Source organism: Nitrospira sp. M1, assembly GCF_965152605.1.
This window is the reverse complement of the sequence record NZ_OZ224217.1, coordinates 3,765,134-3,822,804: the sequence shown is the minus strand read 5'-3', so window position 1 is coordinate 3,822,804 and position 57,671 is coordinate 3,765,134. Positions and strand designations below refer to the sequence as shown.

Here is a 57,671-nt window from a genome sequence, read left to right as displayed (position 1 = left end):
GGCCGTCGTAACGTTTAATGATATCACGATGGAAAAAAGTACCGAAGTTGTCCTTGAGCGCTATATCGATGATCTTCGTCGCTCGAATGCTGAATTGGAACAGTTTGCTTACGTCGCGTCGCATGATCTCCAAGAGCCGCTTAGAAAGATCCGGAATTTTGCTGAATTGCTTGAAGTGCGTGTCAAAGGTTCCCTGCCGCAAGAAGCCGAGAAATTGTTGCCGCCCATTGTGGACGGAGCGATTCGTATGCAGGCATTGGTCCAAGACCTGCTGACCTATTCTCGAGTAACTCGTTTTGAGCTGTCTCCAGAGCCCGTTAACTTGCAAACGATTGCAGCAAACGTGAAAATGACGTTAGAAGAGGTACTGTCTGAAACCCAGGGAACCCTGATCATTGGGTCACTTCCCACTATTCCGGGACATGCTATTCAATTGGAACAATTACTTCAGAATCTTATTGGAAACGGACTGAAGTACCGGGGGCCACAGGCTCCAGTGATTGAGGTCTCGGCAATCGAAAAACCTGAACAGTGGGAAATTGCCGTCCGTGATAATGGAATTGGCTTTGACATGCAGTATGCCGAACGGATTTTTGTCATCTTTCAACGGCTTCACACGAAAAAGAAATATACTGGAACTGGCATCGGACTCGCGATTTGTAAAAAAATCGTAGAACTCCACGGAGGGCGCATATGGGTTGAGTCAACACTTGGCACAGGTTCGACTTTCTTCTTTTCCTTGCCGCACGCTCGTGTCGAAACGCATGTGACACATCTGGAATCTCATAGTAGGTCGTAAACATTATATACAACGCAGAGGTACTGTTTACTCTGTAAGAAGAACAAAGAGGGTACGGGAAATGATCAGAGATGAGCAGACAGTGAAAAGGATGATAAACGAACTCTCTTTAGTCTATCTCCCACACTTTTTCTCTAAATTATTGTTGTCATTTATGAAGCCATTTTAGGAGAGGTGATGCCATGAATCTTCATCAACGAGGATCAGAACTTATCCATCAACTCAAGGATCATGTTTTAGAGGTACTTCGGAGTCATCCAGATGCCGTGCCGCAAGGTAAAGGTATTGTCCAAGAGGAAGTGGCGCGACGAGCAGGATTGCACAGTATGGGAAGTGCAGAATTAGATCATACCTGCAGCGAGATGTTGAAAATGCTTCACCGAGAAGGGCTGGTCGAACTTGTCGATGAAAATGGGCAAGATGAGAAAAAGAAGAGTTGGCGGCTTAACAAAGGTTGATGTGTTTAGTTTTTTCCTTAAGCAAGTCCTAGAGAAGACAAGCGAAAAGTTATTGAATGAGCTGGAAAGTATAAGAGAGCAAAGAAAAAGTTAAGCCTAACTTTTTTGCTTTCAAGTTAAGGCGTTCTCAACTTGCTGGACACATTTGGCGATGGCTTGACTAGCGCGGGCGCTGAGGAGCCGTTGCTGGTCGTATCCCCAAACGAGTTCCCAGGCTGAATCTGGATAGCGGGTGATGAGTGGCAGGGCGACTTCGTTGAGCATCCATTGGCCATGTCTGAGGTCTTCTTTAATATGCACGTCCCAATAGCCGATGGCTTGCTCATGTAAGCCAAGACGTTCACCGGCCATTTTGTAGTTTTGGAAAGCGGCAGGAACAGAGATTTCAAAATAAAGAAGGCTGCCAATATATCGCAAGAAATTTCTTTTTCGCTCGCACACGGTAAAACTGTGATTGATATTAGCCAGCACTTCCCAGGGGACGATGTCGATATAGGCTTCAGGCGTAGTGTCCAGGTCAAACTCCGCTAGCATTGCCGAAAAAAACGATGAATGTTTCCTCGCTAATTTCCCTCCTCCATACTCTTCCATTAAGATTTTTGTAAGCATGGATTGGACTTCGTTTCCAACGCCACCAATCACCCGTGATAATTGGCTGGCTTCCACGAGTCCATCGAGAGAGGTGATGGCCAGCAGGTGTCGATAGCCAGCTTGCGACATGTCGTTGCGAAAAAAGAGCCCTGTTTGCGATGGTTCGGGGTCAAGATCTTCTGCTGTGCGTTTGCGTAATGCGGTTTCGGCGTCTAATTCCTTTAAACAAGAGATGTCGAGGTGTTTGGTTTCCCAGGCCTGCCAAGCAGTCTCAATTTTTGTCCGTAAGGAAAAGAGGAATGCTGAATTCTCATTGGCGTAGTTTTCGAGATTGTCATACCAAAACAGTTTTAAGCGATTGATGCGATAGAGGATCCGCTGAAGGAAAAGATGCGCGTCCGGAGACGACGGTTGATCTTCATACGCTTCGGATATTGCCAGGTCTAGAACTTGTTCGAAGGGTTGTAGGCATGTGGGTGAGTTCGCTGCATATTGATCAAGGTCATCATGCTGAAGAAGGTGCATGAACGACTCCTGAGCATTGCGATACTCAAGGGCAGTGAGAGACTGGAGAGAAGAAAGATTCATAAAGAAAGGCTAAAAACATGAAAATACCACACGAAGGATGTTACATACTGACAGTCTAGCAAGCTCGTATCAGGGTGAGCAAACCCTGGATTCTGTCTTTTCTGTCGCAAGAAGGAAATCTATGTCATTTGCCTTTCACAACTTGCGGTCTGGTACTGCAGCCGTATCATCTGATGTGCAGTTTGCTCAGACGGTGATGGAAGGGCTCTCACGAGACCCAAAGCGTTTGCCGTCGTGGTTAATTTTCGATGATCGAGGCAGTGAAATTTTTACCGAAATTACTCAACTCCCTGGTTATCATCCAGCTCAATGTGAAATTGAGATTTTTCAGACATACAAACAGACTATCTCCGATCTTCTTGGAAAGACGGAGTTCCAAGTGATTGAACTCGGGGCTGGCGATGGAGGGAAAACTCGGATTCTTCTTGAGCATTTTATTCAAAGTCAGCTGATATTCGACTATGTGCCGATCGATATATCCGAAGGGGCCATTAAGAATCTCGTCGCTTTTCTCGAGTCGAAGTTTTCACAAAGTACCATGTCAGTCACGGGGTTGGCTGCTGATTATTTTGATGGACTTCGTACGGTTAGTACGCAATCCAACCTTCGAAATTTGGTGCTCTTTTTAGGTTCGACAATCGGAAATATGGAATTGCCGGTGGCTCAACAGTTTGTTCGAAAGCTGCGTGAATTGTTGAACGAAGGCGATTATGTGATGATTGGGTTTGATCTCATGAAACACCCGAGGACGTTGTATGCTGCATACAATGATGCAACCGGAGTGTTTGAGAAGTTTAATCTTCATGTCCTTGATGTCATAAATAGGAAGCTTGGGGCAAATTTTGTCAAAGAGCGGTATGTCCAGCAGGGCCAGTATAATCCCAGAACACATGCTGTTGAGAGTTATATTTACAGCACCCGAGATCAAGATGTTCGCTTTGCTGTATTGAACAAAACATTTTCCTTCGGCGCGTGGGAAGCCATGCAAACAGAGCATTCGTATAAGTATACCCTTTCCGAAATCGAGGCATTAGCCGTGAAGAATGGATGCTGCATAGTGGCAAATCTTTTTGACGCGAATAAGCACTTCGTGAATTCTATCTGGGAGGTCATGGCGTAATGTCATGTGCTGGGGAGGTATCGTTTGAATGTTCCCAGTTCTTCAAGATGTTGATGTCTGAACAACGTCTGAGCATGATATCGCCCACATTCTAGTATGGAATATCCCGAATATATTTTGATCGTGATGATGAATTGTCTATTGTCATTTATCTATCCATGCGAGAGGAGTCATCATAATGAACACCCGATATTTCTGGCGTAGTATTCTTCTTGTAATGTTCATAGGAATTTCATCTAATGTTCTAGCCGAAGAATTGGTGGAAAAAATGGTCATCAAGCCAGTTCATGAAGGGGGAGCCTCGGCGACGATCGAAACTCACGTCGATATTCGAACTTCTAAGGTAGTGATGAAGCACGTTCCACTGGGCCATGCGATGGTGCTGGCCTTCCCTCTTCCCTTCTCGCATGCGTCAGTAGCGAATCCTGCGGTGGCTGATTCACTCATTTTAAGTCCGACGCAGCTATATTTATCAGGAAAGGCGATTGGGTATACGACTCTCACCTTATGGGATAAAGACAAAAAGCTGTCTGCGGTTGTCGAGCTGGTCGTGCATCTTCCCGTGGAAGCGTTCAGGCATAATCTTTCAACCTTATTTCCCGAAGAAAAAAATATCGTGATCACGACGGCCCATGAGCACATCGTGCTAACCGGACAAGTGTCAAGCGCAGATATCAAAGACAAAATTGGACAAGTTGCTGGTGCGTATGCACAGCAAAAAGTTCTGAATTTTCTGAAATTTATTCATCAATAACGCTGCTAGAGCGATTGCCCTGTAGCAAGTTAACAATAGGTGAAGTCTGCTATTCAGGGAATTGCCGACTTCTCTCAGCCTTCTTGATTGTTGGTGAATGGTGACGTTCTCATAGAGTTGACAGAAGTCTATCTTGTTGTACAGTAAAATCGTACATCAGCCTGTGGGGCATAGTTTTCCCCGCAATTTACACAACACAACATGTCGAGAACGTCATGTCCATGTGGCAGGGAGGCCAATATGAACGTCTGTCGTTTGAAATTTCAATGTCTGCGTACCTTTCTCTTCCTGAGTGTTTTGGGTGTCGTTAGTTGGGGAGGAGTCTCGTCAATCCATGCGATGCCTATTCTTCTGCCCACTGGATTAAACCCTGGGGATTCCTATCAGTTGGCTTTTCAATCGAGTGGCACTCGCAATGCGCTATCCACAGACATTGCCGATTACAATGCTTTTGTTCAGAATGCGGCGAATGCCGCTGGTATTGGAGTGGGATCCCCATTAGGCGGTATTGTGTGGAGTGCCATCGCTTCGACGGCTGCAGTGTCTGCCTTAGAAAATGCCGTCGTCTCGACGTTTGTGTATAACTTGGTGGACCAGCGCGTGGCTTCAGGTTTTGCGGATATGTGGGATGGTTCGCTTCAAGCACCTATTAGATATGATGAGTTTGGTAATAGCAAGGGTTCTACCGTTTGGACGGGAACGGGGATTGATGGAATGCAATCGAGCAACGTATTGGGTGACCCCTCACTGTCAACTCTTGGGATTGGTGGATTGGCTGATTCGTTGTGGATTGATCGTGGTTCGTTTCCGTCTAGTGGATTTCGGACTTTGTATGCATTATCAGAGCCTCTCACTGTTCCACAGACTCCGGTTCCCGTGCCGTCATCGATTCTGCTTTTTGGAAGCGGATTGATGGGCTTGGTTGGATGGCGGTGGTGGAAAGGGCAACTGACGTAGAGTCACGCACATACGGTAACCTATTATAGAAAGAGCCTTATTCCTAACCGAGTAAGGCTCTTTTTCTTGTCGCTTTTCCCAACTCTACGACAGCCCAATTCCCACAATACCTCATGACCATATGAAGCTTTTCCTACTTTGATGCAATGTGTATCGGATGAGCCTATGAATGTTCGTGCAGCGGATGAGAACTATCGTTGATTTCAGCGCTGAGTTGGTGGGCGCGATCAATGAGTTGATCCATTGTTCGCATAGCGTTATTCAGGCGCTTGCTGATGGTATCAAATCGTTCGATGGCATGTGCCGATTCTGATGAATGTGCATGTAGCATGATTGCGAAGCAGTCAGTGGAGCGTACTGTATTGTACTGAACCTCGTTGAGAAAAGCATCGAGGTGTTGTATGCATTTTGTGAAATTCTGTGTTGGTTTATGAATGTTGCAGAGTTGATCGTGCCAGGCTTCAAGGGTAAGATGTGGCGTTTTGTCATCGTGGTAATGGTGTTTATTGATAGGTGAGGAATTGTTGCAATGCCTGTGACTAGCTGTTTCTTTCGATTCGTCGGGTGTTATGGAATGTGTGCCGTGACATGGGTACTGTTGGGTCTGCTCTCGATAGATGTCACACCCGTCTTTGCGGAGTTTGAAGCACGGGATACCGTGAAAAAAGGCACGGTTGAACTCGGAGTAATTGGTGGGTACTGGAAGGAAAACAGCTTGGATGGGACCAAGCCTTCCTCGGATCAACGAGCCGTATTCGTGCTTCCTCAAATTGGGATGGTGGTGACAGACGAATTCGATGCCGGGTGGTTGAGCGGGAATGTCGAAGTTCTTGCAGAGCCGTTGGGGGCTCGATATTCCAAGCCGTTCACGGCCTACGCCTTCGGCGGTTCGCTTGTGGTGAAATATAATTTGCTGTCATTTGGCCGGTGGATGCCATTTTGGGATATCGGTGCCGGGATGTTGTGGACAGACTTGGCGCCTAGAATTCCCGAGCAGAGTCAGCGATTCAACTTTGTGCTGGAGACCGGACCAGGACTTCACTATTTTGTCACCGAACGGTTTGCGCTTACCACAAGTATTCGATATCACCACATCTCAAACGCCAATACGGGTACGCGCAATGTAGGATTGAATGCCTGGTTGTTTAGTGGCGGATTTTCGTTTTTTATTCCGTAATTTCCATTCCAAGAAGTCTCCTAACTTTCTTGGAACCGAACGCTTGATACTTTACGACATGAAGATGATAGCGAATTAGTCGATGCTCAAACTCTTTGTTTCACAGAGCCTTATTGAGGTCGAGTCGCGGAAGGAAATATTAGATCAAGAAGGCATTCTCTGCACAATCAAAAATCAACAGGGGTCGTCGCTGGCAGGTGAAGTTCCCTTTGCTGAAGTCTTCCCAGAGCTCTGGGTCATCAATGATGATGAGTTTCAGAGAGCCAAGGGCATATTAGACAAATGGGATGACGCATCACCCTCAGAAGGCTCGGCCTGGACCTGTACAGGCTGCAGTGAACACCATACTGGTGAATTTACTACCTGCTGGAAATGTGGAAGAGAACGTCTGGATTCCTGATTGATTTTTGTTGACCCGTTATCCCACCATTGCTTGGATATTTCAATAATCAAGTCAATTAGAAAGTTTTCAATGATGCACGAATCTCAGTATCCGTGATTAGCTCGGTGTGTGAAGACGATCTTTTGCGATTTGTTTTAATGCACGGAGGTCTAGCTTCCCGGTGCCGAGCACGGGCAGTTGTTCGACCTTGATAAAGTGGTCTTTGCGGGGGATAAATAGATTTGGTAGTCCACTGGCGGAGACGTTGTCGAGAATTTCGGGTATAGCTTCTTCATCAAGCATGTGCAAGACGGCTAATTGCTCTCCCTTTTTTTCATCTGGGACGGATGTCACCGCTAAGACTTGCGTTTCGGCCTGTGCAGCATGATGCAGAGCTTCTTCCACTTTCCCGTGTGGCACCATTTCTCCTCCGATTTTTGAAAATCGAGAGAGGCGATCAGTAATAGAGATAAAACCGTCTTCGTCGACTTTGGCAATATCTCCAGTAATATACCATCCGTCGCGCATGGCTTTTTCGGTCAAGTCTTCTCGTCGTAAATACCCTTTCATGACATTTGGGCCTTTCACGAGCAGCATGCCAGGAGAATCGACCGGTACTGGTTCAAACGAATCTGGATCAACGATTCGGATTGAGACGCCGGGAAGGGATTGGCCAACAGTACCGCGGCGAGATGCCGGTTGAAAGAATCCGGCAGCGCGAAAGTCAGGACAATTGACCGCAATGACTGGCGAACATTCCGTGACGCCATAACCCTCAATAGGGCGAATACCGAATCGTTCTTCGAAGGCATCAAGTAATCGATTGGAGAGTTTTTCGGCTCCGGTGACGACCATCCGAAGAGCGCCGAACTGATCGGGTGTGCACCGCCGTAAGTAAAGCTGAAGAAATGTGGGTGTGGTCAGAAGCACGGTCATGCGATGCTGATGAACGAGTGCTCCAATAGCCGCAGCATCGAGCGGCGAGGGATGAAAGACCACGCCGGCACCATGAATGGCCGGAAACCAGAGGGTGGCAAGATATCCAAATGAATGAAAGAACGGCAGAATGCCGAGTATCCGATCTCGTTTATCGATGTGTAAGGATTGGGCGACGGCTTCCACGTTGGAGTCGATATTAAAATGACTCAACATCACGCCTTTTGGTTCACCGGTGCTTCCACTGCTGAAAATGATGGTGGCCAGGTCATCTATCGTTGGTCTGCAGGCGGCACCAACACTTCGTTCGAGAACGGTCATGGGAGCAAAAATGGCAAGGAACATGGAGAGAAGCTTTTCGATTGACGTGATCGTTTTCCGAATATCCTCAAGCCATATGATCGTCAGGTTTTCAGGAAGATCGAGTTTCGCTTTTTCGACGAACATGCGGCTGGTGACGATCGTTTGGAGGCTGGCTTGCTTGGCTGCTGATTCCATCCCTGTTTGTCCTGCCGTGAAGTTGAGATTGACTGTTGTCCGTCCGGAAAGAGTCGCTGCGACATTCGTGAGCGCCCCGGCCACGCTGGAAGGCAGCAAGATGCCGACGGTGTGTTGTCCTTCCCAATGAGGACGAAGTGCTCGCGCCAATGCGATGGCGCCCGTAAGGGCTTCAAGGCAAGAGACTTTCGGCCGTGTGAGGTCGCCAAAGGCGAATCGAAAGGGATGACGTCGCATTGCCCAGACAAAAGAATGGTGCAATGGCCGGCTACTGGGTTTGCGCTTTTGCCACGCCGCCTCTCCTATTTCCTGGATGACCTTCCGCACGGTATGCGCTGATGTGTCAGAAGGGAGCGGGGCTCCATATGACACCGTGACTGGGTACGGAATTCGCTCGGGGAGTTTTGTGAGAAATTTCCCACCAATGAAACTAAAGATACTTCCCCATACGCGATCGAGATGAACGGGGATGATTGGGACATCTCGGCCTTTGGCAATGCGTTCAAATCCTTGTCTGAATGGGAGGAGACCTCCTGTCCGTGTTATTTGACCTTCTGGAAAGATGCAGACTAAATCACCAGCATCCAAATGGCGTCCTGCTTCACGAAGAGCGGTGAGAATTTCTCGCGGCGTACCGGTAGAAGAGATTGGAATAGCTCCCATAATGTGAGCTATTCGGCGAAAGAGGGGGTGTTCGTAGTAATACCGGTCAACAATGAATCGTACAGGACGATCCAGGCTGGCTAAGACCAACAAACCATCAATAAAGGACACATGGTTTGCAACCAGTAATGCACCCCCTTCTTGAGGGACGTGTTCACGATTCAAGATCGTAAGCCGATAAAACGTATTCGTAAAAAGACTCAATACTACTCGAAGGAACGCATCGGGCAGAAGGGTTAACCCCCATATGGTGGCACACAATGTGAGGCCACCGGACACGATCAGAATGCCACTGGTGCTCAAGCCAATTCCTGAAAATAGTCCCGCACTTAATGACCCGAATAAGACTCCACTGAATACCGCTGAGTTTGACATGGCAATGACTGCGCCGCGCCGGTCGTGAGGGGCGCGCCATTGAATAAGTGCGTTAATCGGAACCACGACGAATCCGCTTGCAATACCCAGCAAGCACATCCAGAGGAGGGTGCCGAAAAGCTGTGGAGTTGAAAGGCCCAGAATAAGTAAGCACAGGCTGAGCCCAACGGCGCCTAACGGGATCAGGCCATATTCAACTTTGGGGCCTGACAATTTTCCAGCAAGCACCGCCCCGATTCCAATGCCTACACCAAACGCTGCTAAGGGGAGTCCGGTCTGAGAATCGGATAGTCCTAAGACAGATTTTCCGTAAATAATTATGTCTTGTCCGACCAAGCTGGCAATAGTCCAAAACATAATCGCGCCCAAAATACCAAAACGCAGGATTTGGTCAGATTGGACCGCCTTCCATGCTGCCGCGATGGTGGCAGAGACGCCTCCTTCCGAACGAGCGGGAGGTACATGTGGAATGGCATAGCAGGCAACTAAGCCGACAAGGGCGAGCGTTGTGAGGAATAATCCTGCGAACCATGTGGTCACGCCAGTCATATCAAGAAGTACGCCTCCGGCTGCCGTTCCAGTAATAATCGCGGCAAATGTCCATAATTCTATTGAACCATTTCCTGACGTGAGACGCTCATGAGGCAGGATTTCAGGAAGGATTCCATATTTGGCAGGGCTATACAGGGCACTTTGGGCCCCCATACCTGCCAAAATGATGAGGGGGAGGATACCACCTGCTGGATTATGAAAGAGTGCAGCGGTGCCAAGCGCCATGAATCCGACTTCCACCCATTTCATGGCGATGATGACGCTTCGTTTACTAAACCGGTCGGAAAAAACGCCAGCGACAACCGAGATAATCATCATGGGTAGCGTAAAGATCACAAAGGTGATCGTGGTTTGTGTCTGGGCTGCTGTCTCAAAGTCGGCTCCAGCCCCGCCTAACTCGGCAGCGACCTGTTTAATGGCTAGGAGGGCCACCATGAGTTTCCATGCATTGTCATTAAATGCTCCGCAAAATTGTGTAATCAGGAGGCCGCGAAGAGGATGTGTTGAGGATGATGAGGTCATATGTCTGTTGGATATGGAAAGGATAAGGTCATGCTACGCATAGGCGGGTTTGAAACGAACGTTTGTTCTTCATAGTATATTCATATCGATTGTATCAGGCTTTTCCTTTAGGTGCGATCATGCAATATTGCTTAATGCCATTGCCTACGCAGGATATAAAGAATATCTGATCGTACAGCGGAAAACCCATTTTCTCGAGCGGACAGATAGCCTAAGGATACACAAAGCCCATATGAATATCTGATTGAAAAGGTTTTAGCTTCTGTGAATTGTACCAGAAGGTGCGATGTTATAACCGATTCGGCTCTAACAGACTGTAGAATCAATAGAACGATAGGCGCAACCTGGATTAGAAGATTCGGAAGACGTCATTCAGAGAAGGTGAAGGCTTAGGTTCTGGGAGATCAATCTGACCGGTTGGGTGGATGATGCCGTTGGATGAGACCTTCCAGGGTTGCTTCTCCTACGGTAAGAAAAGGATCAAGCAATGCTGCTGGCAATGCAGTTCGGGAATGTTGATGACTCCCACTCCCCACTGATGTACCGTCCTTTTGTGGGGCATGAACGCTCTTTGGTTGTTGAGACGAATATTGAGTTGTCGCTGATGTTGGTTGTATAGACATGTCTACTGGATTGAGCAAAAGTCGGGCCAATTTGGTCGTGCAATGGTTGAAAACAGTCGAAGGACAAAGATACTGATTTTATGAAATATTTTTAAAAATCTTTCTTCCTTGTCGTGTTTCAGCGAGAGCGTTGAAGTCATAAAAATGGCGTGGCCAGTCAGTTGTTCAACACTTTGTGTCAGAGACCGTCGTGCATGAAAAAGTCATGGGAAAATATTTAATAGCGTCGTGACCAGAACGTTGTTCTCAAGTAAAAAAGAAAGGCATAGGTTGAAAACCCTACGTGTAAAACATGCTCACAATTTTCTCTCACCTTCTTTTCCTCGGTTCCTCCTACTCTCTGTTGCTTGGTGTCGTTCTGACGAACTTCTCTACGTTGTGCAGATTGAGACCGTCAGACATTTTTCCGTTTTGAATTTCCTATCTACAAAAACGTGATTCACTGGCTAGGCTAAGATAGAGAGTGATCATGTCGGTCGTTATGCATTGCCGAGAGGTCTTGCAATTTCTTTTTCCTGAAAGAATGTTGGCGTTATTCTTGCTCAGCCTATTGATGAGTCGCGTAGAGTTTTTTTGAATGAACACGAAGGTTTCGATGAGCCTGTTTGCTTGGTTTTATCACAGATGAAAGACGTGCGCGTGGGATAGGACATACGCTTATGGATATGCCATTGACTCTTACACCAGATACCCTAGACCTTCTTCTTTTGGTTGGGCTAGGACTTATTGTTCTCTCTATCCTGTATGTATGGTACTCGGTTGTAGAGGACAGAACGCAACGAGCATTTCGTGCCATACAGCCTGATGTGCATATTACGAGGAGTGTAACAATCTATTCGAATGGGGAAGATATTTTAAAGGTATACCTTCAAAATCTGGGAGGGTCGCAGGCTTCTGACATTTGCGTTACAGCGCATGGGGGAGAAGGGGTTGAGCCGTTACCGGTGATACCTGTGATGGCTGTAGGAAATAAAGAGTATGAGGTCTGGATTAAAGCGAAACCTACGTCACCGTTGCTTCAAGAAAAACGTGACAATATTCGTTTAATGATTTGTTATCGTGATCAATGGGGCTCTCTCTATACGCTTGCCTATCCAGTGGTTCAACGTGATGCTCTGCGTAACGTTGTGGCGCTTCGGCTCGTTGATGGTGGAACGCCTCGAGTGGTGAGACCGACGGTGTCGTTTTGGCGAATGCGTCGATGGGTCAACCGTCATTCCCGGAGAATGTCGAAGGAAAAGATTCGTCTGCTCAATAATCAGGTGGGTTCCGGGTATCGTGCCGGACAACAGGAATCCCCAATCCCATCCTCCTGAGCGAGAAGGTCAGAGGCTTTATACAGCCAATAGCCACGACCCGTTGCGGTAGGGGCAAGCCGTTTTCTTAGGCGTCGTGGTGACCATTTGTCTCGTCGCGTTTGAACAACGTGTGGACGCGAGAGCTTCTCGATTTCCATATGATACGCAACCGCTCGAATTCATCAATCAACCATTCCTCTCCTTCTCAAGAGTTCTGAGGATGAGTTCGCTATGCGGTTTTTTGAAGATCGTTCAGTCACTATTCATACCTTCGTCGATTTGCTTGTCCATACCATCACGTTCTTGTCGCTGAAGAGAAAATTGTCAATGCCTCTTTTTTCACGCTGTTGTTACTGAAGGACATTATTCTTGCCATAGCATCTGTGCTGTCTTTCTGCTTCATGTGAAAACGACAGGGTGAAGCAACAAGCATCATCCGTTGAACGTGTTCTCGATTTCCCCTCAATCGTAATGGCTGAGAACTGCGAAGAATACGCAAGGATATTTCCTAGCTCTTAAGATTTGGCTTGTCAGGTCCGACGGTATGTATGAACCTTGCTGGTTCGTGGCAGGGCAGGTGAAGATACTTTGACGATTGATTAATTTTTCAAATGTCTGTTGTTTCAATGGAGGTCAACTCATGACGGAGAGTATTCAGACGAATCGGCGGATTCTTGTGATTGATGACAACGTGGCCATCCACGAAGATTTTCGCAAGATCTTGTGTCAAGGGTTCGATGCGACGTTGCTCCATGAGGCACGGGGAGGGTTATTTGATGATGTTCCCGTACAACAGACCGTCGAGACATTTGAGCTTGATTTTGCTGATCAAGGACAGGAAGGGCATCGGATGGTTCAACAAGCCGTTCAACAGGGGAAGCCGTATGCCGTGGCCTTTGTCGACATGCGAATGCCCCCTGGATGGGATGGTGTGGAAACGATCGAACATCTTTGGGAAGTTGATGAACATTTACAGGTTGTGATTTGTACGGCATTTTCCGACCATGATTGGGATCAAGTCATGGAGCGTTTACCGGAAAATGACAGACTCCTCATCCTCCGAAAACCATTCGATAATATAGAAGTCTGGCAATTGGCCACTTCTCTGACGAAACGATGGCATCAGGCTCAACATGACAAAGGCCAATTTGACCTGATGGCTCAATTGGCAGATGAACGTGCCGAGGAATTTCAGCGGGAAGCTGAACAAATTCAATTAGGGATGGTTGTGCCACCCGTGCCACACGACTAACCATCTCGTCATTGCTGACATCGTTCCTCTCATGTATTTGCTTTCATAGCCGACCCTGTCCTGTCGTATGTTGTGTGTGTTTCTCAAGTGACGACAGCTTGGTCTTGGATAGCGAGGGGTGTTCGGTCGAAAAGGTTGACCGTGGGGTTGGCCTGTCTGGCTCTATTCTCTGGGCGTTTGCCATGCACGGTATGGTTGTCAGCAACATGTCGGTATGGTGCTATCTATGAATTCCCTTTGACTCTGAATGTTTCATTCAGAACGGAGGCGACTCAGTATGCCTGACGCGCTTACACTCAATCGACGCATACTGGTAATCGATGATAATCCCGCCATCATTGATGACTACCGAAAGGTGTTAGGCTCTTCGACTGCCGATTCCTCTATTCATGTCACGCGTGATGCATTATTTGATGAGGGTGTGAGGGGTCCCTATCAAGAGGCATTTTCGGTCGACAGTGCAGATCAAGGCATTGCGGGTTATGAACTCGCCAAAATGGCCGTGGACCAAGGGCGTCCATATGCTGTGGTGTTTGTGGATATGCGAATGCCGTCAGGCTGGGATGGCGTCGAAACTATTGAACGAATTTGGGAAATCGATTCTGCTATTCAGGCGGTGATCTGTACCGCATTCTCAGACCATCCGTGGGATGAAGTGATTCCTCGCTTAGGACACCGAGATCAACTCCTTATTCTTCGAAAGCCCTTTGATCCAATCGAGGTTCGGCAATTAGCGAACTCTCTCACGTACAAGTGGCATTGGGCGGGTTATGCCAAGCTCCGCCTTGGAGAGTTAGAGCAGCTCGTTGATCAGCGGATGTCTGAACTCCGTACGGCGAATGCGCAATTAGAACACGATGTGCTTCGTCGGCAAGTGATCGAAACACAGCTGGCGAAGTCGATTCGAGATTTGGAGCAACGGAATAAAGAGTTGAGTGAAGCACGTGATCAGGCGCTGATTGAGGTGCATGAACGAGAACGGGCTGAGCTGGCACTCCGGAATAAAACAGAAGAATTGGTACGGTCAAACCATGAGCTTGATCAGTTTGCCTCTGTTGCGGCCCATGATCTGCAAGAGCCTCTTCACACGATTCAAGTCTTTAGCGATTTATTACGCGTGAAATGTGGCGATGCGTTGAATGGTTCCGGCCATGAGTTCTTGAGTCGAATTCTCAAGGCATCTGGCCGAATGCAGCGGCTTATTCAAGATTTGCTTGTCTATTCTCGCTTGGAACATCAAGATCGACAGGTTGAGTCAGTCGCGCTTGGCGACGTGGTGGATGATATTCTTCATGATTTTTCCGTTCGTATTGAGGAAGCCCACGCGCGGATAGCAGTGGGTGAACTTCCTGTGATTGAATCTGATAGAACTCAAATGCGCCAGTTGTTACAAAACTTAATCGGGAACGCATTGAAATTTCATAAACCCGATGAAGTCCCCGTTGTTCGCGTGTCGGCCCGACTCATGAAAGAGCGACGTCAACAAGACGGGCGGCGTACGGGTTTGTTGTGCCAACTTCGAATCGAAGATGACGGTATTGGGATGGATAGCCAATATACCGATCGTATCTTTGGAATGTTCAAACGTCTCCATCGGAGAGATGAATTCGAAGGGACAGGTATTGGACTAGCCGTATGCAAGAAAATCGTAGATCGTTGTGGGGGCACCATCACCGTGCAGAGTCAGCTCGGAGAAGGGTCCACTTTTCTTATTACCCTTCCGGTGGGCAGCCCTGTCGAGGCTGGTCATGAGGCTGAAATGTGTGCACGTTCCTATCACGTATAGCCGTTTCAGTTATGCCGAATCTGCGTGTCGTCGCACTAAATGCGGATTGACCCATCGTGATTGAAGCGTCAATCGCCTGTAGGTCATCCAGGCGGGCATAACCTTCCTTACGTTCAAGCGGTACCGCACAGAGTTCACCGTATTGTCCTGTTTGGACCATATGTGGATTCGCGATAGTCTTGAGTGAAGGAGATGTCTGGTTGTGGCATGGAGTCATCCTAGATAGAGAGCGCTGTTGGACGAATGTTCTCCTCAAGAAATCGTGTAGATCACCGATACAAGAGACAACAGGGTGCAAAGGGCAAACTACCTGAGAAGGTAGGACGCAAAGCTAAGGGACCTGAATTGGGAGCATGATGTTCCCAGGGTTCGCCTGGCCGCCACACTGGTCTCTGAAGCGTTAAGATCTGTTGCATCTATCCTCGTGATAGGCGAAGATTTTGAACACGCGCGCTTCTCCCTCCAGTTTCCTATCCTTGCTCAGTCTATAGCCGTTCCAATTTACTTCCGTCTGTACGACGTGTGTTGTTGCGCTGTGTACATGATGTCAATTCGGTTGGAAGTTATTTGGTTTCGCTATAGACCATAGACCGCTTTCTCCATCCTGTGTTCGATCTCCTGAACGTGGATTCGGTATTGGGCAACTGTCGTATGACTTGCCAACATGAGCAGCGCAAAGCAAAGGCTGACCCTATTATTCCACTATCAACAATATTTCCATGCCAAGGTCGTCTTATCTCACAATCATTCCGCGTTGAAGTACGAGATGCATGCGGACATTCAATAAAGCTATGAGGGGGATGTGTGTGATGGGGGTTGTATTGCAAGATGATCTGTTGACGACACGCGCACGATTGAATGTAGGTCGACCAGATTTCATGAGTTAAAAAGGAGGGTGTGATAATGAGTACCTGTATGCAAGCCGTTCCCTTCATTGTGTTAATGGCGGATGATAGTACTGATGACTGTTTGGTTGCTCAGGCGGCTTGGGATGAATGTCGACTCGGAAAGGAGTTGCGGTTTGTTCATGATGGCGAAGAGTTGATGCAGTATTTGACCCGTCGGGGATCTTATGGTGACCCGGTGAAATCCCCTCGCCCGAGCCTGATTATTTTAGATTTGAATATGCCCAAAATAGACGGATGCTCTGCACTGGTCGAAATTAAATCTGATCAAGTCTTGCAGGATATTCCTGTTTTGGTGTTGACAACCTCACGCGTCGCCAAACATATCGATACTGCGTATAACTTGGGGGCCCATTCGTTTGTGACTAAACCGAATAGTCTAGATGGGTATTTGGAACTTATGCAGGGCCTAACGAAATACTGGTCGAAGGGACATCCTCTGCACAATCCGCAGCGAGTCAAACATCTCCACATGAATTAGGAACGAGACGATGTCACAGGAGTTCGTTCATGTGTCGAGTCAGAGAAGGATGTCTGGTGTGGATGTCGTGCCAGGCATGAACAGCCGACTATTGCTTGTTGCTGACAATCAGAATCTCTATTCGAATTTTCGTCGAATTTTCGGTCAGGTATCAACGGCGAAGTCTTTGCCGTATTCAAAGGTGAATGATGAGGCCCTGGATGCTTCTGAGTCGTTTTGCTGTGTGCCATGTTTCGAGGTGGACTATGTGGAAAGTGGCGAGGCCGGCTTAGCCGTTCTTCAACAGGCATGTGACGTCAAGCGTCCCTATGCGGTTGTGTTTATCGACATGAATGCGTGTTCCGGATGGTCTAGAAAAAAAACGATCGAAGAATATTGGAACGTTGATCGCTTCCTCCAATGCGTTCTCTGTACGACTACCTTGGATTGTCAGTGGGATGTGGAGGTAGAGAGCATGACGTATCCTGAACACCTCTTGATTTTGCGAAAGCCATTTCACGCGATCGATGTTCAACAACTTGCCGTGGTTCTGACGCATAAGTGGGTCATGTCCCAGCGTACTAGTGGGCAGGAAGATCGTGCATTCCCTGTAGCGGTTGAACCAACTCATCAGCTAGAAGGAGTGGACATGTGCTTGGTTCACGATAGTGAGCATCGTCGAAGAGACGAGGGTTTGAATATCCAAACAGCTCAAGATTTAGAACGAAAGAACAGTGAGCTGGCCAAAGCGAAAGATGAGCTATCTGCTGCCAAAACGCATATGGAAAATATCATTGGGTCGATGGCCGATACGTTACTGGTTATCAATGCGGATATGACCATTGAGGCGGTGAATCGCTCGTTATTGATGTTGTTGGGGTACAAAGAAGAAGAGTTGTTGCAGGAATGTCCGAGTAAAATTTTTGGTGAAGAGTTGACGCAAGGGTCCATTATGGAAGCGTTGTATTTTCAGGGTGTCGTCAGCAATGTTGAAACAACATATCTTGCCAAAAATGGCCAGGCTATTCCCATGGCGCTGTCCGGATCCCTTATGAAAGATGATCGAGGAGTCATTCAGGGGTTAGTCTGCGTTGCGCAGAATATTACCGAACGTAAGCGTCTCGAAGACGAACGACGTCAATTTCAGGATCAACTCGTCGAGACCTCTCGTCGTTTAGGCATGGCTGATGTGGCCACGAGCGTCTTGCACAATGTGGGCAATGTTCTGAACAGTATTAACGTTTCTGTTGGGATCATGGGGACGACGTTACGACAGTCTCTCGTGGGTGATGTTCGAAAAATTTCACACATGCTTAACGCACATATGGGCGATCTCAATGCCTATGTGACTCACGATGCGAAAGGCCGACAGGTTCCAGGGTATCTTGCACAGTTGGCGGACCATCTGATCGAAGAGCGACAGGTGACACTCAAAGAACTCGACTCATTGGTAGAGAGTGCGGAGCATGCCAAGCAATGTGTGGCGATGCAGCAAGGCATGGTCAAAGCGGGAGGACTGCATGAGCCTGTCATGTTAGTTGATCTCATGGAGCAAGCCTTGACGATCAACAAGGTGCTCTTAGAGAAACTGGATGGAGACATTGTTCGAGAATTTGTCGACACAGAAAAAGTGATTGTCGATAAACATCAAACGTTACAAATTTTAGTGAATTTAATACGCAACAGCACGCAAGCTATGCAGAAGAGTGCACACAAAACACTTACGGTTCGAATTGGGCCTGCGGAGAGTGAACGGAATATGGTCCAACTTGAAGTGACGGATACAGGCGTAGGAATTCCTGCGGATCAGTTGACGCATATTTTCTCTCAAGGCTTTACCACCAAGAAAGATGGTCATGGGTTCGGTCTACACAGCGGAGCCCTCTTAGCCAAAAACATGGGAGGGTCGCTTCATGTGAGAAGCGCTGGTGAAGGATGCGGGGCGACATTTATCTTAACCTTGCCGGTTGCCTTGCCTCCCGACTTATAAGGACAATTGACTTTTCGCAAAAGTGAATCAATGCGACGTAGACCCCACCACCCACCTCGTGTCGAGTAACAGTCTCCTAGGCGCTGTTTTTTCTCGTTTGACGCATTCTCCAAGTTAAGAGACCCACGATTACTGGCCCGACAAGCCATCCGGTGCTGGGTTCTGGGATTGGCTGGCTCGGTTGTATCGAAAACGCTCCAATTTTATCATCACGATCGAAGGCGACATAGAGCGTGTTTGTACTTCGATCAATCGTCACGCCTTCAGGGTCGGCGAATCCGGTTAAGGCCTCTAAGTCCACAGACGAGACGAGTGCGCCGGCGGTTGTCAGTTCATAGAGACTTCTCGTCCCTGCCACTGCATCGACAACCAATAAATTTCCGGTTTCTGGGTCAAACGTAATGCCTTCAGGATCGATGAAGTCAGACAAAATTCCCGGTGTGGAAATGGTATTGAGGTGGGTGCCTGTAGTGTCGAATTCGTAAATACTTTCAGTCAAGTCATCGGCGATAAATACCGTGTTTGTTCCAGAATGAAAAATGACTCCATCACCATCGTCACTCGTCGGGAGTGTCGAAAAGTTGATGCCGAGTGGAACTGGATCGCCTGTCGTTGTAAATTCCAACACCCCGCCTTGAGGGGAGTCCTGTTCAGTAAGAAGCAAGTTCGCATTCGGACTTGGAAGAAAACTGAGCCCTTGGACATCGGATAAGCCATGTAATTCAGGATTAAATCTCAAGACTTCTGTCCCAGAGGTCGTGACTTCGACAACTCTGGTTTGAATAGCATCATCGTTAATATCAAAAAACGTTTGTGCAAGAAAAAGGTTTCCGCTTGTCGGGTTGAACGCAATGCCATCGGCGCCGTCAAAATCAAAGGCACCTTGAAAGTCTAAGGTAATTGCCGAAACGGATATTGGTAGGGTCAACGTAACGAGGCCAATTATGACAATTGCCCCTAATAATTTCTTGGCCATCCTAGCCTCCCGAGTTAAGGGTGAAGGCGCACTCATTCTTTGAGTGTCGTGTGAACATATCTACCCAGCATATTTGAGGATAGGGCAGTGTGAGGCTTATGGCAATTCGTCTAACGGTTTTCGTAAACAGAGAATGACTAGTTGAGAGAGCGTGGAAATAGCTGCCAATTCTTAAGTTTCGTCTTCTGTGTTCCGAGAACAGGAACGAAAGCCTTATTTTTCCTTAATATTTTTGTCTTAGGGCTCCCATGCGTACACATTGATGCGTCCTGAACGTTGTCAATAAATGCATGATGAGAGCATAGGCGGTGTAGTTTGAAAGACTAAATAGGATTCATTATGAGTGATCGACGCATTCATCTCTTGCATTTCATGATCGAAAAAAAAATAGAAAAACTGGTACCAGTGCCGTGCATTGACTCTCCAATAGGGTATCAAGTGCTCGAAACTCATGACATGCTACGAGTGCCAATTGGACAGGAGTTTGATGTATTGAATGATCTTGTGGATCTGGGATTGTTTGAACGGGAATTATATGACAAGGTTCATCTCTGCCCCTCGTGTAAGCATTTTGCCTTAAATTTTCGAGAAACCTGCCCAGATTGTTCAAGTCATCTTATCGACGTAGTCGAGATGCTCCATCACTATGCCTGTGGGTATTTATCGTACGAAGATGAGTTTCATAAGGGAACGCAATTAATTTGCCCGAAATGTCACAATCAGCTTCGTCATCTAGGAGTCGATTATGAACGTGCCTCTGCTAATTTCCGCTGTCACGCATGTACGGCCGTGTTTCCAGAGGCGGTGACCTCGTGTCTCTCGCTTGCATGTGGGGAATCGTTTCCCGTTGAGCAAGCTATTATTCAGAAAATTTATGCCTATCGGTTAACAGAACGTGGCATATTGGCCGCGTCTCAAGAAAGTATCTATGGTGAAAAAGATGGCATGCTTGCCATCGATCATGGCCTTGAACTGTACACATTTCAATATTTTCGAGAACAATTGGTTCGAGAGATTCATCGTGCGGCTCGCTACGGTCGTCCATTTTCCATGTTGATGATGCGTCCAGACTGTCTCGGTCAATATGAGGAAGAAGGCGGAACGGATGCGGTGCGGAATGTCTTGAAGTCTTTGGCGACGTGGGTCAAAGAGTTGAGTCGAGACTGCGATATTGTGTCGATCTATCAAGAGCAAAATTTTGTTCTGCTGTTACCCGAGACGATAGAAGATCACACGATCGATATTGGAGAACGTATATGCAGTCATGTTCGAGAGAGCTCGCTTCAACAGCTTGGCTCCATTATCCATATGGTGATGGGATGGAGTGTGTTTTCAGCAGACATTGAAAGCGCGGATCAGATGATTCAACTCGTCTGGACGAAAGTTCAGGAGGAAGAACGCTTGGCGCTTGGTTCCTCGGAACCTTCTGTCTAGCTAACTGTCGGGACACGACCCATGGAAGTCATCGTCATAGGATTGCAGCGGTTCTTCATTGATTTTGATGATGGATTGCACGAAATTCTTCATTCAGGTCTGCCGCATTTAATCGGATTGTTTTGGCCATTTTTTTTAATCGAACTCAATCGCTATGTGTTTGTTGATGTCTATGTGCTGTGCAAATCATTTCAACAGCAGGAATGCGAACCCTTTCCATGCCCAACGAAGCCTCTCCCGCAGGTTTCGGTGATCATGTCGGTCTTGAACGAAGGGGGGACGATTGAGGCTTCGGTGCGTTCTTTACAGGAACAAGACTATCCCAATATCGAAATTATCGTGGTCGATGATGGATCCACAGATCATACCCTAGATATCTGTAGAAAATTGTCCGCAGAAGGGTCTATTCGTTTGTTTCCGATGGAAAATCGGCAAGGGAAATCTGGGGCGTTAACCTATGGGTGCCGTGTGGCGCGGGGTGACTATCTTGTATTCATGGATTCGGACTCCTCGCTTGATCGTCGAGCTATTCGACATATTTTACAACCATTTCAAGATGAAAATGTGGGCGCCGTTGGCGGGAATGTTGGCGTCAGAAATTTATATACGAACCTTCTCACCCGTCTTCAGGGATTTGAATACCTCTGCGGAATCACTGTGGGACGGCAGTTTCGGGCAGGTATGGGAATCCTCGGGATTGTATCGGGTGCCTTCGGTGCGTTTCGCCGATCTTTGGTGGAGCGCGTTGGTTGGCACGAACCGGGGCCAGGCAACGATTCGGATTTAACGATTCGGATTCGGAAAATGGGGAAACAGGTCGCCTTTGCCCCGAAGGCGATTTGCTTAACGAACGCTCCGCTTACATGGGGGAAATGGGTTCGTCAGCGGTTACGTTGGAATCGCAATATCATTAGAAACCGGATTCGAAAGCATCGAGACACGTTTAATATCTACAGCGATCATTTCAATCTGCAGAATATTGTGTCGTTCTTGGATACCTTGGCATTTTCTGTTGGATTGGCTGGAATTTGGCTTGTCTACATGATTCAGCTCATGTTGTTCGAACATCATAATTACATCGTCATTTTTGTCATCAATCTGATCATGTTCAGTGCGGCAAAATTTCTTCAGATTCTTATTGCCTTACAAGTCTCCAGTCGATTTGCCTCAGATTGGAGATTGATCGCCGTCATTCCTGGGATGGTGGTGTACCGGATCATTGAAAAAGTTGTTCGGATTGTCGCCTGCGTTCAAGAAATATTTTTCCGAACGTCGTACCACGATCCCTTTGCCCCTGAGAAGGTCAGGCAGCAAGTCCCTTTACATTAATGATTGTGAAAAATATGTATTCTATCCATGTCTCTAGAGTGAACATGCTCAACACGATCTGGAGGCAGGTCTTCTGGATAGTCCTTGTCGTGTTGCTGTTAGAGGGCTGTTCGACCGTTGGGGTTTCCCGTCCAGTGCCTTTGCCTGGGGTTGCGCCTTTTGATCAAGCGCTGATGGCCTATGCGCAAGGCGAGTTGACGCAGGCGGCTGAGCTTCTTGATCAAGTCGAATCCCCTGATGTGCGTGATTTACGTGCACAAGACTTACTCGATGCGATTCATCGAGAACGTGGTGACTCGACAGAAAAAGAAGATCTGTTGCGTCCTACAGACATCTCTTCGTCGTTCTCTTCGATGTCTCCTGAGCAATTGCTGAAAATTGTCGAGTATCAAAACCCCGAAATTCGACAAGCCCTGTTTCGCGTCATTGCGTCGCGAGCTGAATTGCGAGAAGCCAACGTCAGCTTTACCCCTGAGTTCAGTGTGCTCACACGGTTTATCCCAAGCGGCATCTTTGTCCGATTGACGCAATCCATTATCGATGGAATTGTCAAACGAGCTGAGCGGATGAGCCAGGCTGAAGAGGATGTGATTGCGGCGATTGCCCAGTTTAGTGATGTGCGGGCGGCTGTGCTTCGTCGTGCCGCGTCCGAATATCTGACGCTTCTTAATGCCGAGAGTCTTTTGCCTCTGAAAGAGTCGGCGTTGGTGTTGGCGTTGGAGTCGGAGCGTGTGGGGGCTTTGCTCACCAATCATGGTCGCCAATCGCCTCGGGATGTACCCAGACTCCGTGACCACGTATTAGACCTTCGTGAAGAGATCGCAACGATCAAGAGCCGCCGTTCTATTGCGCACTACACCCTCAAGAGTTTAATGGGACAAACTGGAACTTCGGACGTTGCGTATGAGCATAAATCGCTTGTCGTTGACACCCCAGGTCAGATCGAAGACGTGATTCAATCAGTCAATGAGCAACATCCACAGCTGGCTCAAGCACTTGCTCATATTCAGAAAGCCCATGCGACGAAACGCGAAACGTTCTGGTCGCTTCCCCGTGTTGACTTGCAAGGAACGTATGGGGCGGGGGGGAGCAGACGGCGAGGCGGATTTTTTCAAGGATTTACCTTAGGAGCGCGAATCAGTGCGCCGCTGTTGATCTGGCCGTTACAGCGAGCACGATCTGATCGAGAGCAGGCCTTTATTGATGTACTTGAAATGGAGTGGAGTCGTCTCCAGGGCGAGATTACGGTCAATGTCGTGACGGCGTATGAAGATCTTCGGAGTGCTCACGCTACCCTCGAGTGGATTCGAGCGGAAAAAACACATCGCCACCAAGAACTGCATATCTTGGAAGAGCAAGAACGGTTGGGAAAGGCGAAGGATCGCCTGACGCTTCTTGAGGCACGGATGAATTATTTGAAGACCGTTGAACAGGAGGCGTCCCAGCACTTGGCCATTCAGCAGGCAACGTTGGATTTACGCTACTCCAGTGGATTAAGTTTGCAGGGCATGGAATTTCTCCCTGTGGAAGAGTCGTCGGACATGCGCATCCTTCCGTCGACTCCGTCGGCCGCCTTGTTTGATCGAGCCTTGTGGGTCTGGCAGCCAGACTTTTTAGACAATCGCGAACAACGCAAGTTTTTTCTAGATTTTGTGAAGCTTCGGAACATCCAAACCATCTTTCTTTCTGTTTCAAAAAATCGGATGCAGGATGCTTCTGATCTCTACAAGCCCTTTATCACGCAAGCGCACCAAAATGGATTGCATGTTCATGCGTTAAATGGAGACCCTTCATGGGTGTTGGCTGAAGGCCGACAAGGGGCTCATGAATTTATTCAAAGCATCATTCACTATAATCAACAGCATGACGATGCCAGATTTGATGCCATTCATCTTGATGTCGAACCCTATACATTGCCGGAATGGGATACGTCGGATCGCCAAGCTCTCATCACGCAATACGTGGACTTTTTTGACTGGGCTCACCACATGACTGCCTCGGCAGCCTTACCTCTGGTTGTTGATATTCCATCCTGGCTTGATAAGGAATCGTATGAGAACGGGACGTTGATGGAGGCGGTGTGGAATCTTGTCGATGACGTGGTGGTTATGGCCTATCACGATCATCCACGGAAAATTCTAAAAGCGCTTCAGGATGAAATTGGTTATGCAAAACGTCGCCAGAAACGACTATGGGTTGGCGTGAGTACCGATCCACGCCATATTGCTACATCGGATGACGTTGATCGGAGTATGGAATTTCAATGGCAAGGTCTTGGAGAACACATTCACACTCAACTCTCAGGTGAGGTTGAATCGTTCGGGATTGCCATACATGATTATCACCGGTACCAACGGCTTTTGCTTTCCGAGGCACTCGTCGCGTTATGAAGCGGGCAATGCTTGACACTCTGCCTTTGGTACTTTCAGGTCATGATCGATTGGAGAGGGAATACATATGATGCGACTTCGTAATGGCAATCACACAACTCCCCCGGCGCCTCTTGTCGATTCACCTCCAATCGATCAGCCTTCGTCTACAGAGTCTGATACGGCTTCTTCTTCAGCAGCTTCTCATGTCCCCCAGCGGCCTGTGTCTCGAAAAATGAATCCTCGACATTGGTTCTTTGTCGTGCTTGGCCTTATTCTCTTTGCTGGGATGGGCTACTGGTATTGGGAGTCGCAGTGGATCATGACGACAGGTCGCATGATGTTCCAACAGGCCTATATTACCTCACCCCTGAAAGGGCGAGTGGCTTCGATTTATGTTCGAGAGGGTGAGTCTGTCAAACCGGGGCAGGTGCTGGTGAAACTTGATGACTGGGAGATACAAAGCGAACTGAAGAAGGTCCAAGCTGCCGAAGAGCAGGCACGTGCTCGCTTGAGATTATTTGAAAATATTGGATTGGATCCAGCTTCTCGCATGCGTCTCCTTCAAGGCAAGGAGCACTATACTCTTGCTCGCCACGAATATCATGAGGCTGAAGCAGACCTTGACAAGGTGCGGCTCAATTTCGAGCACATGCAACAAGCCCAGGATCGTGCCAAGCGTCTGTACCTTCTTCAAGCACTCACTATTGGTGAATGGGAACAGTCCACGCTGGAATTTGAGACGGCTCAGGCTGAACTTCTGGCTGTTGAAGCTCGTCTTGCCAAGGCGGCGGCGGCGATGCAAGGGGCCAAGGCTCTGTGGGATCAAGAACAGAAAGCGTACGCACACGAACGGGAAAAAACGAAAAATAATCTTGCGCTGCTTCGTTTAGACGTTCAGCAAGCGGAGGCGGATGTGGAGTCTGTGAGGTCGCAATTGAGTGAATTGGAGGTGACGGCTCCACAGGCGGGTATTGTGTCATGGCTACCACGGACCGTTGGAGAAGTCGTAGATCATAATGACACCGTCGTTGGCCTGATGGATCCGAAAGAAGTGTGGGCAGAGGCCTATGTTGAAGGTGACGTCTTTTCCGAAATTCACCCAGACCAGGAAGCATGGGTCAAAATCAAAGGTCTGTCAGATGATTATTTGGAAGGGTATGTCGCGATGCTCTATCCCTCTCAACGAAGAACGGAAGATATCTTTCGCGTCGGTCCCGATAAAGCTCGCTCTCCATCGCACCTTCCTCAACTTGCCCATCCCGTAAAAGTCTTGCTTCGTGATCCACTCCCACCAAATGTTCGGCAAGAAATGATTGTCTGGGTCTGGTTTACTCGACAGTAAAACACGACAACGCGCTATCGTGAGATTTCGTTACGCGAGCGCCATGACATGTTCTTCGACGAGTCGATCTGTCATTTCAAGGAGAGCGTTGGCCGCGAGGCTATTGGGATGAGAGAGGACGACAGGTGATTGTGCGTTGCAGGCTTTCACACACAGTTCGGCGGCGGGAGTCATCACACCCAGAATTTCACAGTTGAGTTGACGTTTTACCTCTGAAAGCGAAAGACTTGAGGAGGAGCGTCCGTGATTGACGAGCACGACACGAATGGGAGTATTCCCCCATGCCTTGAGTAAATCCATGAGATTTTTGGCGCAGGCAAGCGAAATGGGTTCTGGCTCAATGACAAAAGACAAGACATGACAATGCTGGAGAACCGTTGGCAAGACGGCAAGCGGTATTGAGGGTAAGTCAAGAATGGAATAGTCCATGATTTCCGCTAACCCTTGCAGAATGGATTCCGTGTGATCAGGGAGAAGCTCTCGATATTCCTGAGGAGATTGTGACGCGCAGAGTACTCTCATGCCGCTGGTGTGGGTGGACAAATGCCGGTCAAGGTGTTGATGCGTGATGTCGGCGGTCTCAAGAGCAAGGAGGTCTCCTAGCGTGCGATCTGGCGTCATGCCAAGTTGAAGGGCCGTGGTTCCCGTGTACGGTCGATATTCAATGATCGCGGTATCAGGGGATCGCTGGGTCAACGCGGCGGCAATGTTGAGCGCCACGGTCGTGGCTCCGACTCCACCGGTGCTTCCCATGAATGCAAAGATTTTTCCTTTTTTCATTGATGCGGCACTTGATTGCCGTAAGAGACGGCTGCGACTCAACAGGGTTTCGACCCGTGCGACGATTTCTTCCGGATCAATGGGTTTCGTCACATATTCGTCAGACCCAGCACGTAACCCTTTAATCTTATCGTGTGTTTGTGAGCGAGCACTTAACATGATGACTGGAATATCAACGGTCTTTGAATCTTGACGAAGCTGCTCGCACAGTTCTATTCCGCTGATATCGGGTAATGAGACATCAAGGATGGCGAGGTGAGGTTGTGCAGATTGAATTTTCTCTATCCCTTCCCTTCCTGTTTCTGCAGTGATGACTTCGTACCCTTCGGACTGTAAGGTGAACTCAAGCATGCGTAAGAAGTTTGGTTCATCGTCAACGATCACGATTTTGTCAGCCATTAGGAGATCTCCTCATTGTGCATCGATGTTGTGATTTCCCGAGTCGGCAGAGAAATAGTGAAGGTGGCTCCTTGTCCGACTGTGCTTTCTACTGAGATTTGTCCGCCATGCCCTTCAATGATTTTTTTCGCGATAAACAAGCCAAGGCCCGAACCGCCGTCAGCTCGTTTAGTGAGGCTTTTCGCCTGATAAAATTTTTCGAATAGGCGAGTGGCCTCCTCTTGAGGAAACCCTGGGCCATGGTCAATGACGTGAATGACGGTCCCATCTGCCGTGTGTTTCCCAGTCACGAGAACAGGCCGTTGCAGATCGGAAAACTTGATAGCGTTACTCAGTAAATTTTCTAGTACGCGTTGGAACGCTTGTCGATCGACTTTGACGACGATGGGTTCCGATGGTAATTCCTGCTGGAGCCTAATCTCTTTATTCTTGGCAAGCGGGGCGAGGGTTTCAAATGTGTCGGTGACCATAACCTTCAGTTCCACGTCTTCCAATAAAAATTGACTCACCCCAGTTTCAAGTTTTGATGTATCTAGCAAGTTGTGAACCAACGTAAGCAGTCGCTCGACATCTTGATTAGCTCGGGCCAAAAATTCTTGTTGAACAACTGGATCGGTAACTTTTCCATGAAGAATAAGCTTCATGAATCCTCGGAGCGAGGCAATTGGGGTTTTGAGTTCGTGGGAGGCTGTGGCGATGAATTCGTCTTTCATGACTCGTAGGTCATGATCGGCTTTTTCCATCAGTTTGCGTTGCGTGATATCACGAAACGTTACCACGGCCCCAATGACCCTGTCTGTTTCATCGTGTAGAGGCGTACTGGTGTATTCGACAGGGAAACAGGAGCCGTCTTTTCGCCAGAAGACTTCGTCATCAACATGATGTATTGCGCTATCCCGGAAGGCCGCCACGATATGACACGCATCAGAGCTGAGACATGGTTTATCAAGGCGGCCATGCTCGAATGCTGTATGTTGCGGCTGTCCTAAGATCTCCTCTGCCTTCCAGCCCACCATGTTCGCCCCAGCTGGATTGATAAAGGTTAATTGCCCGTTCAAGTTTAATCCATAGATACCTTCACCTGCTGATTGCAGGATGTATTGCTGATGCAGACTTAACCGGTTGAATTCGCTTTTGGCCCACTTTCGTTCGGTGGCATCGATAAGAGTCACAAGAAGATGCAGTCCCGCAGTCGTCTGGCGAGGGTGTAAGGACACCTCAACGGGAAATTGGTTGCCGTCTTTCCGTAATGCCGTGAGTTCTTGTTGTTTTTCTAACGACCCTCTCCAAAGTTGAATAAATGGAGACGTGCCATGTGGAGTGGTGGCCGAATGCGCCAACGTAGAAAACAACGATTCAATAGGCTGTTCAGTCAGTTGTTGGGGTTCATAGCAAAGGAGCGATTCTGCTGACCAGTTTGCCATGGCAATTGTGCCGTATGAATCGATCAGGACCATCGGAAATGGTGATGAGTCCAGTACAATCTTGAGGGTGTCCAAATTCGTACAGTCTTTTGATGCTGATGCACTGGAATTTGCCAATATGTCCTCGATTTTCTAGCGAGTGAGCGTCGATACCCGGAAATGACTCTTGTGGAGTGCTGGTATTCAATGTGGAGCACAGAGGGTGCTGCTCTCACAGTCTCAGAGACCACACGTATCTCCCTTCGTTTTCGGCATTTCCCATTGCTTTATTAATGGTGCGCGGGTGAATAGCCTGAACGGCGGGCAAGTCGGTTTCGCATGAGTCTTTCTATTGAAGGGGCTGAGGTGAATGTTCCATGGCTTGCTGAATAAAACTAGGCCTGTAGGTATAGGTAAGGGAAAGTTTGTGACGCACATACCTTGGTCGGGGCAGCCTGTTGGTAGGCCATGAGTATGCAAACCCTATTCCCTATTCAAGAGAGTCAAGTGTCCGACCGAGAAAATAAGGATACGGACTTTTCAGATACATGATGAATCTGGGGTCTTCATTATTAAGAGAAAGAGGAAGATTGTGTCGATGACGAAATGTGAATCTGACATGAACAGGCGAATTTTGATTATTGATGACAATCAGGCCATTCATGAAGATTTCAGGAAGATTCTCGGAGGTGATTCCAGGAGTGACAGTTTAGCGGAGGCCCAGAAAATACTGTTTGGCGACAACCAAGATGCTGAGACAGCAGGAAGGTATGAAATTGAATGTGCCGACCAAGGGCAAATCGGGTTGGCGCTTGTCCAGAAGGCGGTGCGGGAAAACCGTCCCTTCGCCATGGCTTTTGTCGATATGCGAATGCCACCAGGGTGGGATGGGATTGAGACAATTGAATATATATGGAAGGTGGATTCAGCTTTGCAGATGGTGATCTGCACGGCGTACTCGGATCATCAATGGGATCAGATCATGCAACGATTAGGGCATAGCGAAAAGTTGCTCATTTTACGCAAACCCTTTGACATGATCGAAGTCCAGCAACTTGCTGACTCTCTCACAACGAAGTGGAATGTTGCCCACCGAGTGAACGAACGTATGGCATCCTGTAGTCAGGCGGAACAGGCTCTACGGCACGTGCTGGCCGAAACCGAAAGTTTGGTGACGGCCATTCCTTCAATATTAATTGGTCTCGATGAGGGCAATCGCGTCATTCGGTGGAATGCCGTGGCTGAACAGGTGTTTGAAGTCCCGTCTTCAATAATTTTAGGAAATGCACTTCAATTAACCGACATTCAGTGGGATTGGGATGCTCTCATGACTGCTGTCCAGGATTGCCGTGAACAGCGGCAACCTGTCCGGGTTCCAACGTTGCGATATCTTGACCCGTCGCGAACAGAACGTATTGTAGATATGACCGTGAGCCCTATCCGAGGTGAGACCGATACCCCTGTAGGTATTGTGATGCTTGGACAAGTTTGCGAGTCAGGTAAGGGATTGTCGGCTTCGCCTGCGGGTTCTCAGGCAATGACGTCTTCGGTTCATCGTATTGCTGAAAATATTCGATTTTTAGAGACGAGTTTTCATGACATCCAAAAACTTCTCGATGCGTATGGCAAGCTTTTTCAGCAGCCTGACGTCAATGGTACGAATCACCACATTTCTGAAACGGTCTCACGTGTCATGAACGACATTGATTTTGAGGGCCTGCTAAGAGAGATCCCTGCCGTCTTCACGAACAGTCTGGAAGGAACGGACCGAGTGAAGGAGTTCGTCGGCACACTCCATGAGTCGTCTTATTCCGTGCCAGAGGAAAAAGTCACGATTGACCTGAAGCATTCGCTTCAAAGCGCGATAAGTCTTTTGCCTAAAAAGTGGCTGGACATCGCTGACATTGTGACAGATTTTGAGGGGGATCTTCCTCAGATTTTCGGCACACCAACTCAATTAATTCGAGTGTGGTGTGATTTCATGATTCATGCGGCACAAGCGATTCAACAGTCATTGCCAAATGATTCAGCAGAAAAAGGCACCATTACGATTAGTACGCGGAAGACTCACGAGTGGGTTGAAATTCGGATTGCCGATACTGGAACACGAGTTCCTCCAGCCATCCCCTCGAAAGTAGGTGATCGAAGTTTGACTCTCACTCGTGTGGAGGCAGAGACGAGTCCGTGGTTAGCATTCGCACATTCCACCATTGTGCATACGCATGGAGGCCTTCTTTCATTTGAATCACTCTCTTTGGATGGCACGACGTTTATCGTACGGTTTCCCCTTGGAGTCGGTGTCGATCGAAAGGCGCGGTGCACGTAAATGAAGTGGACTCGTCATCTTGTCTGTACTGACCATGTGTCTCCTCAAGGGCAAGGTTCGCATATGTCTTTGTGGGTTATTCCAAAAGAGGTAGATTGGACTCCACTGGAGAGAAGTTTTGACCTGCTGGGCACGACTCTGACTTGGGATCTTCTCAGGCCGTTTGATAGCTCAACGGATGGCCTCAAGGAACATGACTTCGATCGCTCATCGTTTGCCCTGCGACCTTGCCTCCGCCATGAAGATAGTCTGTCTAGATTGGATCATTCGTGTCGTCACGGTGCCATGTGGAATGAATGTGATGAGCGCATCACATGCAAGTTGCTGGCACTGTTGCAGGCAACCTGCAAGGTTTTTGGTGTCTTTCCCGAGACGGTTCAGCAAGGACTTACGTGGTTGGGAGCAGAGACGGTGGATCAATTATTGGTTGTCGCACAAATTTTTGCTGCACTGGAGAAACAGGAGGATGAACAGCTGAGTGTTGATGCGTTGTGGAAGCATAGCATCCGTACAGGTTGCCTGGCAGGGTTTCTTGCCAAAGGCGAGTGCGGAGACTCAGAGGTGATCACGCAATCCTGTGTGGCTGGGTATTTACATGATATTGGTCTGGCTATGTTCGCGATGTCACTTGGGTCTAGTCGTTATGGGAGTGTCGTGTCACGGGCAAGGCGCGAGAGTCTCTCTCTTGCAACGGCGGAGCTGCATGAGTTGGGTCTTTCCCATGACATTGTTGGCGCAGAATATCTTCAGCGTCACAGGTTTCCTCAAGCAATTGTTGATGCGGTCGCATTCCACGACAATCCCCTGGGACTTGGATCATCCGGGGTGACGCCACTGCTTGCTGTCTATGCTGCCAATATTCTTGATGGTGGTGGATGGCCGCAAGATAGTGATGGAATTCCCTCGGATCGCGCGATGGAATATTTATCCGTTCATGGCTATGTTGACCCATGGCCCAAATGGCATCGGTACGTGGCGAAGATTCAGAGTCAGGAGCTTGGCTATGCCTGAAAAAATCTTATTCGTTGACGACAGTCGAAATGTCTTGGATGCGTACAAGCGACAGTTTCGTAAAGGGTTTGAAGTCGATACGGCCTTAGGTTCTGAATGGGGGATCGAGAAGCTAAGCAGCGATGGCCCATTTGCGGTTGTGGTATCGGATTTTCGCATGCCCAATGTCGATGGAATTGAGTTTTTAAAGATGGTCAAAGCACAAATGCCCGATGCGTCTCGGATCTTAATTACGGGCTATGCCGACGTCGAGACGGCGATGAAAGCCGTCAATGATGGCGCGGTGTTTCGATTTCTCTCAAAACCATGTCCACATGAATTATTACTTGAGACTATTCAAGCTGGCCTTGAGCATCATCGGCTGTTGCGAGCGGAGCGCGATATTCTTGAGCGAACATTGAATGGGTGCTTGAAAAGTCTCATCGAAGTGTTTTCTTTATCAAACCCAGAGGCGTTTGGTCGGACTTCACGTATACAACGATATATGAAGGGGATGACGAGGCCCATGGGAGTCGATTGCTCGTGGCTTGTTGAGACCGCAGCGCTGCTCTCTCAAATTGGAACGGTGACGATGCCCCAGGAAGTGCTTCGAAAGCAGTATCGTGGTGAACCGTTAACCTCTCAGGAAGAGGAGCTTTTTTTCAAGCATCCGCAGATTGGAGGGGATTTGCTGGAAGCTATTCCGCGCATGGAAGAAGTCGCGAAAATCATTCGTTTTCAAGAAAAACGATATGATGGAAGTGGGCCACCGATGGATTCCTCGGATCAGGGAAGGGAAATCCCGGTTGAAGCGCGCATGCTAAAGGTGGTTTTGGATTTTGATACCTTAGAGACGGGTGGGATGGAGCAGGATGCGGCCATGTATGAATTGCGGAAGCGTGAAGGGTGGTACGATCCCATTTTACTCGATGCCCTCAAGCAATCCTTCGAAAAAGATAAGAAATACGCCATTATGGAGTTGTCATTAGAAGGGCTAACCTCAGGAATGATTCTGGCCGAAGGTGTTCGGGATGAGACGGGGAAAGTTATTATCAGTAAGGGGCAACAATTGACCGATGGATTGTTGATGCACCTTATGCATTTGGCGCATCAAAGACCGATTCAAGAGCCCATTAAAGTGATTGTGCCGCTTGCTGAAGGTGCGGTATCCACGCCGTAATGTGCAGCCTCTGTTTCTGAAGTCCAGGGAGGACTTGCCCATGCTGACAAACGCGGATGATAAGACTGGGAATACGGTGTAGACGATGGAAGCACGAGCACCTGCGATGTCGAATGTCTGTGAGAATCACGAGGGCTTACACGTATCGTGTGCAAGCATACTGATGTGTATTCGGATTCGTTGTAGTCCTGAGAAGAGAGCGATCATATGGCTATGACTCCCTGTCCCCAATGCAATGGGGAGATGTCAAACTACGCCGTATCCTGTCCGCATTGCGGAGAGGCGAATCCAACCGCTCCCAAGGCGGTTGTTGTTCAGGATCATTCAGGCACTTCCTCTCCTGTACCTCAGGAGACCCAATCTCAGCTAGTTGAGCTGAGGTCTCCCGTTGTACCCGAAGAGCAAGGAGTTTCAGGTGGCGCAATGCACGATCAGCGAGGGGCAAATAATCAATGGCTCTCTGAGTTGTACGACGAATGGAATTCGTTGACATCCGGTAAAAAAACTGCGCTTCAAATGTTGTTTGGTTTTGCTCTACTTGTCGGGGTTGTCCTGTTTGTGTATGGCTTAGTTTCCTAAATGTAGGTGGTTGTTCTCCCTACCAATTGAACGATCATGCTTCATAGGTGTTTCCCACATTTCGCGGTTTGAACAATACACGTATCAGGGTGATTTGAATATGAATAGGACCTCTATGCATCGCTCTCATCACGAAGGTTCCCACGATTCAGTTGAAACCTTAATCTCTCAATTGCACGTCGATGCACTCCCTCGGCATATCGCCATTATTATGGATGGGAACGGGAGGTGGGCATTGCAGCGCGGAAAGTCACGTATCGCTGGGCATCGAGCTGGAGTGGAATCGGCTCGTGATGTTGTCACCCTTTGTCGGGATCTTGGGATTTCGGCTCTGACGCTGTATGCCTTTTCTTTAGAGAATTGGAAACGACCTCACGAAGAGGTCACTCTGCTCATGGAACTGTTCATGGAATTTTTTCAGCAACATTGTCGACAATTCCTTCAGGAAGGTGTTCGTTTTCGAGTCATTGGCCGGGTAGCGTTATTGCCAAAGCCCATCCAAGTCATGATCCGGGAACTTGAGCGGGCCACTGAGAGGGCTCAGCAATTTACGCTGACCATCGCGCTCAGTTACGGTGGACGAGATGAAATTCTCACGGCCGTCAATAACATTGTGCAGGATGCTGAGAATGGGTTGGTTGACCGCCATTGTCTCAATGAGGCACAGTTCGCACAATATCTTTCCACCGCCGACTTGCCCGATCCCGATTTAGTCATTCGAACGAGTGGTGAGTCGCGGGTGAGCAATTTTTTGTTGTGGCAGATAGCCTATTCCGAACTGTATTTTACCAAAACACTCTGGCCGGATTTTCGTCGCCGAGACTTGCTCTTGGCCTTATTGGATTATCAGGCTCGTGACCGTCGCCTAGGAGGGTTAAGTCTGAAGGAGGAGAGTTCTTGCCAAACTTCTGAGACATCAAGCTGTCCCGAGATCGTACATGGAGAGAAAGATAGAGAGGTCTGTCGCGTTACGTCGCCGTTAAAAAAACAATGGAGTCACGCTGTTGGTTTGGCGTCTGGGTATGTGTGTCAATCTCTCGTGTCTTCGTGGCTGGACTGACCCTGAGGCAATGTCTGACCGATGTGATGAGTGTTAGGGACATGGTTCTCTTCTCTAATTGCCGGCTGCGTGCCGTTGCGATCTGACAGGTTCAAAGCTTTCCTCCTACAGCACGCATATCTGTTGCTCAAAATTTTTTGAGGCTGTTTGTTCTTGAAGCTAGGCATATCTTCGGTATACTTGAGAGAATCCTGTCGATGAATGATATGGTTATGTGACGTTGTAATGGTTTCCCAAGGATGAACATGGCAATGCGTTCTACCCGAAGACGAACTATCTCGACTGCTCAGTGTGTTTTGATGAGCGTGTTTCTGGGGATATCGGCATTTTCTGCCGAATCATTGCCTTCCCCCGAACCGTACCCTGTGCTCTGTCAAACTGCAGAGTCCTGTTTTCATCAAGCCGTGAATCCTGAATCACGCCCCCCTGCCTCTGTGGTTCCCGAGTCGTACTCGATTGCCAATTTAAAAAAAGTTCAAGACGAGTTTCCTGGAACGGTTTGGGCTGATCGAGCCGGCGTTCATCTTGGTCTCATGTTGAAGGATACGTCTCCGGCTGACGCGATTGCCTACTTTCGGCAAGCGAATGAGACTTTCCCGCTCTTGCAAGACTATCTACAACTCTGGTTGGCTCAAACGCTCCTGAACGCACATCGACCCCATGAAGCGGCGAAAGTGTTAGAAGGCGTGGAGACTTGGGGTTCTCAATCGCGATTGAGACTTGAGGCGTTGGTCTTAGCGGGGCAAGCCTGGCGTGAATCTGGAGATTGCGAACTCGCAATTCGTTGGTATTCTCGTGCCATTAGGAGTGCACCGCAATCATCGCAGGCCGCGAGCGCGTTACTCGAGATCGGAAAATGTTATGTCGAGCTGGGTAAGATGGATGATGCCCAAAAGGCTCTTCGAGAAGTCTGGTGGAAGGTGCCTCATACATCAGAAGGCAGGGAAGCTCAGAAACTGCTTGAGCAATTACCTGAAGAGAATCAACGAAAGCCAACACTCGATGAAGAGTACAAGCGTACGCTGGCGTTCTATCGGGCGGCCCAATTCGAACAGGCAATTATCGGACTTCGAGGGTATCTCCAGCAGATTTCGCCAGGGAAAAAATATCACGAAGCCGAATATAAACTTGGCATGGCCTTGGCTCGTTTGAAGCAGTACGATAAGGCCGAAAAAGTTTTCGATCGGGTGTCACGCTCTCAATCAAGTCGAAAGCAGGATGGAGTCGTGTGGTTGGCACGGTCTTATCTTCGGCAGGGGAAAGGCCCTGAAGTGTTAGCCCTTCATAAGCAGGCACATCTGAAAGGGCTATCTGGGGATCGACAGTCCTTGCTTCATATTTTTGCGGGAGTATTTCTGCATGATCAAGCCAAAACAGAGCCAGCATTGGCTGCCTTTCAGCAAGCGTTTCAGTCCGCGCGTTCATCCCAAAGGCGCCAGGATGCCTTATGGCGCATGACGTGGATTTACTATGAACAAGAACAATATGAGAAGGTTCTGGCGACATTAAAGACGTTGGGTGAGAGTTCTCGGGACTATGACGTTCGGAGGCGAGTGCAATACTGGCAAGGCCGGATTTACGCTCAATTGCAGCAGGCCGACAAAGCCCAAGCGGTGTATCAAAAACTGGTTCAAGAGCAACCGTTGACGTATTATGGGCAATTGGCCAAAGCTCGTGTGCTTCAATCTGGTTCGATGAAGAACGTCGGGTTAGTCAAGCATGAGACGCATCCGGCATCATCCGCAGTTTCACCCGATCTTCTGAAAGACCTGCATTATCAAAAAGCGCGAGAGTTATTGACGTTAGGCTTGCTGCCAGAGGCTGCGAAGGAAGTGAAGGGCATCACGAAACGTGCGACTTCAAAAACAGCAAACCTTGTTGAAATTATTTCTCTCGCTCAACAGACAGGAGCCTATGACTTTGGAATACGCCTCGCTATCCGGCATTTTGGACAAAAAATGAAGCAGGATCTCATTCCTCGATCTTCGTACGCATGGAATGGAGCGTATCCCATCGGCTATATACCGACTATTCAACAGCATGCGCCTGCAGGTTTGGATCCCTACCTTGTGGCTGGCCTCATTCGTGAAGAAAGTCTTTACGATGCACGAGCCATGTCCCGAGTTGGAGCTCGCGGCTTGATGCAGTTGATGCCCGCAACGGCAAAGAAAGTTGCAAGTCAATTAGGCGTACCCTCACCACAAAAAGATGATTTGTTTGATGCCAAGACCAATATTCAATTAGGGACAACCTACGTGGGCCAGCTTTTGGCGCAATTTAACGGAAATCTCGTTCATACCGTCGCGGCGTATAATGCGGGGCCGCATGTGGTGCGGAGATGGATTGCTCAGGATCCACAGGCTGATCCTGATGAGTTTGTTGAGAGAATTTCCTACCGTGAAACGCGAGGGTATGTGAAGCGAGTACTCGGCAGTTATCGTGTGTATCGAGAACTATTGGCCCATTCTTGTCAGGCGGATTCGCTTGACAGGATGTGCTGAACTTTTTATATTCCGATTCGTGGATTCATCCAAGTAATGTTGAGAAGGGGGGACCATGAGTTTGGATAACATAGAAGCTCTGGAAGTACGGGTACGAAAGTTAGTTGATCTTGTCGTTGAGCTTCGCCGTGACAAGGCATCGTTAGAAGAAGAATTACAGGTGGCGCGGGAGAGACTTGGCAAACATGATGAACTAACGCAGGGATGGGAAGATGAACGGACCAATATACGTTCTCGGATTGAAAAAGTTCTTGGTGAATTAGAGTTTCTTGATAATGCAAGTAACCGCCAGGAGGGATGATGTGAGAAAACCCATTGAAGTCGAAGTGTACGGCCAGTGTTTTTCACTCCAAGGAGAAGGCGATGAAGCCTACATCCAGCAGCTTGCGAGCTATGTCGATGAGCAGATGCGAACATTAACGCAAACCATGAAGACAGGAACGCCAACGAAATTGGCAATCTTGGCTGCCATCAATATTGCCGATCAATTGTTTCAGCACCAGCGCGAGCAACGGGCAGGTGAAGTTGAGGTTGAACGGTTGACGCAAAGTATGCTTGAGCACATTGATCATCAACTTGATCTTAATCCCGCTTAAGCCTGTTCTCCTTCATTTCGTTTCTGTCACTCCTCTTTCATAACCACCCGCGTTTCCTGCGTTGTATTGCTTCGATTTCTAGGCATATCATCTAAGGTATTGGTATATGTAGGGAAATCTTGTTTGAGGCAACGCTATAGCGAAACCAAATAACTTCCAAGCAGGACAATACGGTGAACTCCACCGCGGTACCTCCTGAACGTAAGGAAGGTTATGCCCGCCTGGATGACCTACAGGCAATTGACGCTTCAATCACGATGGGTCAATCCGCATTCAGTGCGACGACATGCAGATTCGGCATAACTGGAACGGCTATAGCATTACATTCAGAGATGCCTAGGGTGCGAACGCGCAACGGTTCATTGTCTCCATGTACGCGTTACCAACACTCAAATCTTAAGGCTGAAAGTCTATGTACCCGTGGATACGGTTGTTGTTTAAACTGGGGGTAGATGACGGGCTGTCTACTTTAAGCTCTCGCCTCGTCTGATGTCTTGAGTCCAGGGGGGCAGAGCGCACGTCGTATAGGCAGAAGTCTATTGGAATGATGAAAACTTGAAACTTATGACCTAGCTCTGGTAGTGTAAAGACGTGTTATATCATTAAAATTAAAAAAGTATACAATCTCTTCTGTTATGCAGAAGGGAAATTTGGAGGAGGCTGTCTTAAAGTTACAGCCGTGTTGGTAATGGCTAAGTTTATTGGGTTTCTAACCCTATTGATGATCGTTTTCGGAAGACAATGTGCGAACACCTGCGTATCCAACCTGAAGAATATCGTTACTCGGTGGAGAAGCGAGTCGTCGACCAAGTATGTCAGACTGCATGCTTCTTCTCGTGATCAACTTGTTTTTCCTCTGCAGAATCTTTTCCCTTCGCCTGTTCCTATCAAAAATTTACGTTACCAGAATGGTGACTTTCTTCGAGATAGGCCATTTTCTCGGGTACGTCTTCGCAGCACATATTCTCCGAAACCTTTTCTCTCGCGACGGCCAATCCTTCCGGCACAGCATTACTTTTAGCAGTTCCTCTACCACAATTCTCTCGTGTTGAGTCTGTCGCTCTCGAATATGAGCGTTGGCTCACACGTCTCCACCACTCTAGAGTGTGGATAGTATGGAAGGGGGTGGCTGCCATTTTTACCACGATCACTATTTCAGTTCTTGTTGGCGTTCTGGCATTGGCCCTGGGGTTCATTTTGAACGGGGTTATGCAGCGAAACAAGGATGAATCAAAACGTTCAGAAGCCGAAGAGCAGACACGTCAGCTGGCACACAATGCGGAGCAAGATGCCGATCGTATCATTAAAGAAGCCAAGCTTGAAGCAAAGGACCTGCTGTTTCAAGCGAAGTCTGATTTACAACGGCGAGAAAAAGAACTACGTTCGGAATTTCAGGCGACTGAGAAAAAGTTGTTGCAGCGAGAAGAGGGGTTAGATCGTAAGTATGCCAACTTAGAAAAGCGTGAGGAAGAGTCTCGACGACGGGAAAAAACTCTCACGCAACGGGAAGAAGGGATCACAAGCAAAGAAGCGGCCTGTGACCAAGCGGTGCGTGAGCACCGTCAGGCACTTGAACGAGTTGCCGGTATGACTGTGGAAGAAGCCAAGCGCCAGCTTTTGAGTGAAATTGAAAGTGAAGCCAAATTAGACGCGGCGCTCATGAGCAAACGAATTCTGGATGAAACGCGCGAGAATGCCGATAAGGAAGCGCTTGAAATGGTCACTCGATCGATTCAGCGTATTACCCGGGATTATGTGAATGAGGCCACCATATCGGTTGTTCCGCTTGCGAGTGATGGGATGAAAGGACGAATCATCGGACGTGAGGGGAGAAATATTCGAGCCTTAGAAGCTGCCACTGGAGTGGATTTGATTATTGATGAAACTCCGGAAGCTGTCATCGTATCTGGGTTTGATCCACTTCGTCGTGAGATTGCCAAAATTGCTCTCGAGCGGTTAATGCAGGATGGGCGCATCCATCCAACCCGTATTGAAGAAGTCGTTGAGAAGGTGAAGGGTGATTTGGACAAACTCATGCGGGAAGAGGCAGAAAAAGTCATTTTTGAAGTGGGATTATCCGACTTCCACCCGGAAATCGTAAAGCTGTTGGGACGTTTAAAATATCGAACCAGTTATGGTCAGAATAATCTCTATCATGCGCGCGAGGCTGCGTACATTTGTGGCATTATGGCATCAGAACTTGGTCTTGATGTGAAGTTAGCCAAACGCGGGGCTCTGCTTCATGACATTGGTAAGGTGGTCAGTCATGAAGAAGAGGGAACGCATGCCATGCTTGGAGCAGAAATGGCCAAAAAATATGGCGAATCAGAAAAAATTGTCAATGCCATAGCCGCACACCATGAGCAAGTCGAACCAATTTGTCCGGAATCTGTGCTGGTTGCGGCTGCCGAAGCCTTGTCTGCGGCTCGACCTGGCGCTCGCCGTGAAACGCTCGAAGCCTATGTCAAGCGACTTGAAAAGTTAGAGTCGTTGGCCACAGGGTTTAACGGTGTTGACAAAGCGTACGCCATTCAAGCTGGACGGGAGATTCGTGTGGTCGTCCGTCAGGGCGAGTTGAATGATACCGAAGCCTTCACACTTTCTCGTGATTTGGCAAAAAAAATCGAGCAGGAAATGACGTATCCCGGCCAAATTAAAATCACGGTCATACGGGAAAATCGCTTTATTGAGTTTGCCAAGTAACTAGCAGCGGCAGCCTATTCATGAACATTCTCTTTATTGGTGATATTGTTGGAGAGCCTGGTCGACGCGTCATGATGAAGCGTCTGCATAAGGCCATTGCGCAATATGAGGTGGATGTAGTTATTGGGAATGGAGAAAATGCCGCTGGAGGGTTCGGGATTACCCCAGACATTGCCAGCGATTTATTTGATTTGGGTCTTGCGGTCATTACGCTTGGGAATCATGCATGGGATAAAAAGGAAGCTGTTGATTTTATCCATAAAGATACACGTGTTCTTCGACCGGCGAATTATCCTGATGGGGTTCCCGGTCGAGGCTCGATGGTCATTGAAACGGCTTCGGGCGAATCGCTTGGCATTCTCCAACTGATGGGGAGAGTGTTCATGCCGATTCTAGATTGTCCTTTTCGAGTTGCCGAGCGCGAGGTGGCGAAGTTGAGAGAACGAACTCACGCCATTATCGTAGATATGCATGCCGAAACCACATCCGAAAAAATGGCGATGGGCCACTTTCTGGATGGAACGGTATCAGCCGTCGTGGGAACGCATACCCATGTGCAGACAGCCGATGAGCAGATTCTACCTAAGGGAACGGCCTATTTGACGGACATAGGGATGACGGGACCGCAAAACTCCGTTATTGGTATGAAAGCGGATACTGTGATTCAAAAATTCCTTTTGCAAACCCCCATGCGTTTTGAAGTAGCCCACGGTCCTGCCGTCTTACGTGCAGCGCTGATTGAATTAGATGCTATGACAGGAAAAGCGATCGGTATTCAACGATTGCAAGTCCATGAATAAGGGGCGTGCTGTTGCAGGATGTCCTCTCTCGTATTCTGACCGTTTCGGAACTGACCCGTCAGATCCGAGGCACCTTGGAAGATCAATTTCCTATGGTGTGGGTCGAAGGGCAGATTTCTAATCTTCGTCGACCGTCATCCGGTCATCAATATTTCACGCTTAAAGATCAGTCGAGTCAAATTCGGGTCGTGCTCTTTCGGGGAGTGGCTCAACATCTTTCTTTTGCTCTTGAAGAGGGATTGGAAGTCATTATCCGTGGAGGCGTGACGGCCTATGAGTTACGGGGGGACTATCAACTGATTCTCCAATCGGTGGAACCGAAGGGGATTGGGTCTCTTCAGCTTGCTTTTGAACAATTAAAAGCCAAATTAGAAAAAGAAGGTCTTTTTGACCCTTACCGAAAACAATCGATTCCTGCATTTCCATCAAAGATTGGAATTATCACATCCCGGCATGGTGCTGCCCTGTATGATGTGTTGAATATTGTACACCGACGCTGCCCCATGATTTCTATTCTCATTCATCCTGTTTTGGTCCAGGGAATGGATGCGGCTCAGCAAATTGCTCACGCCATCCATGTCATGAATACAGTAAGTGGAGTAGACGTGCTCATCGTCGGGAGAGGTGGAGGGTCGCTTGAAGATCTGTGGTCTTTTAACGAGGAAGTGGTTGTTCGCGCCATTGCTGAATCGAAGATTCCCGTAATCTCGGCAGTCGGGCATGAAACCGATGTGACCTTAGCGGATTTAGCTGCGGATTTGCGTGCGCCAACTCCATCGGCGGCGGCAGAGCTCGTGGCTCCTTCCTCGGAAGACATTCTTTTTCAGGTGAGGCAACTGGTCAACCGACTCACTCGGTCCATGCACAATCGGTTGGAGCGTGATCGACATGCAGCTGAATCTGCTCGATCCGATCTGCCCGACCCGGTGCTCTGGTTGTATCGATATGGGCAGCGCGTGGATGACTTGGAGGCCCGTCTGGGATATATGGTGAGAAACTTCCACAAACGGCTTCGTGTGGAGTTAACCTATCTGGCATCACGTGTTTTGGCGAATACGCCTCAACATCGAACGCAAGCGGGACAACGGTTGATTCCTCAACTCTGGCTCAGAATGATGCATGGTATGCACGGTATCGTAAAAGAAAAACGACACCAAGGTCAGGCCAAGATGGCAATGCTTCATACGCTGAGTCCATTAACCGTGTTGTCTCGAGGGTATAGTATCGTTGAGAATCTGAACCGGAAGAAACTTGTCAAAAGCGTCAACGATGTTACGGTAGGAGACCATATTCATGCGAAGTTTGTTGATGGAACAGTACAATGTCTTGTGAAAACCATTAAAGCGAAATCTTGATTGGCCTATGTGCGATCAGAGTTTGATATCGCAAGAGTATTCCATCAGCCTAGAGCAGAGATGTTCTGCATGAGGGTCCTGTGTGAGGACGAGTGTCGGAGGTCGAGACCGCGAATAAGGAAATTGAGTACTGGAAATACGTGCGTGCTGACGCGAGGAAGGTGAGGAAGACATGGCAGCCCCTAAATTTGAGCAGGCTTTGGCTCGATTAGAAACGATTGTGACAGAATTAGAGCGTGGGGAATTACCCTTAGATGAGTCGTTAAAGATTTTTGAGGAAGGGATTAAATTGTCTAAAACCTGCTTGAAAGTCCTTGACGATGCTGAACGGAAAGTGGAGATTCTTGTGCAAGATAAGGATGGAAAAAAACGAATCCAAGCTTTCTCGGATGGAGAAATTATAGCTGATTCCTCTGATACGACATCGTAATTTTTTCTCAGATACTCTATACATTCCATCGATTCATTGCCCAAACTTTGTTGAGAGTACATGTGTGAATTCTCCCAGTCAGACTGTCAGGAAGCAGCGGTTAGATCATGTTTTAGTCTCTCGTGGCTTAGCCGCGAGTCGTGAGCAAGCACATCGGTATATCTTAGCCGGACTCGTACGAGTTGATGGCGTGTTAACTGATAAACGGGCGAAGCTCATTGATGAATCCATGAACATCGCTCTTGATCTTCCGGCAACAACATACGTCAGTCGAGCTGGCGATAAGCTTGTGGCGGCGATTGATGCCTTTGACGTTCAGTGTGCTGGGGTGGTCGCGATGGATGTTGGGTCTTCGACCGGAGGGTTTACGGATTGTCTTCTGCAGCATGGGGCTAAGCGAGTCTATGCGATTGACGTGGGGTATGGACAGTTAGATTGGAAGCTTCGGAATGATCCAAGAGTGGTCATTCATGAACGATGTAATATTCGGTATTTGGCCGTTGAGGACATTCCTGATCGTATTGAGCTCGCCGTGATCGATGTGTCCTTTATTTCATTACGGATTGTGCTGCCGAGTGTCATGAAATTTCTCGGAAAGGCTGCCTCCGTCGTAATGCTGTTGAAACCTCAGTTTGAGGTTGGCAAAGGACAGGTCGATCGAGGGGGCATTGTTCGTGATGAAAGAAAACGACTCGCCGTCAAAGATGGGCTGCTTGCATTCACGGAAACATTAGGATTTTCACAGATCGGTGTCATGGACTCTCCTGTCTTAGGTCGAAAGGGAAATCGGGAAATCCTCATTGCGCTTCAGTCCAAAACGTAAAGGCTTGAAGAGGAAAAACTCATTGAGTTCTTATGACTATGAAGTGAGGCAGTGGTCGTTGCTTCTATGCACTGCTGAGAATTGGTGATGGTCGTATCGCGCTGTGTCAGTGAGGTCGGTATCGGAGAACGTTTTTGAGTTGTGTTGTGCTTGAACATGGTATGAATTGTCTGGAGGGATCGTATGTCTATGAATGTGTTGGTAACTGGCGGAGCGGGATTTATTGGGTCGCATGTTGTCGATCGCTTAGTCCAAGAAGGCTTTCAAGTCTCTGTTGTTGATAATCTTTCTTCGGGTAAGCGAAAAAATGTGAATAAGAAAGCCAAGCTCTATAAAATGGATATTCAAAGCCGGAGCATTGATCGAGTGCTTCGCACCCAACGCCCGACCACGATCATCCACTTAGCCGCACAGATGAATGTCCGACTCTCGACAGAAGACCCGACGTTTGATGCCTCAGTGAATATCATTGGAACCATTAATCTCTTGGAGCATGCCACGCAGCACGGTGTGCGAAAAGTCACGTTCGCCTCTTCCGGGGGGGCGGTGTACGGAGAACAAGAAGTGTTTCCGGCCTCAGAGTCTCATCGGACTGACCCACTCTCTCCTTATGGGATTAGCAAGCTGGCTGGAGAAAAGTATTTGGCCTATTATGCGCATGAACAGGGTATTCGATATGTGGCGCTTCGATTCGGCAATGTCTACGGTCCCAGGCAGGAGCCTGAAGGAGAAGCCGGAGTCATCGCCATTTTTACTAAGAAAATGTTAAAGGGTGATCAGCCGATTATCAATGGCACAGGGAAACAGACACGAGATTTTGTGTACGTCGATGATGTCGTAGAATCGATTATGGCCACGTTATCTCCTGAAATCCAAGGAATTTATAATGTTGGAACTGGTCAGGAGACGACGGTCAACGAATGTTATACGCACCTTAAGAAATTTACCAAGTCAGATTGTAAAGATCTCTACGGCCCTGCGAAAAAAGGAGAGCAACTACGGAGTGTCTTAGATGTGACCAAGTTGCGAGAAGAATTTGGCTGGGATGCGCATGTGACTCTTCCAGAGGGGCTAGCGCAAACGGTTGAATATTTTAAATCATGAGATGGGATGGAAGGTGCGTCGCTCGTATCTCGTTGTTCGTAGATGCTGAATGACTACTCTTATAGACGAAATACGAACGACGCTTCACAAAATCAATTCTGACGCACTAGTACCGAGGGACCGATTGATCAATTTCGACGGACCAGGCATCAATGCCGCCCACGAGGTTTTTGACGTTGGAAAATCCTTGCTGTAGCAAAAACCCCATAGCATCGGCGCTGCGCATGCCTTTATGGCATAGGGCGATGATTTCGCGATTGGGGTCTAGTTGGTCGAGAGACGTTGGAAGCGTTCCGAGTGGAATTAACACGGACCCTTCGATTTTTGCCATGGAGTATTCGTGAGGCTCACGAACATCCAAAATAAACAGGTCGTCCCCTTTATCAAGTCGATCTTTAAGTTCCCGAACGGTCATGGTATAGCTCATCTGGCAGCACCTCCTTTAGAATAGGAGATCATAATATCCCTACTCTTTCTATACTGTCAACGAAAAGGGTAGGCTTGTGATGCTCTCATACTCGCACTCCGAGCACGCATAACAACATTTTACAACGTGGTGGTACACATGCCGAACCCTCCTCTTATCTCTATTGAACATATCGCCGACGTTGTTGGCCAAGACGTGACCATTCGCGGATGGTTACGGCAGCGGCGTTCGAGTGGGAAAATCCATTTTCTTGTGATCAGAGATGGAACCGGCGAAATACAAGGCGTGGTCAATAAGGCGACGGTGGATCAGGAGCATTTTGAACGATCGGCACTGTTGACTCAGGAGTCATCGGTGGTGATTACGGGAACGCCACGAGCCGAGCCTCGAGCCTCGAGCGGTTATGAGTTGGATGTCGCGACGATCACGATCGTGCAGTTGGCTGAACCGTTTCCCATACAGCCCAAAGAGCATAGCGTAGGTTTTCTAATGGAACACCGGCATTTATGGCTGCGGTCCAGACGACAACATGCCGTGCTGCGGATCCGACATGAAATTATCCGTGCCTGTCGAGACTTCTTCGATGATCGAGACTTTACGTTGATCGATACGCCTATCTTTACTCCGAATGCATGTGAAGGGACAACGACTCTCTTTCAAACACAATACTTTGATCAAACAGCGTATCTTGCACAAAGTGGGCAACTCTACAGTGAAGCTTCGGCGGCCGCCTTTGGTAATGTCTATTGTTTCGGCCCCACCTTTCGTGCAGAGAAATCTAAAACTCGGCGGCATTTAATGGAGTTTTGGATGGTGGAGCCAGAAATGGCTTTTGCGGAACTCGCCGATGCCATGGACCTAGCTGAAGGCCTATTGAAGATGGTGATCGAGCGTGTGCTGGATCGCCGTCAAAGCGAATTGAAAGTCCTGGAGCGGGATGTGTCAAAGCTTGAGGCGGTTGTGCCGCCGTTACCTCGCGTCACATACGAAGAGGCAATCACGGTATTAAAAGAAAAAGGGGTCGCCATTGAGTTCGGTGATGACTTTGGGGGAGACGATGAAACGGTCTTAGCCTCATCCTTCGACAAGCCGGTGATTGTGCATCGATATCCTGCGTCGATCAAAGCTTTTTATATGGAGTCTGATCCTGAAGCCCCGAACCTTGCCCTCTGTATGGATGTCCTAGCGCCGGAAGGATATGGCGAAATCATCGGTGGCGGACAACGCATTCACGATCACGATACATTGCTTGCACGCATCAAAGAACATCAGCTTCCTGAAGAAGCGTTCCGGTGGTATCTGGATCTTCGTAAATATGGCTCTGTCCCGCATGCCGGTTTTGGTATGGGTATCGAACGTGTGGTGGCATGGGTGTGCGGCCTAGAGCATGTCCGCGAAACCATTCCCTTCCCTCGCATGCTCTATACGCTGTATCCGTAGCATTTTAATTGCAGCATAAGGGCGTGGCCTAAGACGTTTGGAAGGAACATAAGCAACGATAAGGAGTCAACTACCGAAGCATTTTCTTTCCAGACATTACATTGTTTTTGACGTTTGACGATAAACAGAAATTACTGTAATATGATCTAAGTGAAATGATTAAGAGTTTTCAATGTAAAGAGACCCAGAAGTTATTCTCTCGAAAGTTTGTGAAGAAATTTTCAGGAATTGAACGACAGGTAGTAAAACGACTAGACCGTCTAGATGATGCACCGGATTTACGAACACTGTCCAATTTAAAGGGTAATCACTTTGAGGCGCTCAAAGGAGATAGAAAAGGCCAATACAGCATTCGCATCAATGATCAGTGGAGAGTGTGTTTTAGATGGGATGCTGGAGCAACTGATGTGGAAATTATCGATTATCATTAGGAGGGGAAATCATGGTTGATTGGAGGGACCCAATACATCCCGGAGAGCATTTGGCTGATGAATTGGAGGAAATTGGGATGAATGGACACGAGTTAGCCAAACGGCTTGATCTCCCTTTCAATCGGATTTACCAGATTCTTAGAGGGCAACGTAGCATTACGGCGTCTACGGCTCTCAGGCTTGGGACATTTTTTGATGTTCACCCAGAGTTCTGGATGAATCTGCAAAAACGATACGACTTACAAGTTGCACAAAAAATAGAACATCACAATCTCAAGAAAATTAAGCCTTTAAAGAGATCCAAACGGAAGTCACGAACGCAAGTGGAGCTAAATGTTTAGATAATTCAGCGTGCTGTTGCTGGTTTTGGTCTGAGCATTGAAGGCGAACGCAACCCAAGTCTGAGTTTTCTGCGCTCACACTTGAAGCATATATTCAGGCAGACTGTTTTTTCACTCCTATCCCATGGATACGATGCGTATTCGACCATACGAATACAAGGATATCGTTTCGTTGGGTGACGTCTATCGATCGGCAATCTTGGCTATTGGAAAAGCATGTTATTCCGTCGAGCAAATTGCGGCTTGGGCGAGCTACCCTGATGATCAAGTCGAGTTTAAGCGATGGGTTCAGGCAGCATCGACCTTTGTGGCGATCACGGAAGAGTCAGGTCCAATAGGGTTTGGCGGACTTGAAAAAACGGGCCGGATAGCATCGCTGTTTGTTCGACCGGAGTACATGCGACAAGGCGTCGCGTCGGCACTCTTGAAACGACTGCTGACTGAGGCAAGATCGAATGGAATACATGAATTGACGACCCAAGCATCGGAATTCTCTAAACCGTTATTTGAACAATTTGGATTTGCCGTGATGAATATCGAACGCACCTCATTCAAGAACGTGGCCTTTACTCGCTACGTCATGCGAAAGCTTCGATAATGTTTGTACCAGAGAATGCCGCCCAGTGAGCGGCAGTGTCCATTTGTGACGTACAAGGTACGAGAATGCGTATTGATAGAACACGCGACTACATTGTTAAAAGGGATGGTGATGACCGTGGTAAAACATATGTTGCTGCTTATTGTGTTCATGAGTGGGTCGTTCCACGCATCGGCTGCGGAGTTTCTTTATCTGGCTTCGGGTAATACGATTTCGGTAAAAGTCATTGATCAAACTACGGGTACCTTGCGCGAACATCAAACCTTGAAGCTCAAGGGCACGGGGCCTATCGCCTTTTCTCCTAACCAATCCTTCCTCTACATTGTGGAGCAACAGCCACGTTCAAAGAAGCAGCAGTTCATCGCGACGTATACAATAGGGAATGATGGGAAGCTGACATTGCAACAAGAATCACCAATCAACATGCCAACTGAATATTTGCATGCAGATGCAACTGGTCAGTATCTTGCTGGGAGTCATTACGGCAAAGGGAAGATGTCCATTTGGAAATTGACGGATGGCGTCTATGAAGGGGAGACCGTTCAAGAATTTTCGTTAGAACAACAGGCTCATTCCACTGTGTTTGCAAAAGATAATCAATATATTCTTGTCCCGGCGACCGGTCCAAATAAAGTGTTTCAGATAAGATTTTATGAAAAGACGGGACGCGTGACTGCTAATCAGCCGGCGTTTGCCACTGGACCAAAAACCGGTGCACGTCAGCCTCGCCACCTTGTCTTTAACCGTCAACTGGACATTGCCTATACCACGCAAGAACGAATGAATCCCGGTGTCGCCACGTGGAAATGGAATCCGAAAAAAGGTACACTGACACTCATTGAAAATATCGTGACGACCCAAGAGCATGTAAAAAGTATTACCACGGCTGATCTACACATTACCCCAGACAATACATTCCTCTATATTTCTAATCGAGACGATAAGAAGAAGCGTGATAGCATCATTGGTTTTCGGATTGATCCAGAAAATGGACGATTGAGTCTCATCAAGCATTTCCCAAGCGAACATATCCCGCGTTCATTTTGTATTGCCAAATCCGGGAAATATCTCTATGTAGCGGGAAAAGGCGATGCCAAGCTCGGTGTTTATGAGATTCACTCCGATACTGGTGAGCTAGAGAAAATCACGCAATACCAAACTGGGGCCAGCCCAATCTGGGTGACCACCCTGGTCAAGTAGAGCGTTCGAACGCGAATGCTTGAGCCTATGGTGTCCACCCTTCCAACACGGCCTTTGCCGATCCAACAATAACTTTCGCTTGCATCATCAGCGGAATCCGGTCACGATCATTGGTCAGCCAGAAATGAAAACTTCCCTGATTGGCAAAGATGCCGCGAAAGGGCATGATGGCTTCGAACCGAATAGCCTCCACCTCTCCCCACGGACCGGATATCCGTTCGATCTCTTCAGTTCGTATTTCTATCTTATAGTTTTTTTTGTCGTGATGGACGTCTACACGTATCGAATGTCCGGGAGCTAGATGTGGAACGTTTCGCACATAATAAAGGAAAGACAGCGGTCCATGTGTTGTAGTAGGGATGGACATCGTACTCAATTGTCCATTTTTGATGATCGAGACTTCTTGTCTTTCATGATGGAATGTCACGTCGAAGTCTTCGTGGTCGCTCCCTTCCCGACGCTGAAACAGAAAGTGCCGTGGCAGTAACGTCTCCGCATCAATCGTCGAATCGACGAGATTATTCACGGGGAAAAAGAACGAAATAAAGTCATTAGACTGTGCGGTGCACAGCAGCCGAAGGTGTGTCTGTTCATTGGAATTCCTATCATGCGTGGCCTGAAGAGTCCCAGTGCCGGCAGGTAGACCTAATAAGGAAATAGAATACCGATACAGCTCATTCGCCTGAAGCGGCCATGACTTTTCAGTTTCCTGTGCTGATAGGTTGCTCGCTGAAACGGGATAGAGAAAGGCCAAGCCCAGCATTACGATAGACTGAATGATGTTTAATCCCATACATCAATCGTACTCCATGAATAGTGGAATGTCAGTCTAGTAGCTTCCCCATAACGCTCTATAGTGTGCCGGTCTCGATTAGGAGAAACTTGCGGATGATTGAATTTCCTTACTCTTCTGGATTGGCAATTTTCTCTAAATCTTCAGCGAGTCGAACAGGGATTTGCATCGACAAAGGTCGATATGTTGTTGAAGTGACATGCTGACAAGCCGAACAATACCTGCATGCGGGCGCTCTAGAACAATGGCAAGTTCACCAAAATCCTTATCAAGGGTAATGAGAATTCGAGACTCTTCAAACGCTCTGTCCTAGATCTCACTATCGCCAGGGTCCTGAAGCCATTCTCCCGTCCAAATTACGTCCTGTCCTGCCGCTCTTAGTGCCTCGCACACCCCACGGCTGATACACGTATTTAACAGAAGCTTCACGGAGTAGGTTGAATTGGAAGTGGCTCAAACCGTTCATGACCAACAAGGCGGCGAGCATAGATCAAGCATGCCTGGATATCTTCCAGCGTAAAACTTCTAGCCTTTGCTCTTCCTATTTTCATCCCCTTTAATGCTCCTGTTCCTTTTCAACCGTTGACAAAATATTCCGTCTATGCAGGAAAGGTAGACTGCGTTACATTCATATAAAAAGGAAATTATCCAGGGGAAACAATCTCCCACAGGCTTCAAGGCCGTTGTCTTTCCGACGTTTGAGGGTTCATCTTTAGTGTGCGATTCGTATTTTACGATGAGCTAAGACGATGCCGAATAAGAACCCTTCGACCTCAGCTCAGCCGCAGGATGTTTGTAGAACAAGTTAGGTAGACCCTAAGAAAGGTGATATGAGCAAGAGCAAGAAGCAACTCAGCAATCCTTTTTCGACTGGTGGAGGTGGACCGCTATTTGAAGCGCATGTCCAGGCATCTTTTGTCGCTTTATTGCTTGCCGGTGGATTTGCGCCTTGTTTGCCGTGCTGGCCCATCAGCAAGATAAAACTACAGGGGAAGTTTGCTGGATATGATACCGATGATTTAATTGTTTTTGTTAAAAATGCAAGCAGTGACCAGGAACGAAAAATTCTTGGTCAAATCAAGCATTCCCTCAGTGTTACTGAGAATAACAAAATATTCGGCGAGGTCATTCAGGCTGCATGGAACGACTTCAATAATGCTAGCCTATTTTCCAGAGGCAAAGATGTCATTGCCCTTATCACTGGTCCATTAAGCGTGAAGGATGTCAACGATGTGCGTACCATTCTTGAATGGGCAAGGCACTCGGAAAACGCCGAAGAATTTATTCAAAAAAAAGTTAAGCGGGCTAAATTCAGCAGTCAAAGTAAGCAGATCAAATTACAGGCTTTCAGAACCAATCTGGAAAAGGCCAATAACGAAAATCCCATTTCGGACCAAATCCTTTTTGAATTCCTGAAACATTTTCACCTTCTTGGTTACGACTTGGACATCAGGACCGGAGTGACTTTGTCGTTACTTCATTCTCTGATTGGTCAATATTCTCAGGAGGGTACTCAGTCATTGTGGGCTCGTCTCGTCGACGAGGTTCAGGTAGTTAACAAGAATGCGGGCACCATTTCATCAGAGAACCTTCCTGAGGATTTACAGCTCATCTTTCAACGGCCCAGATATGCAGTCATCCCTCCCGAGTTTTCCCCAAGCCAGTTAGTGTTGGCTAAGACAGAATGGAATCAGCACACACATGCTTCTGCTCTGGTAATTGCAAATCTTCTTGGAGCATGGAATGAGAAGATTGGGGGTGATGTTGAGATCGTACGTCAACTTACCACAGAGGAATTTGATGTTTGGATTCAAAAAATCAGGGGAGTTCTGCAAGAAGCTGAAAACCCGCTGTCACTAAAAAATGGAAGTTGGCGTGTGACTGAACGGAGGGCTTTATGGCAGGCATTAGCTACAAGGCTTTTTGATGAGAATTTGGATAGCTTTAAGCAGTGTGTCGTATCCGTTCTGACAGAACGCGATCCCCAGTTCGATTTGCCTCCCCAAGAACGATATGCCGCTAGCATTCATGGAAAAGTGTTGAAGTATTCGCCTGACATTCGAAAAGGCATGGCTGAAAGCCTGGCACTTCTTGGTAATCGGTCCAACCTGTTGCCCAACTGTTCGGAGAATAAGCCAGAGGTCATTACGGTCTTGGCTATTCGTAAAATATTTGAGTCTGCAGACTGGGTTCTGTGGGGAAGTTTGGACAATCTGCTTCCGGTCTTGGCAGAAGCATCGCCAGATGAGTTTTTGAAGGTGCTTGAAAGTGCGTTACAACAGGCTCCTTGTCCGTTTACCGAGCTTTTCTCGCAAGAGGGCAACGCCATCACCGGCAAGAATTACCTTGCCGGATTAATCTGGGCGTTGGAAACGCTTGCCTGGGACAAGAATTTTTTTGTTCGAGCATGTGTGATTTTAGGCGGGCTGGCCTCTCACGACCCTGGAGGAAATTGGGCCAACCGGCCGGCCAATTCCCTCATGACGATTTTGCTCCCTTGGCGTCCTCAAACCACAGCGTCTATCGATAAGCGGAAAGCTGCGCTAAAGACTCTGGAAAAAGAAGTTCCAACAGTTACATGGAAATTGTTACTTAGTTTACTGCCAAGCCAGCGACAGATGTCTATGGATACTCATAAGCCCTTGTGGCGCAATGCAATTCCCAATGATTGGGAAGAGAGAGTGACTGCAGAAGACTACCAGGAACAGGTTTCTTTTTACGCTGAACGGGCGGTATCGATGGCAAGCCAAGATATCGAGAAACTTAACGAGCTTGTTCGTCACCTCGATAAATTGCCAGAAGCTTCTTTCGACCAAATACTCAAGCACCTCGTTTCGGAAATAGTTCTCAGCAAACCAGAGGACGAACGCCTAGGGATTTGGGAGAGTTTGACGAAGTTTACTTCGAGGCACAGACGCTATGCAGAGAAAAACTGGGCATTGAGCAGCGATCTCATTTCTAGAATTGAGAGTGTTGCTGAAAAACTTTCTCCCCAAAATCCCCTCAACCTTCACCGAAGTCTATTTAGTGGTCACGACATCAGTCTCTATGCAGATCGTGGAAACTGGCAGGAACAGCAACAGAAGCTCGTAGAACGTCGCCAACAGGCAATAAGCGACATACTCACATATGGAGGAGCCAGTGCCCTCATTCAGTTTGTCGAAGCTGTTGAGTCTCCTTCACATGTTGGTTATTCGCTCGGGGGTATTGCCGAAGTAGACTTTGATGGAATCATACTTCCAGTACTATTGGACCCTGGGAACAAGAAACTTGCACAACTTGCAGGCAGCTATGTTTGGAGTCGGCAATATAAACATGGTTGGGTGTGGGTTGACGGATTGGATAAGTCAGGCTGGACGACCACGCAAATCGGTCAGTTTTTAAGCAATCTCCCATTTACAGAGGAGGCTTGGAGCAGAGCTACCAAATGGCTTGGGAAGTCTGAAGGAAAATACTGGAGCAGGGCTAATGCAAACCCATATCATACAGCTGGTGACATTGGAGTTGCTATAGACAAACTGATTGAGTACAAGAGGCCTCATGCTGCCATTGGGTGTTTGAATGAAATGCTCCATATGAAGCAGCCACTTGACAAGTCACGAAGCGTGAAAGCACTTCTTGCTGCGATAACTTCCCCAGAACCTTCACACTCGATAGATGTCTATCACATCGTTGAGATTATAGAAGCTCTTCAAGAAGATCCCGATGCCGATCCTGATGATCTTTTCAAAGTGGAGTGGGCTTATTTGTCTTTGCTGGACCGAAATCAAGGCGCTGCGCCAAAATTATTGGAAAATCGACTCGCTTCTGAACCCGCATTTTTCTGCGAAGTGATACGTCTCATTTATCGTTCAAAGAAAGAAGACAAATCTAAGAAAGAGCCAAGTGAACGTGATAGCTCAATCGCTACGAGCGCGTGGCAACTTCTACATCAATGGCGAATGCCTCCAGGTGTGCAGCCTGATGGAACCTTTTTAAGCGAGCGATTTTTACAATGGCTTGATGATGTCAAGAAAGAGTGTGCTGAATCTGGGCATCTTGATGTGGCTCTTACACATCTAGGACATGTTCTTTTTTATTGTTCACCTGATGCGCAAGGGTTGTGGATAGAGCAAACCGTTGCTGATGCACTCAATGGTCAAGACGGCGAGGAGATACGAAACGGCTTCAGATTAGAAGTTTTCAATTCACGCGGGGTTCGCTGGGTAGACCCAACAGGAAAACCAGAACGAGCGCTTGCCGAACAGTACAGCCAAAAGGCCGAGCAAGTTGAAAATTCTGGTTTCCAGCGTTTTGCGGCTATGCTTAGGGAAGTGGCTGAACATTACGACCGTGATGCTGATCGAATAGTTGCCGAGCACAGTTCAGCAGATATCGAAAATGAGTGATAAATCCTGTCCGAAAAATTACAGGTGCTATCGAAAACTGTGCATTTATCTGTAATTTTACAGATTGAAATTTTTATTACCACAGAAATAGGACGAAAGTATTGTACGGATATAAACTAAGAGTCTGGCGCGACTCTGAGATTAATTACTACTTGAATGCAGAAGTTACCATGTCTGTGATGTCTTGGAAAATTGTCCCCGACATTGGAGGGCAGTTCTCTGAGTAGCCAGAATTTGAGTAAGTCGCCATGGTTTCATTGTTCCGAGCATCAATGAGTTCGGCGTAAATGTAGCTAAATTTATACCCACCACCGAAGCACCTAGTCCAAGAAGTATTTGCTGCAAAACTATCGATGTTGAGAATAACGCGTGCAGTTGCTTTGTTGTACGTCTCCATCTTGGTGGCACTTACTTTTTCGGTGGTCTCGGAAACAGAGGCGAAACGTTTAATGCTAAACCCTTCGTTTTTCAATCGTTGCATAATTGGATTTACCCATGGGTAACGTTTGCCAACCATTGCAATTACTCTCTGACCTTCAATCTGTTCAGTTATGTAGCTAGCTTGATCCTTGGTTGAAACGCATCCTGTTAAAACGAATCCTGCAACTAAAATTAAAAAGATGAAACGTGATGTCACGGTACATACCTGCTTTCAAAAATGTTCGCATTGGTTGAGTTGCGTATAGAAAAAAGGCTTAACCCTGTATTCATATATAATAAGTCGGATTTCCCTCTAGAAATCCTAATGCTTTTTGTTTAGATAGCTTTTGAAGATATTGTTAACAAAAAGACATTTGCAGCAAAATGTGAAGGAAATTCAAAATGTTGATGCCGTCGTGGAGTCCTCGATTAAACCATAGCGTGTTTGGGTGCGATTCTTTTCACCTTAATCCTGTTAGCAGTTTTTTCAGCTTGAGCCAGATCATATTCCATCTGCAATCCAAGCCACATCTCGGGGCTACTGCCGAAGGCTTTAGAAAGCCGTATGGACATTTCCGGCGAAATGCCTGCTTTGCCGTTGACGAGTTTATCGAGGGTTTGGCGGGTGACGCCAAGGCGCTCTGCCGCTTCGGTGATGGTCAACCCTAGCGGCTCAATGCATTCCTGTCTAACAATTCTTCCTGGATGCGGGGGAGTCTTCATACGCATATTGACCTCCTAATGGTAGCCGATTAAATCCACGTCATGTGCGTGCCCTTCTTTATAACGGAAAGTCACGCGCCAGTTTGCCCGGACGGTCACTGCATAATGCCCTTTCAAGGTTCCTTTTAAAGGGTGCAGCCTAAATCCTGGTAAATCCATATCTTCAGACTTGCGAGCACGATTTAACACGAAGAGAATATTTTCCACTTTTTCTAGGTGATCAGGACGAATGCTTTTTGCCTCACCTTTTTCAAATAACTTTTTCAGCCCTTTATGTCTGAAGCTCTGTATCATCCTTCGTTAGGATACACTGCAAACAGCAACCTTGCAAGTGTCACAAATAATGAGCGAACGGAACTTTAAGTGGTGCGCGATAGGCAAGCGTACGTTGTTGAGAATTATTCTCCTTGGATGTAATCGCAAAGTCGTGGGTCTTTCATATTCCTAAATGGAGGCGTTGGTCTTACCTTGCATACCCAACGTGTCAACGTGTGTGCTGGATGGAATATCTTCATGCAAGCAGGCTGATGAGTCTTGGGTCTAAATTTTCACCAAAAGAAGGTTCACTTGTCTATGGAGATAGCAAGCATCTGTTCCCGTGCTGAGGAAGATTTAAGCATTGCGCGAAGATTCTGAGGTGAGAGGTTAGGGAAATTTTGAAGAATCTTGTTTTTAAGCCATATTGCTAGCGAGGTGCTCTGAAATGTCGTCTGCCATGATCCGAGTCTATTTGCTGTAAAGTGCTTTGGCCAGACGTCTGCTGGATCGATTGTCGAGCGCTATGCGTCGCTGGAATCCCTTCCCAAACGAAACTGCTTCCAACTGTGAAACACGAATGCAAGTCCAAAGAGGATCATGACTATGATGCTGCGAAGATAATGGTGTAGAAAATTGGATAAGGTTTTCATGATCGGTCGTCTCCTTCTGTGTGTTTCGTAGGTTTGTTATTTCTGCGTGAATATCAGTAATGTATAAACTCTTTATCGGCGGATTAATGGAAAATCGTAATTGTGTCATGTTTGGATACCAATTACGTGCTGCCGCTTTTGCTAGATCCATATTCATGCTCATGTGGGCCATTTCGTGCTGTCATGGATTTGGCCTGTGTACGATGACTTCCCTATTGTCTGGAGCAAGTCGCGCTGTGCAAACTTTTTCAAATGTCGTGTAGGTATTGGTGGTGTGGGATACGCCGCACCCGCCATGTGAGGAGCCTGGACGACATATGCTGCGAGTCACTGGTTGCTCTTCCCAAACAATGCATTGACCAACAGTGCAACCGGATAACATTCCAATGACAATCATGATCGACGCGAGGTGAAGATATTTCTGGAAATATTGATGTGGAGTGTTCATGATCAACCTCCTTCTGATGTGCCACATACATGAATGGCTGTCTCTATCCGTTGCTGTGAAATCTTTCTCTCCTGATGTTCCCCTGAATTCGTGGCTGTGTTAGCAATAATATGTGTATCTGTAATTATGTCGCCTGCTTCCGAACTTCTCTTTTTCTTTCTTCTCTAGCCGATGGAAGAAAGAAGATTCGAATGTAGGCGATTGATCGCTACACTACTGTCGTGCAGTTCATATGCCATAAAGAGATTGCTGAATGGCTGTGCGGCTTTTCTTGTTGCAACTCGTTGTTTTTCTAAAAAGGAAAAGGTTTGGCGCAATGCAAAAGAAGGGGGCATGGTGAGGATTGAGCCGGCATTCTCACGTCTAGAAGCGGATACGCTCTGTAT

49 protein-coding genes, 1 pseudogene and 1 riboswitch (1 of these 51 cut by a window edge) are annotated in these 57,671 nt (G+C 47.8%); of the genes and pseudogenes, 36 read left to right on the top strand and 14 right to left on the bottom strand.

Going from position 1 to position 57,671, the window contains the following annotated elements; translation table 11 throughout:
* Positions 1-799, top strand: partial view of a PAS domain S-box protein gene (locus ACWHX8_RS17210; RefSeq protein ID WP_447969364.1) — the 3' end only. Its footprint begins 2,039 nt before the window's first position; only the last 799 of its 2,838 coding nucleotides appear in the window; its start codon lies off the left edge, out of view; its stop codon occupies positions 797-799.
* 182 nt (positions 800-981) lie between these two features.
* A complete protein-coding gene (locus ACWHX8_RS17205) occupies positions 982-1,257 on the top strand; it encodes a hypothetical protein (RefSeq protein ID WP_447969363.1) in 276 nt (91 codons plus the stop codon).
* 111 nt (positions 1,258-1,368) lie between these two features.
* Here the strand turns inward: ACWHX8_RS17205 and ACWHX8_RS17200 are convergent, their stop codons facing one another.
* Positions 1,369-2,373 (bottom strand): iron-containing redox enzyme family protein, encoded by a 1,005-nt coding sequence (locus ACWHX8_RS17200; RefSeq protein ID WP_447969362.1) that lies wholly within the window; start codon positions 2,371-2,373, stop codon positions 1,369-1,371.
* Between the two features lie 184 nt (positions 2,374-2,557).
* Between ACWHX8_RS17200 and ACWHX8_RS17195 the strand changes: the two genes are divergently transcribed.
* The 5 genes from ACWHX8_RS17195 to ACWHX8_RS17175 all read left to right on the top strand — a co-directional run bounded on the left by ACWHX8_RS17195 (position 2,558) and on the right by ACWHX8_RS17175 (position 6,844).
* Positions 2,558-3,556, top strand: coding sequence for an L-histidine N(alpha)-methyltransferase (locus ACWHX8_RS17195; protein ID WP_447969361.1), 999 nt, complete (start codon positions 2,558-2,560; stop codon positions 3,554-3,556).
* Between the two features lie 178 nt (positions 3,557-3,734).
* Entirely contained in the window at positions 3,735-4,310 is a 576-nt protein-coding gene (locus tag ACWHX8_RS17190; protein WP_447969360.1) for a pilus assembly protein N-terminal domain-containing protein, read from the top strand.
* 240 nt (positions 4,311-4,550) lie between these two features.
* Entirely contained in the window at positions 4,551-5,267 is a 717-nt protein-coding gene (locus ACWHX8_RS17185; protein ID WP_447969359.1) for a PEP-CTERM sorting domain-containing protein, read from the top strand.
* Positions 5,268-5,796: 529 nt separating this feature from the next.
* Complete coding sequence (locus ACWHX8_RS17180) at positions 5,797-6,444, top strand: acyloxyacyl hydrolase (RefSeq protein WP_447969358.1); 648 nt, start codon at positions 5,797-5,799, stop codon at positions 6,442-6,444.
* Positions 6,445-6,526: 82 nt separating this feature from the next.
* Entirely contained in the window at positions 6,527-6,844 is a 318-nt protein-coding gene (locus ACWHX8_RS17175) for a putative signal transducing protein (protein ID WP_447969357.1), read from the top strand.
* Positions 6,845-6,943: 99 nt separating this feature from the next.
* Here the strand turns inward: ACWHX8_RS17175 and ACWHX8_RS17170 are convergent, their stop codons facing one another.
* A complete protein-coding gene (locus ACWHX8_RS17170) occupies positions 6,944-10,372 on the bottom strand; it encodes an acyl-[ACP]--phospholipid O-acyltransferase (RefSeq protein WP_447969356.1) in 3,429 nt (1,142 codons plus the stop codon).
* Positions 10,373-10,776: 404 nt separating this feature from the next.
* Positions 10,777-10,995: a hypothetical protein gene (locus ACWHX8_RS17165; RefSeq protein ID WP_447969355.1), complete on the bottom strand. Its 219-nt coding sequence runs from the start codon at positions 10,993-10,995 to the stop codon at positions 10,777-10,779.
* A 659-nt stretch (positions 10,996-11,654) separates the two neighbouring features.
* On the opposite strand from ACWHX8_RS17165, the gene ACWHX8_RS17160 reads away from it, so the two are divergent.
* The 5 genes from ACWHX8_RS17160 (at position 11,655) to ACWHX8_RS17140 (ending at position 18,686) form a co-directional block, all read left to right on the top strand.
* Positions 11,655-12,311, top strand: coding sequence for a hypothetical protein (locus ACWHX8_RS17160; RefSeq protein WP_447969354.1), 657 nt, complete (start codon positions 11,655-11,657; stop codon positions 12,309-12,311).
* A 622-nt stretch (positions 12,312-12,933) separates the two neighbouring features.
* The gene (locus ACWHX8_RS17155; RefSeq protein WP_447969353.1) at positions 12,934-13,545 is read left to right on the top strand and encodes a hypothetical protein; all 612 of its coding nucleotides are present in this window, start codon (positions 12,934-12,936) and stop codon (positions 13,543-13,545) included.
* A gap of 277 nt (positions 13,546-13,822) precedes the next feature.
* The gene (locus tag ACWHX8_RS17150) at positions 13,823-15,331 is read left to right on the top strand and encodes a sensor histidine kinase (protein WP_447969352.1); all 1,509 of its coding nucleotides are present in this window, start codon (positions 13,823-13,825) and stop codon (positions 15,329-15,331) included.
* 290 nt (positions 15,332-15,621) lie between these two features.
* Positions 15,622-15,716: riboswitch (cyclic di-GMP riboswitch) on the top strand.
* 518 nt (positions 15,717-16,234) lie between these two features.
* Entirely contained in the window at positions 16,235-16,717 is a 483-nt protein-coding gene (locus tag ACWHX8_RS17145; RefSeq protein ID WP_447969351.1) for a response regulator, read from the top strand.
* A 10-nt stretch (positions 16,718-16,727) separates the two neighbouring features.
* The gene (locus ACWHX8_RS17140) at positions 16,728-18,686 is read left to right on the top strand and encodes an ATP-binding protein (RefSeq protein ID WP_447969350.1); all 1,959 of its coding nucleotides are present in this window, start codon (positions 16,728-16,730) and stop codon (positions 18,684-18,686) included.
* Positions 18,687-18,762: 76 nt separating this feature from the next.
* On the opposite strand, the gene ACWHX8_RS17135 is transcribed toward ACWHX8_RS17140, so the two are convergent.
* On the bottom strand, positions 18,763-19,662 hold the full coding sequence (locus tag ACWHX8_RS17135) for an SdiA-regulated domain-containing protein (protein WP_447969349.1): 900 nt from the start codon (positions 19,660-19,662) through the stop codon (positions 18,763-18,765).
* Between the two features lie 339 nt (positions 19,663-20,001).
* On the opposite strand from ACWHX8_RS17135, the gene ACWHX8_RS17130 reads away from it, so the two are divergent.
* From ACWHX8_RS17130 to ACWHX8_RS17115, 4 genes are all read left to right on the top strand, one after another.
* Positions 20,002-21,096, top strand: a complete 1,095-nt coding sequence (locus ACWHX8_RS17130) for a TackOD1 domain-containing metal-binding protein (protein ID WP_447969348.1) — start codon at positions 20,002-20,004, stop codon at positions 21,094-21,096.
* Positions 21,097-21,117: 21 nt separating this feature from the next.
* Positions 21,118-22,425, top strand: a complete 1,308-nt coding sequence (locus tag ACWHX8_RS17125) for a glycosyltransferase (protein WP_447969347.1) — start codon at positions 21,118-21,120, stop codon at positions 22,423-22,425.
* Between the two features lie 44 nt (positions 22,426-22,469).
* Positions 22,470-24,815, top strand: coding sequence for a TolC family protein (locus ACWHX8_RS17120; RefSeq protein ID WP_447969346.1), 2,346 nt, complete (start codon positions 22,470-22,472; stop codon positions 24,813-24,815).
* Between the two features lie 67 nt (positions 24,816-24,882).
* Complete coding sequence (locus tag ACWHX8_RS17115; RefSeq protein ID WP_447969345.1) at positions 24,883-26,139, top strand: HlyD family secretion protein; 1,257 nt, start codon at positions 24,883-24,885, stop codon at positions 26,137-26,139.
* A 30-nt stretch (positions 26,140-26,169) separates the two neighbouring features.
* Here ACWHX8_RS17115 and ACWHX8_RS17110 read toward each other — a convergent pair whose 3' ends face one another.
* Positions 26,170-27,318: a response regulator gene (locus tag ACWHX8_RS17110; RefSeq protein ID WP_447969344.1), complete on the bottom strand. Its 1,149-nt coding sequence runs from the start codon at positions 27,316-27,318 to the stop codon at positions 26,170-26,172.
* The gene (locus ACWHX8_RS17105; protein ID WP_447969343.1) at positions 27,318-28,859 is read right to left on the bottom strand and encodes a PAS domain-containing sensor histidine kinase; all 1,542 of its coding nucleotides are present in this window, start codon (positions 28,857-28,859) and stop codon (positions 27,318-27,320) included. The genes ACWHX8_RS17110 and ACWHX8_RS17105 overlap by 1 nt, the downstream gene beginning before the upstream one ends.
* Before the next feature lie 481 nt (positions 28,860-29,340).
* On the opposite strand from ACWHX8_RS17105, the gene ACWHX8_RS17100 reads away from it, so the two are divergent.
* The 14 genes from ACWHX8_RS17100 to ACWHX8_RS17035 all read left to right on the top strand — a co-directional run bounded on the left by ACWHX8_RS17100 (position 29,341) and on the right by ACWHX8_RS17035 (position 45,168).
* Positions 29,341-31,047: an ATP-binding protein gene (locus tag ACWHX8_RS17100; RefSeq protein ID WP_447969342.1), complete on the top strand. Its 1,707-nt coding sequence runs from the start codon at positions 29,341-29,343 to the stop codon at positions 31,045-31,047.
* Entirely contained in the window at positions 31,048-32,058 is a 1,011-nt protein-coding gene (locus ACWHX8_RS17095; RefSeq protein WP_447969341.1) for an HDOD domain-containing protein, read from the top strand.
* The gene (locus ACWHX8_RS17090) at positions 32,051-33,217 is read left to right on the top strand and encodes an HD domain-containing phosphohydrolase (protein WP_447969340.1); all 1,167 of its coding nucleotides are present in this window, start codon (positions 32,051-32,053) and stop codon (positions 33,215-33,217) included. Before ACWHX8_RS17095 ends, ACWHX8_RS17090 begins: the two co-directional genes overlap by 8 nt.
* Positions 33,218-33,424: 207 nt before the next feature.
* On the top strand, positions 33,425-33,796 hold the full coding sequence (locus tag ACWHX8_RS17085; RefSeq protein ID WP_447969339.1) for a hypothetical protein: 372 nt from the start codon (positions 33,425-33,427) through the stop codon (positions 33,794-33,796).
* 100 nt (positions 33,797-33,896) lie between these two features.
* Positions 33,897-34,856 (top strand): isoprenyl transferase, encoded by a 960-nt coding sequence (locus tag ACWHX8_RS17080; protein ID WP_447969338.1) that lies wholly within the window; start codon positions 33,897-33,899, stop codon positions 34,854-34,856.
* 245 nt (positions 34,857-35,101) lie between these two features.
* Positions 35,102-37,357: a lytic transglycosylase domain-containing protein gene (locus ACWHX8_RS17075; RefSeq protein WP_447969337.1), complete on the top strand. Its 2,256-nt coding sequence runs from the start codon at positions 35,102-35,104 to the stop codon at positions 37,355-37,357.
* A gap of 55 nt (positions 37,358-37,412) precedes the next feature.
* Entirely contained in the window at positions 37,413-37,658 is a 246-nt protein-coding gene (gene zapB, locus ACWHX8_RS17070) for a cell division protein ZapB (RefSeq protein ID WP_447969336.1), read from the top strand.
* Between the two features lies 1 nt (position 37,659).
* Positions 37,660-37,953: a cell division protein ZapA gene (locus ACWHX8_RS17065; RefSeq protein WP_447969335.1), complete on the top strand. Its 294-nt coding sequence runs from the start codon at positions 37,660-37,662 to the stop codon at positions 37,951-37,953.
* A gap of 1,134 nt (positions 37,954-39,087) precedes the next feature.
* Positions 39,088-40,656 (top strand): ribonuclease Y, encoded by a 1,569-nt coding sequence (gene rny / locus ACWHX8_RS17060; RefSeq protein ID WP_447971931.1) that lies wholly within the window; start codon positions 39,088-39,090, stop codon positions 40,654-40,656.
* Between the two features lie 20 nt (positions 40,657-40,676).
* A complete protein-coding gene (locus ACWHX8_RS17055; protein ID WP_447969334.1) occupies positions 40,677-41,456 on the top strand; it encodes a TIGR00282 family metallophosphoesterase in 780 nt (259 codons plus the stop codon).
* An 11-nt stretch (positions 41,457-41,467) separates the two neighbouring features.
* Positions 41,468-42,811: an exodeoxyribonuclease VII large subunit gene (gene xseA, locus ACWHX8_RS17050; RefSeq protein WP_447969333.1), complete on the top strand. Its 1,344-nt coding sequence runs from the start codon at positions 41,468-41,470 to the stop codon at positions 42,809-42,811.
* A gap of 172 nt (positions 42,812-42,983) precedes the next feature.
* A complete protein-coding gene (gene xseB, locus ACWHX8_RS17045) occupies positions 42,984-43,241 on the top strand; it encodes an exodeoxyribonuclease VII small subunit (RefSeq protein WP_447969332.1) in 258 nt (85 codons plus the stop codon).
* Between the two features lie 64 nt (positions 43,242-43,305).
* Complete coding sequence (locus ACWHX8_RS17040; protein ID WP_447969331.1) at positions 43,306-44,064, top strand: TlyA family RNA methyltransferase; 759 nt, start codon at positions 43,306-43,308, stop codon at positions 44,062-44,064.
* A gap of 183 nt (positions 44,065-44,247) precedes the next feature.
* On the top strand, positions 44,248-45,168 hold the full coding sequence (locus tag ACWHX8_RS17035) for an NAD-dependent epimerase/dehydratase family protein (protein ID WP_447969330.1): 921 nt from the start codon (positions 44,248-44,250) through the stop codon (positions 45,166-45,168).
* Positions 45,169-45,274: 106 nt separating this feature from the next.
* Here ACWHX8_RS17035 and ACWHX8_RS17030 read toward each other — a convergent pair whose 3' ends face one another.
* Entirely contained in the window at positions 45,275-45,595 is a 321-nt protein-coding gene (locus ACWHX8_RS17030) for a rhodanese-like domain-containing protein (RefSeq protein ID WP_447969329.1), read from the bottom strand.
* Between the two features lie 138 nt (positions 45,596-45,733).
* Between ACWHX8_RS17030 and asnS the strand changes: the two genes are divergently transcribed.
* The 5 genes from asnS (at position 45,734) to ACWHX8_RS17005 (ending at position 49,605) form a co-directional block, all read left to right on the top strand.
* The gene (asnS, locus tag ACWHX8_RS17025) at positions 45,734-47,035 is read left to right on the top strand and encodes an asparagine--tRNA ligase (RefSeq protein WP_447969328.1); all 1,302 of its coding nucleotides are present in this window, start codon (positions 45,734-45,736) and stop codon (positions 47,033-47,035) included.
* Positions 47,036-47,190: 155 nt separating this feature from the next.
* Positions 47,191-47,466, top strand: a complete 276-nt coding sequence (locus ACWHX8_RS17020; RefSeq protein WP_447969327.1) for a type II toxin-antitoxin system RelE/ParE family toxin — start codon at positions 47,191-47,193, stop codon at positions 47,464-47,466.
* A gap of 11 nt (positions 47,467-47,477) precedes the next feature.
* Positions 47,478-47,807, top strand: a complete 330-nt coding sequence (locus ACWHX8_RS17015) for a HigA family addiction module antitoxin (RefSeq protein ID WP_447969326.1) — start codon at positions 47,478-47,480, stop codon at positions 47,805-47,807.
* A gap of 133 nt (positions 47,808-47,940) precedes the next feature.
* Positions 47,941-48,405 (top strand): GNAT family N-acetyltransferase, encoded by a 465-nt coding sequence (locus tag ACWHX8_RS17010; protein WP_447969325.1) that lies wholly within the window; start codon positions 47,941-47,943, stop codon positions 48,403-48,405.
* Positions 48,406-48,516: 111 nt separating this feature from the next.
* Positions 48,517-49,605 (top strand): lactonase family protein, encoded by a 1,089-nt coding sequence (locus ACWHX8_RS17005; RefSeq protein ID WP_447969324.1) that lies wholly within the window; start codon positions 48,517-48,519, stop codon positions 49,603-49,605.
* Positions 49,606-49,630: 25 nt separating this feature from the next.
* Here ACWHX8_RS17005 and ACWHX8_RS17000 read toward each other — a convergent pair whose 3' ends face one another.
* The 3 genes and pseudogenes from ACWHX8_RS17000 to ACWHX8_RS16990 form a co-directional block, all read right to left on the bottom strand.
* On the bottom strand, positions 49,631-50,398 hold the full coding sequence (locus tag ACWHX8_RS17000) for a DUF3108 domain-containing protein (RefSeq protein ID WP_447969323.1): 768 nt from the start codon (positions 50,396-50,398) through the stop codon (positions 49,631-49,633).
* Between the two features lie 135 nt (positions 50,399-50,533).
* Positions 50,534-50,692: pseudogene (locus ACWHX8_RS16995) on the bottom strand (DUF5615 family PIN-like protein); the annotation flags it as partial.
* A 131-nt stretch (positions 50,693-50,823) separates the two neighbouring features.
* A complete protein-coding gene (locus ACWHX8_RS16990; RefSeq protein WP_447969322.1) occupies positions 50,824-50,949 on the bottom strand; it encodes a hypothetical protein in 126 nt (41 codons plus the stop codon).
* A 279-nt stretch (positions 50,950-51,228) separates the two neighbouring features.
* Between ACWHX8_RS16990 and ACWHX8_RS16985 the strand changes: the two genes are divergently transcribed.
* The gene (locus tag ACWHX8_RS16985; protein WP_447969321.1) at positions 51,229-54,786 is read left to right on the top strand and encodes a hypothetical protein; all 3,558 of its coding nucleotides are present in this window, start codon (positions 51,229-51,231) and stop codon (positions 54,784-54,786) included.
* Positions 54,787-54,934: 148 nt separating this feature from the next.
* Here the strand turns inward: ACWHX8_RS16985 and ACWHX8_RS16980 are convergent, their stop codons facing one another.
* From ACWHX8_RS16980 to ACWHX8_RS16965, 4 genes are all read right to left on the bottom strand, one after another.
* The gene (locus ACWHX8_RS16980; RefSeq protein ID WP_447969320.1) at positions 54,935-55,423 is read right to left on the bottom strand and encodes a hypothetical protein; all 489 of its coding nucleotides are present in this window, start codon (positions 55,421-55,423) and stop codon (positions 54,935-54,937) included.
* Positions 55,424-55,635: 212 nt separating this feature from the next.
* On the bottom strand, positions 55,636-55,935 hold the full coding sequence (locus ACWHX8_RS16975; protein WP_447969319.1) for a HigA family addiction module antitoxin: 300 nt from the start codon (positions 55,933-55,935) through the stop codon (positions 55,636-55,638).
* A 9-nt stretch (positions 55,936-55,944) separates the two neighbouring features.
* Positions 55,945-56,223 carry a type II toxin-antitoxin system RelE/ParE family toxin gene (locus tag ACWHX8_RS16970; protein WP_447969318.1) on the bottom strand — a complete coding sequence of 93 codons (279 nt, stop codon included), beginning with the start codon at positions 56,221-56,223 and terminating at the stop codon, positions 55,945-55,947.
* 795 nt (positions 56,224-57,018) lie between these two features.
* Positions 57,019-57,285, bottom strand: a complete 267-nt coding sequence (locus ACWHX8_RS16965) for a hypothetical protein (RefSeq protein ID WP_447969317.1) — start codon at positions 57,283-57,285, stop codon at positions 57,019-57,021.
* Between the last annotated feature and the right edge of the window lie 386 nt (positions 57,286-57,671).

What these genes read in the sequence shown, in the direction of transcription:
- ACWHX8_RS17090 (WP_447969340.1), top strand. Translation starts at nt 32,051, where the DNA reads ATGCCTGAAAAAATCTTATTCGTTGACGACAGTCGAAATGTCTTGGAT.
- ACWHX8_RS17130 (WP_447969348.1), top strand. Translation starts at nt 20,002, where the DNA reads ATGAGTGATCGACGCATTCATCTCTTGCATTTCATGATCGAAAAAAAA.
- ACWHX8_RS17150 (WP_447969352.1), top strand. Translation starts at nt 13,823, where the DNA reads ATGCCTGACGCGCTTACACTCAATCGACGCATACTGGTAATCGATGAT.
- ACWHX8_RS17200 (WP_447969362.1), bottom strand. Translation starts at nt 2,373, where the DNA reads ATGCACCTTCTTCAGCATGATGACCTTGATCAATATGCAGCGAACTCA.
- ACWHX8_RS17010 (WP_447969325.1), top strand. Translation starts at nt 47,941, where the DNA reads ATGCGTATTCGACCATACGAATACAAGGATATCGTTTCGTTGGGTGAC.
- ACWHX8_RS17000 (WP_447969323.1), bottom strand. Translation starts at nt 50,398, where the DNA reads ATGGGATTAAACATCATTCAGTCTATCGTAATGCTGGGCTTGGCCTTT.
- ACWHX8_RS17125 (WP_447969347.1), top strand. Translation starts at nt 21,118, where the DNA reads ATGGAAGTCATCGTCATAGGATTGCAGCGGTTCTTCATTGATTTTGAT.
- ACWHX8_RS17085 (WP_447969339.1), top strand. Translation starts at nt 33,425, where the DNA reads ATGGCTATGACTCCCTGTCCCCAATGCAATGGGGAGATGTCAAACTAC.
- ACWHX8_RS17155 (WP_447969353.1), top strand. Translation starts at nt 12,934, where the DNA reads ATGACGGAGAGTATTCAGACGAATCGGCGGATTCTTGTGATTGATGAC.
- ACWHX8_RS17035 (WP_447969330.1), top strand. Translation starts at nt 44,248, where the DNA reads ATGTCTATGAATGTGTTGGTAACTGGCGGAGCGGGATTTATTGGGTCG.
- ACWHX8_RS17145 (WP_447969351.1), top strand. Translation starts at nt 16,235, where the DNA reads ATGAGTACCTGTATGCAAGCCGTTCCCTTCATTGTGTTAATGGCGGAT.
- ACWHX8_RS16970 (WP_447969318.1), bottom strand. Translation starts at nt 56,223, where the DNA reads ATGATACAGAGCTTCAGACATAAAGGGCTGAAAAAGTTATTTGAAAAA.
- ACWHX8_RS17020 (WP_447969327.1), top strand. Translation starts at nt 47,191, where the DNA reads ATGATTAAGAGTTTTCAATGTAAAGAGACCCAGAAGTTATTCTCTCGA.
- ACWHX8_RS17005 (WP_447969324.1), top strand. Translation starts at nt 48,517, where the DNA reads ATGACCGTGGTAAAACATATGTTGCTGCTTATTGTGTTCATGAGTGGG.
- ACWHX8_RS17205 (WP_447969363.1), top strand. Translation starts at nt 982, where the DNA reads ATGAATCTTCATCAACGAGGATCAGAACTTATCCATCAACTCAAGGAT.
- ACWHX8_RS17170 (WP_447969356.1), bottom strand. Translation starts at nt 10,372, where the DNA reads ATGACCTCATCATCCTCAACACATCCTCTTCGCGGCCTCCTGATTACA.
- ACWHX8_RS17185 (WP_447969359.1), top strand. Translation starts at nt 4,551, where the DNA reads ATGAACGTCTGTCGTTTGAAATTTCAATGTCTGCGTACCTTTCTCTTC.
- ACWHX8_RS17190 (WP_447969360.1), top strand. Translation starts at nt 3,735, where the DNA reads ATGAACACCCGATATTTCTGGCGTAGTATTCTTCTTGTAATGTTCATA.
- ACWHX8_RS17100 (WP_447969342.1), top strand. Translation starts at nt 29,341, where the DNA reads ATGAACAGGCGAATTTTGATTATTGATGACAATCAGGCCATTCATGAA.
- ACWHX8_RS17160 (WP_447969354.1), top strand. Translation starts at nt 11,655, where the DNA reads ATGGATATGCCATTGACTCTTACACCAGATACCCTAGACCTTCTTCTT.
- ACWHX8_RS17120 (WP_447969346.1), top strand. Translation starts at nt 22,470, where the DNA reads ATGCTCAACACGATCTGGAGGCAGGTCTTCTGGATAGTCCTTGTCGTG.
- zapB (WP_447969336.1), top strand. Translation starts at nt 37,413, where the DNA reads ATGAGTTTGGATAACATAGAAGCTCTGGAAGTACGGGTACGAAAGTTA.
- ACWHX8_RS16975 (WP_447969319.1), bottom strand. Translation starts at nt 55,935, where the DNA reads ATGCGTATGAAGACTCCCCCGCATCCAGGAAGAATTGTTAGACAGGAA.
- ACWHX8_RS17055 (WP_447969334.1), top strand. Translation starts at nt 40,677, where the DNA reads ATGAACATTCTCTTTATTGGTGATATTGTTGGAGAGCCTGGTCGACGC.
- ACWHX8_RS17075 (WP_447969337.1), top strand. Translation starts at nt 35,102, where the DNA reads ATGGCAATGCGTTCTACCCGAAGACGAACTATCTCGACTGCTCAGTGT.
- ACWHX8_RS16965 (WP_447969317.1), bottom strand. Translation starts at nt 57,285, where the DNA reads ATGAACACTCCACATCAATATTTCCAGAAATATCTTCACCTCGCGTCG.
- ACWHX8_RS17135 (WP_447969349.1), bottom strand. Translation starts at nt 19,662, where the DNA reads ATGGCCAAGAAATTATTAGGGGCAATTGTCATAATTGGCCTCGTTACG.
- ACWHX8_RS17095 (WP_447969341.1), top strand. Translation starts at nt 31,048, where the DNA reads ATGAAGTGGACTCGTCATCTTGTCTGTACTGACCATGTGTCTCCTCAA.
- ACWHX8_RS17115 (WP_447969345.1), top strand. Translation starts at nt 24,883, where the DNA reads ATGATGCGACTTCGTAATGGCAATCACACAACTCCCCCGGCGCCTCTT.
- ACWHX8_RS17180 (WP_447969358.1), top strand. Translation starts at nt 5,797, where the DNA reads ATGCCTGTGACTAGCTGTTTCTTTCGATTCGTCGGGTGTTATGGAATG.
- ACWHX8_RS17110 (WP_447969344.1), bottom strand. Translation starts at nt 27,318, where the DNA reads ATGGCTGACAAAATCGTGATCGTTGACGATGAACCAAACTTCTTACGC.
- ACWHX8_RS17080 (WP_447969338.1), top strand. Translation starts at nt 33,897, where the DNA reads ATGAATAGGACCTCTATGCATCGCTCTCATCACGAAGGTTCCCACGAT.
- ACWHX8_RS16985 (WP_447969321.1), top strand. Translation starts at nt 51,229, where the DNA reads ATGAGCAAGAGCAAGAAGCAACTCAGCAATCCTTTTTCGACTGGTGGA.
- xseB (WP_447969332.1), top strand. Translation starts at nt 42,984, where the DNA reads ATGGCAGCCCCTAAATTTGAGCAGGCTTTGGCTCGATTAGAAACGATT.
- ACWHX8_RS17015 (WP_447969326.1), top strand. Translation starts at nt 47,478, where the DNA reads ATGGTTGATTGGAGGGACCCAATACATCCCGGAGAGCATTTGGCTGAT.
- ACWHX8_RS17030 (WP_447969329.1), bottom strand. Translation starts at nt 45,595, where the DNA reads ATGAGCTATACCATGACCGTTCGGGAACTTAAAGATCGACTTGATAAA.
- ACWHX8_RS17195 (WP_447969361.1), top strand. Translation starts at nt 2,558, where the DNA reads ATGTCATTTGCCTTTCACAACTTGCGGTCTGGTACTGCAGCCGTATCA.
- asnS (WP_447969328.1), top strand. Translation starts at nt 45,734, where the DNA reads ATGCCGAACCCTCCTCTTATCTCTATTGAACATATCGCCGACGTTGTT.
- ACWHX8_RS17165 (WP_447969355.1), bottom strand. Translation starts at nt 10,995, where the DNA reads ATGTCTATACAACCAACATCAGCGACAACTCAATATTCGTCTCAACAA.
- ACWHX8_RS16990 (WP_447969322.1), bottom strand. Translation starts at nt 50,949, where the DNA reads ATGAAAATAGGAAGAGCAAAGGCTAGAAGTTTTACGCTGGAAGATATC.
- ACWHX8_RS17175 (WP_447969357.1), top strand. Translation starts at nt 6,527, where the DNA reads ATGCTCAAACTCTTTGTTTCACAGAGCCTTATTGAGGTCGAGTCGCGG.
- ACWHX8_RS17140 (WP_447969350.1), top strand. Translation starts at nt 16,728, where the DNA reads ATGTCACAGGAGTTCGTTCATGTGTCGAGTCAGAGAAGGATGTCTGGT.